The organism is Romboutsia sp. 1001713B170207_170306_H8, from assembly GCF_015550495.1.
Classification (GTDB): Bacteria; Bacillota; Clostridia; order Peptostreptococcales; family Peptostreptococcaceae; genus Romboutsia_E.
Genome location: NZ_JADNAX010000008.1, coordinates 1 through 57,671, shown reverse-complemented (window position 1 = coordinate 57,671; position 57,671 = coordinate 1). Strand labels below are relative to the sequence as shown.

67 protein-coding genes, 1 riboswitch and 1 other annotated feature (1 of these 69 running past the window's edge) are annotated in these 57,671 nt (G+C 25.9%); of the genes, 21 read left to right on the top strand and 46 right to left on the bottom strand.

Features of this window, described 5'->3' with window-relative positions:
- A protein-coding gene (locus I2A66_RS13235) for a helix-turn-helix transcriptional regulator (protein WP_195251821.1) crosses the window boundary here: on the bottom strand, nucleotides 1–180 show its 5' portion. Its footprint begins 18 nt before the window's first position; only the first 180 of its 198 coding nucleotides appear in the window; the start codon lies at nucleotides 178–180; its stop codon lies off the left edge, out of view.
- A 155-nt stretch (nucleotides 181–335) separates the two neighbouring features.
- Here I2A66_RS13235 and I2A66_RS13230 point away from each other — a divergent pair, with 155 nt between their 5' ends.
- The 3 genes from I2A66_RS13230 to I2A66_RS13220 are packed head-to-tail and all read left to right on the top strand — an operon-like array spanning nucleotide 336 to nucleotide 2,824.
- The gene (locus tag I2A66_RS13230) at nucleotides 336–731 is read left to right on the top strand and encodes a helix-turn-helix domain-containing protein (protein ID WP_195251819.1); all 396 of its coding nucleotides are present in this window, start codon (nucleotides 336–338) and stop codon (nucleotides 729–731) included.
- Between the two features lie 20 nt (nucleotides 732–751).
- Nucleotides 752–1,156, top strand: coding sequence for an ImmA/IrrE family metallo-endopeptidase (locus I2A66_RS13225; protein ID WP_195251817.1), 405 nt, complete (start codon nucleotides 752–754; stop codon nucleotides 1,154–1,156).
- A gap of 15 nt (nucleotides 1,157–1,171) precedes the next feature.
- A complete protein-coding gene (locus tag I2A66_RS13220) occupies nucleotides 1,172–2,824 on the top strand; it encodes a recombinase family protein (RefSeq protein ID WP_195251815.1) in 1,653 nt (550 codons plus the stop codon).
- Between the two features lie 30 nt (nucleotides 2,825–2,854).
- On the opposite strand, the gene I2A66_RS13215 is transcribed toward I2A66_RS13220, so the two are convergent.
- Entirely contained in the window at nucleotides 2,855–3,010 is a 156-nt protein-coding gene (locus tag I2A66_RS13215) for a hypothetical protein (protein ID WP_195251814.1), read from the bottom strand.
- A 194-nt stretch (nucleotides 3,011–3,204) separates the two neighbouring features.
- Here I2A66_RS13215 and I2A66_RS13210 point away from each other — a divergent pair, with 194 nt between their 5' ends.
- A complete protein-coding gene (locus I2A66_RS13210) occupies nucleotides 3,205–3,855 on the top strand; it encodes a DUF421 domain-containing protein (RefSeq protein WP_122640359.1) in 651 nt (216 codons plus the stop codon).
- A gap of 28 nt (nucleotides 3,856–3,883) precedes the next feature.
- On the top strand, nucleotides 3,884–4,264 hold the full coding sequence (locus I2A66_RS13205) for a DUF4363 family protein (RefSeq protein ID WP_122640360.1): 381 nt from the start codon (nucleotides 3,884–3,886) through the stop codon (nucleotides 4,262–4,264).
- 211 nt (nucleotides 4,265–4,475) lie between these two features.
- On the opposite strand, the gene I2A66_RS17680 is transcribed toward I2A66_RS13205, so the two are convergent.
- The 10 genes from I2A66_RS17680 to larE form a co-directional block, all read right to left on the bottom strand.
- A complete protein-coding gene (locus I2A66_RS17680; protein WP_334298825.1) occupies nucleotides 4,476–4,571 on the bottom strand; it encodes a hypothetical protein in 96 nt (31 codons plus the stop codon).
- Nucleotides 4,561–4,659: a hypothetical protein gene (locus I2A66_RS17890; protein ID WP_442970894.1), complete on the bottom strand. Its 99-nt coding sequence runs from the start codon at nucleotides 4,657–4,659 to the stop codon at nucleotides 4,561–4,563. Before I2A66_RS17890 ends, I2A66_RS17680 begins: the two co-directional genes overlap by 11 nt.
- An 87-nt stretch (nucleotides 4,660–4,746) precedes the next feature.
- Nucleotides 4,747–4,955, bottom strand: a binding site (T-box leader).
- A gap of 73 nt (nucleotides 4,956–5,028) precedes the next feature.
- Nucleotides 5,029–5,766: a tRNA pseudouridine(38-40) synthase TruA gene (gene truA / locus I2A66_RS13195; RefSeq protein WP_122640361.1), complete on the bottom strand. Its 738-nt coding sequence runs from the start codon at nucleotides 5,764–5,766 to the stop codon at nucleotides 5,029–5,031.
- Between the two features lie 25 nt (nucleotides 5,767–5,791).
- A complete protein-coding gene (locus I2A66_RS13190; protein ID WP_147516002.1) occupies nucleotides 5,792–7,222 on the bottom strand; it encodes a sensor histidine kinase in 1,431 nt (476 codons plus the stop codon).
- A 2-nt stretch (nucleotides 7,223–7,224) separates the two neighbouring features.
- Nucleotides 7,225–7,923: a cell wall metabolism DNA-binding response regulator WalR gene (walR, locus tag I2A66_RS13185; RefSeq protein WP_195251812.1), complete on the bottom strand. Its 699-nt coding sequence runs from the start codon at nucleotides 7,921–7,923 to the stop codon at nucleotides 7,225–7,227.
- Nucleotides 7,924–7,939: 16 nt separating this feature from the next.
- Nucleotides 7,940–9,343 (bottom strand): hypothetical protein, encoded by a 1,404-nt coding sequence (locus tag I2A66_RS13180; protein ID WP_122640363.1) that lies wholly within the window; start codon nucleotides 9,341–9,343, stop codon nucleotides 7,940–7,942.
- Between the two features lie 17 nt (nucleotides 9,344–9,360).
- The gene (locus I2A66_RS13175; protein ID WP_243113399.1) at nucleotides 9,361–9,984 is read right to left on the bottom strand and encodes an HDIG domain-containing metalloprotein; all 624 of its coding nucleotides are present in this window, start codon (nucleotides 9,982–9,984) and stop codon (nucleotides 9,361–9,363) included.
- A 154-nt stretch (nucleotides 9,985–10,138) separates the two neighbouring features.
- On the bottom strand, nucleotides 10,139–10,876 hold the full coding sequence (locus I2A66_RS13170) for a hypothetical protein (protein WP_147516001.1): 738 nt from the start codon (nucleotides 10,874–10,876) through the stop codon (nucleotides 10,139–10,141).
- A gap of 73 nt (nucleotides 10,877–10,949) precedes the next feature.
- Nucleotides 10,950–12,098 carry a THUMP domain-containing class I SAM-dependent RNA methyltransferase gene (locus I2A66_RS13165; protein WP_122640366.1) on the bottom strand — a complete coding sequence of 383 codons (1,149 nt, stop codon included), beginning with the start codon at nucleotides 12,096–12,098 and terminating at the stop codon, nucleotides 10,950–10,952.
- Between the two features lie 15 nt (nucleotides 12,099–12,113).
- The gene (gene larE, locus I2A66_RS13160) at nucleotides 12,114–12,914 is read right to left on the bottom strand and encodes an ATP-dependent sacrificial sulfur transferase LarE (protein WP_147515999.1); all 801 of its coding nucleotides are present in this window, start codon (nucleotides 12,912–12,914) and stop codon (nucleotides 12,114–12,116) included.
- Between the two features lie 208 nt (nucleotides 12,915–13,122).
- Between larE and I2A66_RS13155 the strand changes: the two genes are divergently transcribed.
- Nucleotides 13,123–13,353 (top strand): hypothetical protein, encoded by a 231-nt coding sequence (locus I2A66_RS13155; RefSeq protein ID WP_122640368.1) that lies wholly within the window; start codon nucleotides 13,123–13,125, stop codon nucleotides 13,351–13,353.
- Nucleotides 13,354–13,442: 89 nt separating this feature from the next.
- Here the strand turns inward: I2A66_RS13155 and I2A66_RS13150 are convergent, their stop codons facing one another.
- From I2A66_RS13150 to I2A66_RS13120, 7 genes are all read right to left on the bottom strand, one after another.
- Entirely contained in the window at nucleotides 13,443–14,093 is a 651-nt protein-coding gene (locus I2A66_RS13150) for an ABC-2 transporter permease (RefSeq protein WP_122640369.1), read from the bottom strand.
- The gene (locus I2A66_RS13145) at nucleotides 14,077–14,949 is read right to left on the bottom strand and encodes an ABC transporter ATP-binding protein (protein ID WP_195251805.1); all 873 of its coding nucleotides are present in this window, start codon (nucleotides 14,947–14,949) and stop codon (nucleotides 14,077–14,079) included. The genes I2A66_RS13150 and I2A66_RS13145 overlap by 17 nt, the downstream gene beginning before the upstream one ends.
- A 1-nt stretch (nucleotide 14,950) precedes the next feature.
- Nucleotides 14,951–15,343, bottom strand: a complete 393-nt coding sequence (locus tag I2A66_RS13140; protein WP_330615479.1) for a GntR family transcriptional regulator — start codon at nucleotides 15,341–15,343, stop codon at nucleotides 14,951–14,953.
- A gap of 147 nt (nucleotides 15,344–15,490) precedes the next feature.
- Complete coding sequence (locus tag I2A66_RS13135; RefSeq protein WP_122640371.1) at nucleotides 15,491–17,044, bottom strand: lipopolysaccharide biosynthesis protein; 1,554 nt, start codon at nucleotides 17,042–17,044, stop codon at nucleotides 15,491–15,493.
- Between the two features lie 197 nt (nucleotides 17,045–17,241).
- Nucleotides 17,242–17,838, bottom strand: a complete 597-nt coding sequence (locus tag I2A66_RS13130; RefSeq protein WP_122640372.1) for a hypothetical protein — start codon at nucleotides 17,836–17,838, stop codon at nucleotides 17,242–17,244.
- Between the two features lie 2 nt (nucleotides 17,839–17,840).
- Nucleotides 17,841–18,515, bottom strand: coding sequence for a hypothetical protein (locus tag I2A66_RS13125; RefSeq protein ID WP_147515997.1), 675 nt, complete (start codon nucleotides 18,513–18,515; stop codon nucleotides 17,841–17,843).
- Between the two features lie 73 nt (nucleotides 18,516–18,588).
- Nucleotides 18,589–19,260, bottom strand: coding sequence for a PspA/IM30 family protein (locus I2A66_RS13120; RefSeq protein WP_122640374.1), 672 nt, complete (start codon nucleotides 19,258–19,260; stop codon nucleotides 18,589–18,591).
- 219 nt (nucleotides 19,261–19,479) lie between these two features.
- Between I2A66_RS13120 and I2A66_RS13115 the strand changes: the two genes are divergently transcribed.
- Nucleotides 19,480–20,007 carry a 2'-5' RNA ligase family protein gene (locus I2A66_RS13115; RefSeq protein WP_147515996.1) on the top strand — a complete coding sequence of 176 codons (528 nt, stop codon included), beginning with the start codon at nucleotides 19,480–19,482 and terminating at the stop codon, nucleotides 20,005–20,007.
- A gap of 99 nt (nucleotides 20,008–20,106) precedes the next feature.
- Here the strand turns inward: I2A66_RS13115 and I2A66_RS13110 are convergent, their stop codons facing one another.
- The 4 genes from I2A66_RS13110 to I2A66_RS13095 all read right to left on the bottom strand — a co-directional run bounded on the left by I2A66_RS13110 (nucleotide 20,107) and on the right by I2A66_RS13095 (nucleotide 24,833).
- Nucleotides 20,107–20,583 (bottom strand): hypothetical protein, encoded by a 477-nt coding sequence (locus tag I2A66_RS13110; protein WP_147515995.1) that lies wholly within the window; start codon nucleotides 20,581–20,583, stop codon nucleotides 20,107–20,109.
- Between the two features lie 413 nt (nucleotides 20,584–20,996).
- On the bottom strand, nucleotides 20,997–22,634 hold the full coding sequence (locus I2A66_RS13105; protein ID WP_195251804.1) for a Na/Pi cotransporter family protein: 1,638 nt from the start codon (nucleotides 22,632–22,634) through the stop codon (nucleotides 20,997–20,999).
- Between the two features lie 239 nt (nucleotides 22,635–22,873).
- A complete protein-coding gene (locus tag I2A66_RS13100; protein ID WP_195251803.1) occupies nucleotides 22,874–24,064 on the bottom strand; it encodes an ATP-grasp domain-containing protein in 1,191 nt (396 codons plus the stop codon).
- Nucleotides 24,065–24,077: 13 nt separating this feature from the next.
- On the bottom strand, nucleotides 24,078–24,833 hold the full coding sequence (locus I2A66_RS13095) for an esterase family protein (RefSeq protein WP_147515993.1): 756 nt from the start codon (nucleotides 24,831–24,833) through the stop codon (nucleotides 24,078–24,080).
- Between the two features lie 198 nt (nucleotides 24,834–25,031).
- On the opposite strand from I2A66_RS13095, the gene I2A66_RS13090 reads away from it, so the two are divergent.
- The gene (locus tag I2A66_RS13090) at nucleotides 25,032–25,646 is read left to right on the top strand and encodes a methyltransferase (protein WP_147515992.1); all 615 of its coding nucleotides are present in this window, start codon (nucleotides 25,032–25,034) and stop codon (nucleotides 25,644–25,646) included.
- A gap of 80 nt (nucleotides 25,647–25,726) precedes the next feature.
- On the opposite strand, the gene I2A66_RS13085 is transcribed toward I2A66_RS13090, so the two are convergent.
- From I2A66_RS13085 to dhaK, 4 genes are all read right to left on the bottom strand, one after another.
- Nucleotides 25,727–25,927 (bottom strand): DUF1450 domain-containing protein, encoded by a 201-nt coding sequence (locus tag I2A66_RS13085; protein ID WP_207734774.1) that lies wholly within the window; start codon nucleotides 25,925–25,927, stop codon nucleotides 25,727–25,729.
- A 71-nt stretch (nucleotides 25,928–25,998) separates the two neighbouring features.
- Nucleotides 25,999–26,382, bottom strand: coding sequence for a dihydroxyacetone kinase phosphoryl donor subunit DhaM (dhaM, locus tag I2A66_RS13080; protein ID WP_122640379.1), 384 nt, complete (start codon nucleotides 26,380–26,382; stop codon nucleotides 25,999–26,001).
- 2 nt (nucleotides 26,383–26,384) lie between these two features.
- Nucleotides 26,385–27,020, bottom strand: coding sequence for a dihydroxyacetone kinase subunit DhaL (gene dhaL, locus I2A66_RS13075; protein WP_147515991.1), 636 nt, complete (start codon nucleotides 27,018–27,020; stop codon nucleotides 26,385–26,387).
- A 21-nt stretch (nucleotides 27,021–27,041) separates the two neighbouring features.
- A complete protein-coding gene (dhaK, locus tag I2A66_RS13070; RefSeq protein WP_195251802.1) occupies nucleotides 27,042–28,040 on the bottom strand; it encodes a dihydroxyacetone kinase subunit DhaK in 999 nt (332 codons plus the stop codon).
- Nucleotides 28,041–28,484: 444 nt separating this feature from the next.
- On the opposite strand from dhaK, the gene typA reads away from it, so the two are divergent.
- From typA to I2A66_RS13045, 5 genes are all read left to right on the top strand, one after another.
- Entirely contained in the window at nucleotides 28,485–30,308 is a 1,824-nt protein-coding gene (typA, locus tag I2A66_RS13065; protein ID WP_122640382.1) for a translational GTPase TypA, read from the top strand.
- Nucleotides 30,309–30,913: 605 nt separating this feature from the next.
- Entirely contained in the window at nucleotides 30,914–32,389 is a 1,476-nt protein-coding gene (thrC, locus tag I2A66_RS13060; protein WP_195251801.1) for a threonine synthase, read from the top strand.
- A gap of 9 nt (nucleotides 32,390–32,398) precedes the next feature.
- Entirely contained in the window at nucleotides 32,399–33,292 is an 894-nt protein-coding gene (gene thrB / locus I2A66_RS13055; RefSeq protein ID WP_147515988.1) for a homoserine kinase, read from the top strand.
- Nucleotides 33,293–33,653: 361 nt separating this feature from the next.
- Nucleotides 33,654–34,589: a magnesium transporter CorA family protein gene (locus I2A66_RS13050; RefSeq protein WP_122640385.1), complete on the top strand. Its 936-nt coding sequence runs from the start codon at nucleotides 33,654–33,656 to the stop codon at nucleotides 34,587–34,589.
- 239 nt (nucleotides 34,590–34,828) lie between these two features.
- Nucleotides 34,829–35,833: a calcium/sodium antiporter gene (locus tag I2A66_RS13045; protein ID WP_122640386.1), complete on the top strand. Its 1,005-nt coding sequence runs from the start codon at nucleotides 34,829–34,831 to the stop codon at nucleotides 35,831–35,833.
- Between the two features lie 48 nt (nucleotides 35,834–35,881).
- On the opposite strand, the gene I2A66_RS13040 is transcribed toward I2A66_RS13045, so the two are convergent.
- The 4 genes from I2A66_RS13040 to I2A66_RS13025 form a co-directional block, all read right to left on the bottom strand.
- Nucleotides 35,882–37,744: a tetratricopeptide repeat protein gene (locus I2A66_RS13040; RefSeq protein ID WP_195251800.1), complete on the bottom strand. Its 1,863-nt coding sequence runs from the start codon at nucleotides 37,742–37,744 to the stop codon at nucleotides 35,882–35,884.
- A 339-nt stretch (nucleotides 37,745–38,083) separates the two neighbouring features.
- Nucleotides 38,084–38,821: a hypothetical protein gene (locus I2A66_RS13035; RefSeq protein ID WP_122640388.1), complete on the bottom strand. Its 738-nt coding sequence runs from the start codon at nucleotides 38,819–38,821 to the stop codon at nucleotides 38,084–38,086.
- A 414-nt stretch (nucleotides 38,822–39,235) separates the two neighbouring features.
- A complete protein-coding gene (gene murJ / locus I2A66_RS13030) occupies nucleotides 39,236–40,780 on the bottom strand; it encodes a murein biosynthesis integral membrane protein MurJ (protein WP_147515985.1) in 1,545 nt (514 codons plus the stop codon).
- 5 nt (nucleotides 40,781–40,785) lie between these two features.
- Nucleotides 40,786–40,980, bottom strand: a complete 195-nt coding sequence (locus tag I2A66_RS13025; RefSeq protein WP_122640390.1) for a hypothetical protein — start codon at nucleotides 40,978–40,980, stop codon at nucleotides 40,786–40,788.
- A 225-nt stretch (nucleotides 40,981–41,205) separates the two neighbouring features.
- Between I2A66_RS13025 and I2A66_RS13020 the strand changes: the two genes are divergently transcribed.
- Nucleotides 41,206–42,039: a DegV family protein gene (locus I2A66_RS13020; RefSeq protein ID WP_122640391.1), complete on the top strand. Its 834-nt coding sequence runs from the start codon at nucleotides 41,206–41,208 to the stop codon at nucleotides 42,037–42,039.
- Between the two features lie 228 nt (nucleotides 42,040–42,267).
- Here the strand turns inward: I2A66_RS13020 and I2A66_RS13015 are convergent, their stop codons facing one another.
- Nucleotides 42,268–42,495, bottom strand: coding sequence for a hypothetical protein (locus I2A66_RS13015; RefSeq protein WP_147516178.1), 228 nt, complete (start codon nucleotides 42,493–42,495; stop codon nucleotides 42,268–42,270).
- Between the two features lie 146 nt (nucleotides 42,496–42,641).
- Between I2A66_RS13015 and I2A66_RS13010 the strand changes: the two genes are divergently transcribed.
- Complete coding sequence (locus I2A66_RS13010) at nucleotides 42,642–43,754, top strand: DUF3810 domain-containing protein (protein WP_147515984.1); 1,113 nt, start codon at nucleotides 42,642–42,644, stop codon at nucleotides 43,752–43,754.
- A gap of 45 nt (nucleotides 43,755–43,799) precedes the next feature.
- On the opposite strand, the gene I2A66_RS13005 is transcribed toward I2A66_RS13010, so the two are convergent.
- Entirely contained in the window at nucleotides 43,800–44,573 is a 774-nt protein-coding gene (locus tag I2A66_RS13005) for a hypothetical protein (protein ID WP_147515983.1), read from the bottom strand.
- 193 nt (nucleotides 44,574–44,766) lie between these two features.
- Here I2A66_RS13005 and I2A66_RS17675 point away from each other — a divergent pair, with 193 nt between their 5' ends.
- Nucleotides 44,767–45,615, top strand: coding sequence for a hypothetical protein (locus I2A66_RS17675; RefSeq protein WP_330615478.1), 849 nt, complete (start codon nucleotides 44,767–44,769; stop codon nucleotides 45,613–45,615).
- Nucleotides 45,616–45,675: 60 nt separating this feature from the next.
- Here I2A66_RS17675 and I2A66_RS12995 read toward each other — a convergent pair whose 3' ends face one another.
- The 9 genes from I2A66_RS12995 to I2A66_RS12955 form a co-directional block, all read right to left on the bottom strand.
- The gene (locus I2A66_RS12995; protein ID WP_122640393.1) at nucleotides 45,676–45,984 is read right to left on the bottom strand and encodes a GIY-YIG nuclease family protein; all 309 of its coding nucleotides are present in this window, start codon (nucleotides 45,982–45,984) and stop codon (nucleotides 45,676–45,678) included.
- A 120-nt stretch (nucleotides 45,985–46,104) separates the two neighbouring features.
- Nucleotides 46,105–46,293, bottom strand: coding sequence for a ferredoxin (locus I2A66_RS12990; RefSeq protein ID WP_122640394.1), 189 nt, complete (start codon nucleotides 46,291–46,293; stop codon nucleotides 46,105–46,107).
- Nucleotides 46,294–46,385: 92 nt separating this feature from the next.
- Nucleotides 46,386–46,934, bottom strand: a complete 549-nt coding sequence (gene epsC / locus I2A66_RS12985; protein WP_122640395.1) for a serine O-acetyltransferase EpsC — start codon at nucleotides 46,932–46,934, stop codon at nucleotides 46,386–46,388.
- Between the two features lie 24 nt (nucleotides 46,935–46,958).
- Nucleotides 46,959–47,855 (bottom strand): cysteine synthase A, encoded by an 897-nt coding sequence (gene cysK, locus I2A66_RS12980; protein ID WP_195251799.1) that lies wholly within the window; start codon nucleotides 47,853–47,855, stop codon nucleotides 46,959–46,961.
- Nucleotides 47,856–48,059: 204 nt separating this feature from the next.
- On the bottom strand, nucleotides 48,060–48,620 hold the full coding sequence (locus tag I2A66_RS12975; protein WP_122641168.1) for a flavodoxin domain-containing protein: 561 nt from the start codon (nucleotides 48,618–48,620) through the stop codon (nucleotides 48,060–48,062).
- A 71-nt stretch (nucleotides 48,621–48,691) separates the two neighbouring features.
- On the bottom strand, nucleotides 48,692–49,300 hold the full coding sequence (locus I2A66_RS12970; protein WP_122641169.1) for an NUDIX hydrolase: 609 nt from the start codon (nucleotides 49,298–49,300) through the stop codon (nucleotides 48,692–48,694).
- A gap of 81 nt (nucleotides 49,301–49,381) precedes the next feature.
- Nucleotides 49,382–50,023: an HD domain-containing protein gene (locus I2A66_RS12965; RefSeq protein WP_122641170.1), complete on the bottom strand. Its 642-nt coding sequence runs from the start codon at nucleotides 50,021–50,023 to the stop codon at nucleotides 49,382–49,384.
- Nucleotides 50,016–50,966: a GIY-YIG nuclease family protein gene (locus tag I2A66_RS12960; RefSeq protein ID WP_195251798.1), complete on the bottom strand. Its 951-nt coding sequence runs from the start codon at nucleotides 50,964–50,966 to the stop codon at nucleotides 50,016–50,018. Before I2A66_RS12960 ends, I2A66_RS12965 begins: the two co-directional genes overlap by 8 nt.
- 81 nt (nucleotides 50,967–51,047) lie before the next feature.
- Nucleotides 51,048–51,260 (bottom strand): hypothetical protein, encoded by a 213-nt coding sequence (locus tag I2A66_RS12955; RefSeq protein ID WP_122641173.1) that lies wholly within the window; start codon nucleotides 51,258–51,260, stop codon nucleotides 51,048–51,050.
- A gap of 134 nt (nucleotides 51,261–51,394) precedes the next feature.
- On the opposite strand from I2A66_RS12955, the gene I2A66_RS12950 reads away from it, so the two are divergent.
- Nucleotides 51,395–51,898, top strand: coding sequence for a thioredoxin family protein (locus I2A66_RS12950; RefSeq protein WP_147515980.1), 504 nt, complete (start codon nucleotides 51,395–51,397; stop codon nucleotides 51,896–51,898).
- 44 nt (nucleotides 51,899–51,942) lie between these two features.
- Here I2A66_RS12950 and add read toward each other — a convergent pair whose 3' ends face one another.
- A complete protein-coding gene (gene add, locus I2A66_RS12945) occupies nucleotides 51,943–52,929 on the bottom strand; it encodes an adenosine deaminase (protein ID WP_147515979.1) in 987 nt (328 codons plus the stop codon).
- A gap of 132 nt (nucleotides 52,930–53,061) precedes the next feature.
- Nucleotides 53,062–53,161, bottom strand: a riboswitch (purine riboswitch).
- Nucleotides 53,162–53,261: 100 nt separating this feature from the next.
- Between add and I2A66_RS12940 the strand changes: the two genes are divergently transcribed.
- Together I2A66_RS12940 and I2A66_RS12935 are read left to right on the top strand one after the other, a co-directional pair.
- Nucleotides 53,262–54,470, top strand: a complete 1,209-nt coding sequence (locus tag I2A66_RS12940) for a sodium/glutamate symporter (protein WP_195251796.1) — start codon at nucleotides 53,262–53,264, stop codon at nucleotides 54,468–54,470.
- Nucleotides 54,471–54,561: 91 nt separating this feature from the next.
- Nucleotides 54,562–54,873 carry a DUF1540 domain-containing protein gene (locus I2A66_RS12935; RefSeq protein ID WP_147515978.1) on the top strand — a complete coding sequence of 104 codons (312 nt, stop codon included), beginning with the start codon at nucleotides 54,562–54,564 and terminating at the stop codon, nucleotides 54,871–54,873.
- 54 nt (nucleotides 54,874–54,927) lie between these two features.
- On the opposite strand, the gene I2A66_RS12930 is transcribed toward I2A66_RS12935, so the two are convergent.
- Nucleotides 54,928–55,359, bottom strand: a complete 432-nt coding sequence (locus I2A66_RS12930) for a MarR family winged helix-turn-helix transcriptional regulator (RefSeq protein ID WP_122641178.1) — start codon at nucleotides 55,357–55,359, stop codon at nucleotides 54,928–54,930.
- Between the two features lie 218 nt (nucleotides 55,360–55,577).
- On the opposite strand from I2A66_RS12930, the gene I2A66_RS12925 reads away from it, so the two are divergent.
- Both I2A66_RS12925 and I2A66_RS12920 read left to right on the top strand, forming a co-directional pair.
- Nucleotides 55,578–55,763, top strand: coding sequence for a small, acid-soluble spore protein, alpha/beta type (locus I2A66_RS12925; protein ID WP_122641179.1), 186 nt, complete (start codon nucleotides 55,578–55,580; stop codon nucleotides 55,761–55,763).
- A gap of 154 nt (nucleotides 55,764–55,917) precedes the next feature.
- Entirely contained in the window at nucleotides 55,918–56,730 is an 813-nt protein-coding gene (locus I2A66_RS12920) for an Mrp/NBP35 family ATP-binding protein (RefSeq protein WP_195251795.1), read from the top strand.
- Between the two features lie 58 nt (nucleotides 56,731–56,788).
- Here the strand turns inward: I2A66_RS12920 and I2A66_RS12915 are convergent, their stop codons facing one another.
- The gene (locus I2A66_RS12915) at nucleotides 56,789–57,463 is read right to left on the bottom strand and encodes a GntR family transcriptional regulator (protein WP_243238728.1); all 675 of its coding nucleotides are present in this window, start codon (nucleotides 57,461–57,463) and stop codon (nucleotides 56,789–56,791) included.
- An 88-nt stretch (nucleotides 57,464–57,551) separates the two neighbouring features.
- On the bottom strand, nucleotides 57,552–57,671 hold a 120-nt coding region (locus tag I2A66_RS17790), incomplete at its 5' end, for a sodium ion-translocating decarboxylase subunit beta (protein WP_195251511.1).

The window sequence follows — 57,671 nt, the reverse complement described above, 5'->3', positions numbered from 1 at the left end:
ATCTTTAATATCTTTTTGAAAAACTTTAGCTATCTTATCAGCTTCTATTAATAAAAATTGAGTTTCTCCAGATTCTTTTTTCTGATAAGTCGCTTCTGGCATATTAATCTTTTTTGCCATTTCTTTTTGAGTAAATCCATTTTCAACTCTCAACCCTTTAAGTCTGTTAAGATTTATCATTATTTCACCCCTTTTCTTCCTCCTTGGTATATTTATATATTAATCTACCATTTTGGTAATGTCAATCATTTTTTCAAAAAAATATTGCTTTTTTGGTATATTTTATTTCTTATTTGGCATAATATATTATAATAATTATTATTGGAGGTGACAAAATGGCAACATTCGGTGATAGATTAAGAACACTTAGAAAGGAAAAACAATTAACTACAGTGCAATTAGGAGAAATATTTAATACTACTAATTCTACAATTTCTAGATATGAAAATGGATTAAGAGAACCTAGAAGAGACTTTTTAGAAAGATGTAGTGAATATTTTAATGTATCTATAGATTATTTATTAGGCGCTTCTGATGAAAGGAGTCCAGTAGATTCATTACCAAATGAATTTACTAGCGCAGAAGATGCAATAGCATTCTTATTAAAACAACCTACTTTAGTAGCTTTTGGGGGATATGATTTAAATAAACTTAGTAATGAAGAACTTTTAGATTTCGCAAATGATCTACTGCAACAATTTAAAATGGTAAGTTATAAATATAGAAAATAAAACATAATTTCGGGGGAAACATGGGAGTAAAAAAAGTAATAGACACTTTATATAATATATATTCTGAATATCACACTACCGATCCGTTTGAGCTGTGTGAACACTTAGGTTATAAAATAAGATATAAGAATTACAATGTTGATGCAATGAAGGGATATTACACCAAAGTTTTTGATGACGTATGCATTTATATCAATTCAAATTTAAGTCGATTCTCACAATCTATAATTTGTGCTCATGAACTTGGCCATGCATTAATGCATGATAATGCAGGTAATCATTTTAATGGTGGAGATATGCAAAAAGAATACGAAGCAAATTTATTTGCAGCTTATTTACTATTAAATGAGAGTGATTACGATATTAAGTTTGAAAATATGAATAGTTATTTGTTACAGCAAGCTATAAATGACCTAATTATTTAAAGAGGTGAACTAAAGATGAAAGCAGCATTGTATATCAGAGTTAGTACACATCACCAAGTTGATAAGGACTCACTTCCATTCCAAAGAAGTGAGCTTATCAATTACGCTAAATATGTACTGGGGATTGATGATTATGAGTTGTTTGAAGATGCAGGATATAGTGGAAAAAATACAGATAGACCTGCTTTCCAAAATATGATGAATAAAATTAAAAACCGCGAATTCACTCATCTACTAGTTTGGAAGATAGATAGAATATCACGTAATTTATTAGATTTTTGTGCTATGTATGATGAAATAAAGGAATATGGAGTTATTTTTGTAAGTAAGAATGAACAGTTTGATACATCTAGTGCCATGGGCGAGGCTATGTTAAAAATAATATTAGTTTTCGCAGAACTTGAAAGAAAACTTACTGCTGAAAGAGTTTCTTCTATAATGCTCTCTCGTGCTGAAAAGGGACTTTGGAATGGCGCTAATGTACCTCTTGGATATGTCTATGATAAAGTAACTAAATTTCCTAAAATCGATTCTAAGGAATCCAAAACTATTAAGTTAATATTTGATACTTATGAAGAAATAAAATCCGCTACACACGTTATGAAGCATTTAAACGATAATAATATTCCTACTAAACGTGGTGGTAGGTGGACTAGTAAAACTGTCACCGATATTATAAGAAATCCATTTTATAAAGGTACTTATAGATATAATTATCGTGAATCGGCTCGTGGTTCAAAAAAAGATGAAAAAGAATGGATTATAATTGACGATAATCATGAGGGAATTATATCAAAAGAACAATGGCAATTATGCAATGATATAATGGATAAAAATGCAGAACGTAATAGTTCAATGTATCGTAAAGATGTTAACACTCATGTATTCTCTAGCATTCTAAAATGTGAGAATTGTGGTAGAGGTTTTATAGCTAATACTGACCAACCCCGTAAAAATGGTTGGAGGCCTAGCACATATCGTTGTCAAGGTAGAGCTAGATTCTATGATTGTGATGCTGGTATGACTGGAGATGTTAAAATAGGTTCATTTGTAATTAATTACTTGAGTAATTTTATAAAGGCTATTAACTCTATAAATAAAAAAAGTACCGTTGAAGATTTAGAAAATCAATTATTAAAGGGGAAAGAGTTTAAATATGTTCATATAAATAAAGATGACTTGGACTACTCTTTTAAATTAATATCTAGTATCAATGTAAGTAATGTAATAAATTCAAATAAAAATGTTAAAGTTAATAAAGTTTCATCTAATAATTTAAATTCTGAAAGAGATAAATACAAGAGAGCACTTAATAGGTTAGAAGACTTATATTTATTTGACGATGAAGGTATGAGTGAAAAAGACTATTTAGTAAAAAAACAAAAACTAGAAAATAAGTTAAGTGAAATCAATAAAGAATTGGAAGAAAAAAATAATTCTAATTCAACTATAGATTGGTCTTTTTTAAATAATACACTATTAAAAAATGAGCTATTAAATAAGGATCACATTGATTATAAAAACTTAGATATGACTATTGATAGAGATATTATTAAAAAGTTCATAAATGATATCGTAGAAAAAATAACTATAAAAAAAGACGGCAGAGTTGCCTCTATTTCTTTTAAGAATGGAATAACGCACAACTTCACATACACTCAAGGCTAGATTCTTTCTAGTCTTTTTTATCATGTTTACTTACACTCTCGGACATCCAAAGGTTTGAATTATATATTTAGGCTTTACTTGATGTATAGCGTAATATCTTGAATTTTGCTCTGCTATTGCTTCTATAAATCTATCTTGTTCCTCTATTTTTTCTATAGGAACTTGTACTTGTTTTCTCTTTGACAAAGTTGATTCCTCCTAACGGTATTGCTATTTATTATAGATAAAAATAATTATATCAAATTAAAATAAATTTTTAAAGATATTAGTTAAATATATCCTTTTATATAAAAAAATAAACTTTTATTTTAAAGAATTATATTTTTTATTTTAGGAATAATAAATAAGATAATACGGTTATTTATAAAAGGAGATATATAATGTTAGTAGTTTTAGTAAGAAGTATTTTACTTTATATTGCTGTTTTAATTTCCTTAAGGGTTATGGGGAAGGGTGAAATAGCAGAAATGAATTCTTATGATCTTGTTATAACTCTACTTATAGCTGATGTAGTTTCAATGCCTATGGAGAATAATAGTATACCTTTAATTAATGGTATAGCTAGTTTGACAGGACTAGTGTTGATGCAAACAATTATCTCTTATCTTTCCTTAAAAAGTAGGAGATTTAATTCTTTTCTAAGTGGGAAACCATCAATTTTAATAAATAAAGGAAAAATAGATGTAAAAGAGTTAAAAAGGGAAAGAATAAGTATTGATGAACTTTTAGAACAACTAAGAATTCAAGGATATTTTAATTTAAAAGATGTTCAATATGCTATTTTAGAAACTGATGGTAATTTAAGTGTTGTGCCTACACCTACATATAACTCAACACCTTCAATTTCATTTAATCACTTGCCTCTTCCATTAATTATAGATGGGAAAATTATAAACAATAGTTTGAAGTCTATTAATAAAAATGAAAAATGGCTAAAAGGATTAGTTAAATCTAATCATATTGACAATATTTCAAATGTTCTTATATGTATTTTAGATGAGTATGATAAAATTTTCATTCAGACAAAATAAAAAATCAATCTTAATGGAGTTTATATAAATGAGATCTTTAATTTGTGTTTTAATTTGGACAATTTGTTTTGTATCCTTTGGTACATATACCAATAATGAAGTTAACCAATTTACAAATAAATATGAAGAAAATATTTCTGTAATAGAATCATTAATAGAAAATGATAATTGGAATGAAGCCAAAGAGGAGTTAACTTCTTTTTCTAAAAACTATCATAATGAAAAAGACATTTGGTATAAATTATTAGACCATACTTATTTTGATGATATTTGCTTGTATATGAATATATTAGATAAATCTATATTAGATCAAAATAAAGTTAAATCATTTGAAGAGATAGAAAAAATAAAAATAACATTAAATAATATATTAGAAAGTGGGGCATTTGATCTTAACCATATATTCTAATATATAAATAGGAGATGATATTTAATTCATCTCCTTTCTTTTGATTAATCGTCTATTATTATATTTTTTTATTTCATAGCATCTATTTTTAATGGTAATGTGAATAAATTTATAAATCCATCTGCATCTTTATGATCATAAAGCTCACTTTCTCCAAAAGATGAAATATCTTTATCATAAAGTGATAATTTTGCAAATATACCCGCTGGCTTTATATCTCAAGTATATTATGTGCTTCATATAAAATAGTTCCACCTGGTGTTTCATATATTCCTCTAGATTTCATAACTACCAATCTATTTTCCAATATATCTATAACCCCCGATTCCATGTTTAGATCCTACTTTATCTAAAGTATAAATTAACTCAACAGGACTTAGTTCTTCTTCATTTATTTTTTTAGGTATACCTTTTTCAAAATATATATCTATATATTCACTTTTATCACATTTAAAGTTAATAAAAAACTATTAGTTAAATAACTAAGAGGCGAATTTACGCGGTACCACTCTAATTAATAAGTTAAACTTATCCACTCTTTCTCTTAAGGCCAGATATTCCTACTAATTTACTAACTAATTCAAATAGTATCCTCCAAAGCTCTTTTCACATATACCCTTTTATTAGGCTTCCACCATCCCTAACTCTCTATAAATTAAATATAAGCTACTTTCTTTTTCATAGAATTTAATATATAAACTTTTATATGATTCAATAGTAAAACACATTAAATTCTATGTCAATTTTATAAATTACTTTATATATTAATACTTGACTTTATATAAAAATAATCCTTTTGAAGGAGCTGTATCTGAAGCAAAAGCTCTATTTTTTATATCTAACATTTCTTTAATATCTTGTGGTGTTTTTCTTTTTAATCCAACATCTATTAGCGCACCAGATATAATCCTTACCATATTATATAAGAATCCATTTCCTTCTATATAAATTTCTATTAATCTATTATTTTCTTGTATTTCTATAGAGTAAATCTCTCTTACATTACTTTTCTTTTTAGATTTTGAAGAAGCAAAACTAGTAAAGTCATGTTCACCTATTAAGAATTTACTTGCTTCTTTCATTAAATTTAAATCAAGCTCTTTATCTACATGGTAGGAATATTTTCTGTTAAATGTATTATGAAATTTATTATTATCTATTCTATATAAATACACTTTAGATTTTGCATTATATCTGGAGTGGAATCTTTCTCCAACTTCTTCTATATTTCTTATAACTATATCTTCCGGTAAATACTCATATAAATATTTTTGTATTTTTTCAATAGAGTCTGTTATATTTGTTTTAAAATTTACAACTTGTCCGTATGAATGAACTCCCATATCAGTTCTTCCAGAACCTATTATTTCAATTTCTTCATTGGCCATCTTAGAAAGTACTGATTCAATTTTCCCTTGTATAGTCATGTCATTATCTTTTAATCTTTGGAATCCTTTATATCTAGATCCATCATACTCTACTATCATTTTTATATTTCTCATATTAATCCTCTTTTATCTCAATCTATTAAATAGATTCAAGTATTTTATTTTTTAAAGTAAATGTAATTGTAGTACCTACGTCCTTTTTACTTTCTATATTTATCTTTCCACCATGAAGCTTTACTATCTCATTACTTATAGCTAATCCTAATCCACTTCCAGATTTATGGAAATCCTCTTGGAAAAACTTTTCTAAAACTTTTTCTAGATTTTCTTCTTTTATTCCAGATCCAGTATCCTTAACTTTTATAGTTGTAAATTCTTCATTTTGTGATACTATTATCTCTATATATCCATCCGGAGGTGTGAATTTAATTGCATTTTGAACTAAATTTATTAAAACTTGTCTTAGCCTATTCTTATCACCTTGAATATTTATAATTTCTTGAACTTCAAAACTTGCACTTAAGTTTATATTATTTTCTATAGCTTTAACTTTTAATTGATTTACTACACCTTTTGTTAAAGCCTCTATATCAACCATATCTATTTGTAACCTTATTCGATCTGATGATAATCGAGAAAAATCTAATAATTCTTCTACCAGTTTTATAAGTCTTTCTGTTTCATCTTGAATTATTCCAAGACCTAAGTCTAGCTCATCCTTACTTATATTTTCATATCCTAGCGTTTCACTCCATCCCTTTATAGATGTAAGTGGTGTTCTTAACTCATGAGATATAGAAGATATAAATTCTTCTTTAAGTCTTCTTGTTTTATCTATTTCACCAGCCATATGCTCAAAAGTTTGTGCCAAATCACCAATTTCGTCATTTCTAATTTTATTATTTTTTAACTTAATATTATAATTTCCATGAGCAAGTTCATTTGCAAATTCTTTTAATTCTCTAAGGGGTTGAGTTAAACTTTCGGCAAATCTAAGGCTTATTGATATTGTTATTAACAATATAAAAATTCCAGCTAAAATAAGCCCTAACGCTATTTTAAATATAGTTGTATCTATGGCATTTAATGAAACTGTAAATCTTGCAACACCTTCTATAACATTGTTAACTTTTAAGGGTACTGATACACTCATTAAATGCTCGTTAGTCTCAGGTATTCTATATGTATATGGAGTTAATGTACTAGCATCAGCTAAAGCTCTATTTACATCATCATAATTAACCTTTTTATTAGTCTTTATTCCATATTGATCTATTATCATTATTTTATTTTTATCTATTATTTGAACAGCAAATTTAGAATTAGTCTTCATAATTTCCTTTTCAATAATATTATTTATTTTTATTTCAAAACTACTAGACTCATTTGATATACTTGAATAAGTTTCTCTTGTAAATGTTGAATAACTAGTTAATGATTGTTTTACAGAGTCGTAATAATAGTTTTGTATATTAAAAATAAATAACCCTTCGAATAAGACTATAGTTATAATAATTATAGTAAAGTAGTATTTAATTATTCTTCTTCTAAGCCCCTCAAAATGTAACACTACTATTCTTCCTTTCTAAAACTATATCCATATCCCCAAACAGTTTGTATATATTTAGGTTTTGATGCATCATCTTCTATTTTATTTCTAATCCTTCTTATATTTACATCTACTATCTTAAAATCATATAAATAGTTACTACCCCAAACCTCATTTAATATTTGATCTCTACTTAATGATTGACTGCCATTTGTCATTAAATACTTAACAATTGAAAACTCTGTTGGTGTAAGTTCTATTTCAACATTATTTTTATATAACTTTCTTTTATCTATATCAAGTCTAAATGGATTAGATATTATTTCATTTGTTTTTAATTTCGTTTCATCTTTTTTAATTCTTCTAAGTAATGCTGATACTCTTACTAATAATTCTTTTATACTAAATGGTTTAATTATATAATCATCAGCACCAGATATAAATCCTTCTATTTTATCTTCTTCTTGTGATTTTGCAGTTAACATTATAACCCCAACCTGATCAAAGTTCTGTCTTATAAATTTACAAATTTCTATACCACTCATATCTGGCAGCATTACATCTAAAAGTGCTATAGATATATCCTCTTCTTTCGATAACTTTTCAATAGCCTCATTTCCAGTTCCAGCCTCTATAACTTCATATCCTTCTCTTTTTAAATTTATACTCACAAAGCTTCTTATTCCTATCTCATCTTCTAATATTAGTATTTTCTCCTTCATAAAAGTCCTCCCATTATTATTCATATATTAAAGAAAAATAACCTTTAAGTATATCTATAGTAATATCTAATTTTTCCAATTCATCCTTATCATCTATTACCAATCCGAAACTATACTTTTCAGTCTCTTTAAGTGCTCCTGATGGTTGAGTTACCAAGTTTACATTTTTACTTTCATCAACTATAGCTTTACTTGATACAATTATTGTAAATAGATTTTTAGGATTACTATCTAAATTGTCATAATAATAAAACTTAAATAATGTATTATCGCTGCTATATTGCTGTTCTATATAAATTTTATTTGCTAAGTTATTTGGTATAAGAAGTTTATAATTATATTCGTAATTATAATATACTTGAATGGTAAATAATAATCTAGAGTTTTCACCACTTTTACCGTTCCATCTATACCAACTTATATTTGCCGATGACTTTGATGTATAAGTATTCTCATTTAAACTACCATTTAATATAGGTATATCTATAACCTTATCATTATTAACATCTTCTACTGGTATATAATAGGATTTCATTAGATTTTTATCATCATCGCTAAATGCTTTCTTCAAACTTTTATTATCAAAATATAATATTTGTGTAAAATAGCTACTATCTTTTATAACTGGTATATCTAACACAATACCTTTTATAGTTGAGCCCTTTACTTGTGATGATACGGTTCCAAGTGTTATATATAATTCACTTACATTCTTTACATTATCAAACTTTACATAATCTAATAAATCTAAACACTTATCAATATTATTAAAATTAGCAACACTTGCATACATTTGACTATTTTTACTATCGTAATTTATCATAAGTATATCTAATATATCATCATCATTTATATATCCGATTTCAATTTTCATATCAATTAAATTTGCTCTATTTTTAATCCACGTAGGAGCCATTTTTAAATCATGCTGAATTTTCCCATTTTCAAATTTATATATATATAACTGGGTTTTAGATGTATCCTTTATAGCTAGTATAATCTCTTTATTTCCATCATTGTCTAAATCATAAAAATTTGCATATTCTATAGATTCTCCAGGTTGTGATATCTTTGCTTTTTCCTCATATTGATTGTTTGAGCACTGATTCAAAACTAAAAATCCTATTTCATACTCATTAGTATTTAAATTTTTGTTTTTTTCAAATGCAATTATCTCATCTATACCATCATTATCTAAATCTACTCTATTTATCTTCCCCACATCTTGTGAGTTAGAAGGAAGTACTAATGAAGAACCATTTACTATCATTTTACTTACATTTTCATATAGTTCTTTATTTTCTTCATTATAAATTGGTTTATCTTTTATTAATTCTTCTGGTGATTTATTTACTGATGTACATCCAGTCATAGAAATCATTAAAATACCTATTAGTATCGTGTTCTTCAATAACTTCATTAAATTCCTCCTACTCTCTACTTTAAGGCCTTATTGCAATACTTTTTAAAAGCATCTATTTTTTTATACTCCATATCTATTATATCTTTTGTTATTTTACCTCTTCCAAGTCTATCACATAAAGACAAAAGCGCAACATCTCTATAATCACATTCTTTTAACATTTTACTAGGTTCAAAAAATGGTAAGCTTTTATCAAAATACAATGGTTGCATATGGTATCTAACTAATTTACTTACACTCTTTTTAATATAATCACTAGCCCCTAGTTTTTCTAAAATATCATAAGAAATATCTTCTCCTTCTATATCATGATTGTAAGATGTTATTCTTCCTTTTCTTATTTTAGTTGTAGTTAATTTTCCAATATCATGCAAAAATGCTGACCACATAAATACTTCTTTATTATTTGATAAATCTCTATTCTTAGCAGCTTCATCAATAACTAATAACACGTGATTAAGTACATTTCCTTCTGGATGATATTTTTTATTTTGATCTATTTTAGCTAGGTTCTTAATTAAGTCTAATGGTTTTTTATCAAATTCACCTTTATCTATTAATTCCCTTATTTCATTAGATGGTTTTTCATTGTTAATTAAAATTTCATTAAGATTATAATACATATTTTTTTGTGTCATATAAATCATCCTTTCCTTATATTATCATAAAATCTGTCTAATGTATTCCTTATTTTATTTATTATGATTTACCTAATTGTAAAAAAATAAAAGCTTAGTAATTTAACTAAGCTCTTATTTTTATTTTAACACTATATAAATAATTTATTTGTAATTATTTTTTAGGAAAAGATTCTTTTGACCAAACAATATTTTCAATTTTATCAGATTTAGGCTCTATTTCTTTAGACTCTTGAATCTTGTCGACAGTATCAACAGTATCATCATCTATACCTCTAAAATTCATATTATCATTTTTTTCTACTTCTTCAATTATCTCTTTGTTATCATTTTCATCATTTTGCTTAATTTCTACTGACTCTTCTTTACTACTTGATTTCTTAACTCTTTTTTTATGTGAGTGATTATGTGAATGATGATGTTTTGAATTACCATTATCATTACTTCCTAATACATCATCTTTAGTTTCTTCTTTAGATTGTTTGTGAGATTCGTGCTTTGCATGAGGTCTTTTAGAATGTTTTTTTACATTACTTTTTTTATTTCCTTGAGATACTTGATTTAATTCTTCTTGAGGAGCGCTTTTTGATTTTTTATTTGCTACATCATTATTACTTTCTTCTACATCCTTAGATTTGTGATTTTTTTTATTTGAAGATTTATTATGATTTTTCTTTTTACCTAAATTTAATCCAAATGAACTTCCTTTTTTAGTTCTAGGCTTTTCTTCTTCTAATCCAAATTCTTCCTTGTTATCATCTGGAACTAAGTCATTCAGTATAACTTCATTATAACTTTCTTCATAATTTTGTTTTTGTGTATTCTTATCATTTTGGTTTGAGTGTTTTTTCCTACCACTTCTTTTATTATTATTATTTTTCATTTTAAGCAAATTTTACACCCCCTTAAAACTCTTTATAATATCTATATTCTTTTAAGGGGGAAATTATTTTTATTATTTTTAATTATTCATTATTTCTTGGAGGTCTTGGACCTATATACTGATATAAATTCGTCTTAAGCATACCATTATAAAGCTTTCTCTTCTTATCTGCATCCTTACCAAACTCTTTTTCAAAATCTTCAAAAGATGTTATTAAATAATAAGACCAGTTCTTTAATTTTCTAAAAGTATAACCTAATTCTTTATAAAGCATTTTAACAGTATCAGTATCTTCTAATCTTTCTCCATAAGGTGGATTACTTATTATAAATCCATATTCTTCATCACTTTTAAAATCAATTGCATTGCCTACATTAAATTCAATATAATCTTCCACTCCTGCAAGTTCTGCATTTTCACGAGCTATTTTTATTGCTTCTTCATCTATATCATAACCATATATTTTAAAAGGATTACTTTCATCTATTTTATCATATGCTTCTTTTCTTACATCCCACCATATTTTCTTATCCATAGTTCTCCATTTTTCAGAAATAAACTCTCTATTTAATCCTGGAGCCATATTTATTCCTTTCATAGCAGCTTCTATTAAAATAGTACCAGAACCACACATAGGATCAACTAAAGTTCTTCCTGGCTTCCATGGAGTAAGATACATTATAGCTGCTGCTAATGTTTCCCTTATTGGAGCTTTATTAGCCTTTTCCCTATAGCCTCTTTTATGAAGTGCATCTCCTGTTGTATCTATAGAAAGTATAACTTTATCCTTGTGTATAAATACATATATCGGATACTTTTCTTTATCTTCTTTTAAAAGACCATCTTCTAAATAACTCTTCTTTAAACTTTCAACAATTGCCTTTTTTACTATAGATTGTATATGTGGTGTTGAATGTAACTTAGATTTTATTGATGATGCTTTACTTATTGGGATTTGTGCACCATAAGGTATATACTTAGCCCAATTTATTCTCTTTGTTCCTTCAAATAATTCATCAAAAGTTCTAGCTTCAAATTCAGCTACTTTTAAATGTACTCTTTCAGCACATCTTAGCCACATATTAGCTTTTGCTATACCGTATTCATCAGTTTTATATGTAACTCTACCATCTTCTGTTTTTATAATTTCAAATCCTAAATTTGTTATTTCTCTTGCAAGCATTTTTTCTACGCCAAAGAAACAAGGTGACATCAATGTATACGTCTTCATTTTTTCCTCCTATTTTTATGTGAGATTAGTACTGCCCATTTTATAACCGCCCATATCTAATGTCACATATTTAAATCCAAATTCTTTAAGTTTATTATTTGTTTTATCTAATATATCATTACTGAAAAACTTATATAATTCATTTTTTCCAACTTCAATTCTTGCTATATCTTCATGAAGTCTTACTCTAAATTGATCAAATCCAATACTCATTAAGTATTCTTCACTTTTTTCTATCATTCTAAGCTTTTCATTAGTAATTTTTGTACCACATGGAATTCTAGTTGCAAGGCAAGCAAATGCAGGCTTATTAAATGTTTTCAAATTCATTTCCTTTGACAGTGTTCTTATATCATCTTTCGTTAATCCACATTCCTTTAATGGGCTAACTACACTTAATTCTTCTATCGCTTTAAGTCCTGGTCTATAATCACCTAAATCGTCTAAATTGGTTCCATCAACTATGTGTTTAATATTATTTTCATTTGCTATCTCTTTTACCTTGCTAAATACTGTTTTTTTACAGTAGTAGCATCTTTTAGGTCCATTTTCTATAAACTCTTTAATATCAAAATCATCTATCTTAACTACAACATGCTTTACATTAAATGTTTTTGCATATTCTATAGACTCCGCTATTTCTCTATTTGAATGCATCATTGCATGTAAAGTTACTGCAATTACATTTGCTCCTAAAGTATCACTTGCTACTTTTAGTAAAAAATTACTATCTACACCACCAGAGTAAGCAACAGCTACGCTTCCCAATTCCTTAAGCATGTTTCTTAACTTATCTAATTTTTTATTTAATTCCATATTATCCCCCCCATACTTATAGTACATTAATTATATAAAATATAAGTATATAAATCAAACTAAATTATTATAAAATTCATCTTTTTATAATAATTTAGTTTGATTTATAACATTAATTTTTCAAAATTATACTAGACAATTTGATAATTTAATTAAATTATTGTAGTATATATGATATATTTACAAATGGTATAGGGGTGAATAGACTATGAAAATAAATTACAACACATTGAATAATTTAGTTAAACATAATAATGGTATGAAGTTAGTATTTAGAGAAAATTCAAATATTTTAGATGTGTATATAAATAATAAAATATGTTTAACTTTAGAATTAGAAAATAATGATTTAGAATACAATAGTAAACTAATTTATAATTCTATAATAAGTTTAAAAAATGTTACATTATATATTCCTAAAATTTATATAAAAGACTAAATATTAGTTTATAGTTTGTATATATAAATATTCCATATATGATATAATCTTTATTCTATCATATATGGAATATTTTAAATTTTACTTAATTATATAATCTCTTTATCCTTATATATTTTTTTAGATAATATATATGAAATTATAAGTATTATTAAGTTCATTAATATGCAAATTTTTCCTAACCCTATATTACTTAAACTAATTATTAGATTGGCAAATTCTTCATTTTTTAATAATGAACTTATTGCAAATGATGGTACAAATAGCATTATCATCATTATAATTGTAATTATGCTTCTACCTTTAATAAGACCAAATTTTAATACTAATGGTATTAATATTGATATTAAAATAATCGAAGATGTAATTCCCATAATTATAAGTGTTTTAAACTCTAAAATATTATCTGATTCAGGAGAGTATTTTTTTGCTATAAGGTAACATATTGAAAAAACTATACCTGCCATTAATATTATACTTAAAGAAAATATATATCTTGATGCTACATATTCCTTTTTAGTTATAGGCAATGATGCTACTAAGTAATCTATACCTGCATGTTCTTCATAAGCTATAACCTGATAACAGACTTGATATACTATAATACCAATTAATACATTTAAAAACATTGTATTTACTATAGATACACATATAAATATAATCATTGATAGTAAAATTAAGCTTTTAACAGAATTAAGATTAGAATAATTCATTCTCACTAAATTAATTGTTCTTTTCACTTTTATTCCCCCTTGTATAATAAGTTAATATATCTTCTAAATTTATATTGTCATATACTACTTCTTCACCAAATAAATCATATGCTTCTTTTCTATTAAAAACTAAACCTTCAAATCCAAAACTATTTTTTAATACAGACACAAATACATTTTTAGTATCATCACTTAATAATTCATTCTTACCTCTAACTATACAATGATTTTCTAATATTACATCCTTTTCTCCTTGAAGTATAATTTTACCGTTGTATATAAATATTAAATAATCAGCAACTTTATCTAAATCTGAAGTTATATGAGTAGAATAAAAAACACTTGAGTTATCTTCTTCTATTCGCTCTTGAATTATCTCTAGTAATTCATTTCTAACTAAAGGATCTAAATTTGCAGTTGGCTCATCCATTATAATTATCTTGGGATGATGAGATAACATTATGGCTAGTTCAAATTGCTTTTGTTGCCCCTTTGAAAGTTCATTATAAACTTTATTTTCATTTAACTTAAATTGATTTATATATTTTTTATATAAATTCTCATCCCAACTATTATAAAATCTAGATATATATTTTTTTATAGTAGATATTTTTGATTCCTTTAAATAACCACTTATATCACCTACATATCCTATTATCTCTTTTGTATATACTTCTTCTAAATTATGTTTTTTGCCAAATATTTCGATGCTTCCACTGTCTTCATTTAACATACCCATAATTAATTTTATAGTAGTAGTTTTTCCTGATCCATTAGGACCTATAAAACCAGTTATAAATCCCTTTTTTATCTCTATATTATCTATATCTAATTTAAAATTATCAAATCTTTTACTTAAATTATTTATTTTAATTGCACTCATACTATACCTCCTCATATAAACTCTTAAATACCTCTATTCCCTCTTCTAATGTCATTCCAACAGACTTGGCTTGCCTTATTATCTCATCTAGCTTACTCTCAATTTCAAACATAGCAACTTCCTTAAGTCTTTCTTTGTTTTGACTTGCTACAAAACTACCTTTTCCTGTTACAGTCTCTAAATATCCTTCTTTCTCTAATTCTTCATAAGCTCTTTTAACGGTTATAATACTTACCTTTAATTCTTTTGCTAATGTTCTTATTGACGGTAGTCCATACCCTGATTTTAATGTTCCATTAAGTATCTGTGTTTTTATTTGAACTTGTATTTGTTCATACAGTGGAACTGCTGATGAGTTACTTATATTTACATTCAAATTATCATTCCCTTCCAAATTATGTAATTGTATATATCTGTATCTATTTCATATATACAATTATATACAGTTATATACAGTTTAGCAAGACTAATATTAATTTATTTTTTATATAAAAATAAGAGTATAAGCAAAATCGCTTATACTCTTAAGATAATTAAACTTCTATTTACGCTTTTTAACCTTTTTACTTATGCTCTCTATTAATGTTATTAGAATTCTTAACAAGTATTTCATTTCTTTAGTTTTTATAAAGAATGCCATAATAATTATGTTTGGTACAATTAGACAAATAATTAGTTTTAATAAGAGAGTTATAAATGGTGTAAAGTTAATTAAGTTACATAATAAATATGTTGGTAATCCTGCAATAATTAAAACTACAATATATTTTATATATTTAAAGAAATATCTTTTACATCCTTTTTTAAATCCAATTCTGTAAACTATATATGGATCATACCATGTATTAGTACATATTCTAGCTATAGCTGTTGATAATAATATTCCAAATAATCCTATAGTTTTTCCTAATATAACCGATAGAATTAGGTTTATTGCAGCTGTTAGCAATAATAAGTATCTCCCTTTTTGGAATATACCTAGCGTATTTTTATATGTCCATACTGCATTTTGCATACCAACCATATAAAAGTTAATAGCTAGCATTATAGATATTGATTCATCTAATTGATATTGTGGTCCTATCCAAACGTGTATAACATCATTTATTAATAAAATTATACAAATAGCAGAAAAGCCAAATAACCAGAAATTGCAGAAGTTTACAATTTCAAACATCTGCTCTTTTTTCTTTCTACTTTCTTTTGCATTAAGGTTGCCTATACTAGCGGTTATACCTGTAAATAATTGTTGTAATACCCTATTGATAGCATTAACTAACATTGTGTAGTTAGATAGTAAACCTACTATTGATAAACCAGAAACATATGTAATTATAATATTATCTGTATTAGTAACTAATACACTACCTAACTTTACAAGTACTAACGCTCTTACATCTGCAATAAGATTCTTCCTTACCTTTTTACTTATATGTAAGTTTTTATTATCTCTTAGATATGGATACATCTTATCTGCAACTATTGTTATAATTATATTTTGAAGTATTGCACAAATAGATTGCACTATTAAGTACGCTATAAAGTTTTTAGTTATAAATAATACTATTATCTGTATTAATGTTTGTAAAAAATAAACACCGTATGTAATTAGTGTAGATATATAATTTTTTTGATCTGCAATTATCAACGAACTCTTATACGATGCAAAATATGTTATGGATGTATTAAATAAATAAATTAAATATATTACATAAATACTTTCTTGTATATTTGGTGCACTACCTATCATACTATCTAAGAATGGAATTAGTCCTAACCCAAGTATAAATATTACAATCCCAATTGATGAGTATGCTTTTTTATAAAAATTCATTAATTTAGATATCTCTATTTTATTATCCTCTGCTAGTGGTTTATATAAAGCATAAACTATCGCTGTTCCTATTCCTAAATCTGCTAAAGATAGCATAGTTAGAATATTAGTAAATAGTCCATTCACTCCTAAGTATTCAGATGATAAACACTTTATAAATATACTTCTATTAATAAAACCTGCTAAAATAAAAATAAACTGTCCTACAAATCCTGTTAGTATATTTCTAACTGAGTTAAAAGTTCTTGAATTCTTTTTCATTTCTTACTCCTACTAAAATGTCTTATCCTATATAATTTTGATACTTATAAATAATATCAATAATTTCTATTATTATCAAGGATTTAAAAATAAGATTAATATTCCTATTATTTACCATTTATATTTTTTTATTTAAATAATTTAATAAAAATAGTGTATTTTAGATATTATATATCTAAAATACACTATTTGATACTTTAATCACGCCTACTTCTAATCATATCTATTATTATATAAATTACAATTATAACAGTTACAGCAATGACTATATTTACTATCCAAGAACTTATATGGCTACGATATCCAAAGTAGCCAAATGGGTTAAAGTATCCGCCAAAAAATGTTCCTCTAGAAGAGCTGCTTCCCCCTGAATAACCACCACCAGAGTTGTAATCTTGTGTTCCTTTTGAATTATTTTCTCCTGAACTATTATTAGGTTTTGTTGAGAAGCTTCCCGAGTCAGGTTTTATTGTAGTTGAATCACCACTTGAATTACTACTTTCATTGGGCTTCGTTGAAAAGCTGCCAGAATCAGGTTTTATAGTTGTACTATTATTACTGGTCCCTGAATTAAAATTTCCCGAGCTAGGTAGTTTGCTATTAGTTTTAGTTGTATATTTTTTTTTGCTATAACTGCTTTTTTTTCTTTGTGAAGAGGCACTTATATTATAAGAATTTATATCATTATAATCATCTGCAAAACTAATAACACTTTTAATAGAGAATTCAATGGATACAAATAATATTGTGAAAATAATTAAGAAACTAGTTAGCTTTTTTTTATTATTTTTCATATTTACACTCTTAACCCCATTTCTATAAACTTGTTGTTTATTCTGACTAACTCATATTGAGTGTCATCAGTTATAACAGAGTCATATCTTTCTTCTCCTTTAAACTTAGAATATTTTAAAATATGTTGATTATCATAATCTTTACTATCAATTAAGTATACATATCTTGTGTAATTTCCTTCTTCATCTTTTTCTATTAGGTATCCTTTTACATAAAAAATAATTTTTTCATTTCCATTATATAATGTAATTGTATCATTACAATTAGTTAAAATAGAATTTACTTTATTACATTCCACTACATATTCATTTTCTCTGCAATTAAAACATTGATACATTTCACATTTACTAACACAATTTTTGCATTTACAATTACTACACTTATCTAATTTTTTTAAATTCATATTTTTTTCATCAGTAAGATATTTGTCTATTTGTAGGTCATAATCTTCTTTTTTATTAAATAACTTTGACAATATATTCTTTTTAGATTTACTCTCCTTTTCTAGTTTATCTAAAAAATTCATATAATCTTTTAAAATGTCTACTTTACTTAAAAAACTTCTTTTTTTCAGTTCATCCTTATCAAGCATTTGTTTTAAATCATCTGATGCGAATACTAAATCCGTATAAATTTTATTATATTTATTTTTTTCTTCTTCAATTCTTATGCTCATACAAAGCCCCCTCAAACATCTTGTTTTAAGTAAAGGTAGACAAAATTAACTGTCTACCTTTACTTAAATAATATTATTTTTCTATTTCTCTTTTGATTCTTTCTAGTTCTTCATTTATTTTTGAATCAATAACTGGAGAATTATTTATATAATCATCTAACATAGAGTATTCATCCTTAGGTTTTAAGTCTTCTAAAGCTTTTCCGTAGCTTTCTTTTTGAGAAACTTTCTTTTCAATCTCTTCTAAGTTAATTCCATGATTATCGTTAAGACCAGCTAATGTTTCATTTATTTCATTACTTATTTCTGCAACATCTAATCTTGTAGCCAACTCTTGCTTTTTAGATTTCATTTTAGATATTTCTATTTCTAATTCTTGTATTCTATTTTTTATAATTTGAATTTTTTCATCTTGATCTTTTATTCTAGAATCAGTTTGAACAATTTTTTCTTCTATATCTATTTTTTGTTTTACAAAAGTTTGAGCTTTTTCAGTATCATCCTTTAAAATAGCTGCTTTTGTTGCTTCTTCATATTTAGCAGCTTTTTGTTCTAAATCATTTTTTTCTTTCCTTATATCGTCTACTGTTGCTATAAAATTAGCACATTGTTTTTTGGCATCTACTAGTAATTTTTCTTTTTTGCTTATTGATAACTCTAATAATTCTATAGGATCTTCATGCTTTTCCAAAGCTTTATTTGCTTTTGCACTTACTACATTTTTTAATCTTTTAAAGAAACTCATTTTAATCTCTCCATTTCATTCTATAAAATTAAATAAAAAAAATACTTAGGTTAAATTACTTTTTATCTAAATTTTCCTTTTATATTATTATATACTATCATAGTTTTTTTTTATTTAAAATATATTAAAATAGTTAATATTAATATATTTATGATAATCTGTATATATTAATATTAACTAATAATTATAATTTTATAATTATTTAAGGAGGTGATTATATTGAGATATGTTATTGTAAGTGTTGTTAAAGGAGATGGTGGAAAATTTAATAATGAATTAAGAAAGGATATTTTTGAAAATTTAAGTGTTAAGTCCTCAAAATTACCTGCTCATTTCACTATTAAATCGCCTTTCGAATGTGAGGATATAAGTATCTTAGATAAAGAATTAACTGAATTTACTAACTTACATAGTGTTTCAAATTATAAATTAAATGGATATGATAGCTTTGATAATAGAGTTATATTTATGAAAGTTATTATGAGTAATAAGGGTAAAAAAATACATGATGACCTTATTGATACTTTATCATCGATTCCTTATATTAAATTTGATGAAAAAGATGGAAAAAATAAAATTTTTCATGTTACCGTAAGTAGTAAAAAAATTAAAAATAGATTTAATGAACTATGGAACTATGTTAATCAGTTTCCATGTGATTTTGATTGTACTTTTGATAATATATCTATTTATAAATGGTCTAATAATATATGGGTATTATATAAAGAATATTTATTTAAAAATTAGTTTTTATATTTCTTTTTATTTTATATATAATCCTACTAGGAACTTTTATAATATATACTACTGTTTTTAATTATTGTAGTATATATTATAAAAGTTCATTTACATTATCAAATTGTTATTATCTTTTTCTTTTACTATCTTACTAAAAACTTCTGAAATCATAAAACAAACCATTGATGATACAAAGCAAATCACCATAGTTGTATTCATAAATCCTTTACTTAAATTTAAATATAGCAGTGTAGATATACTTAATACAGATTTATCTCCTATAATAAGTTCAATTATTGCATTTAATATAAGATAGTATCCCATTAATTTAAAACTTTTAACACTTTCATATGTGAATGGATCATTATCTAAGTATGTTATTATGTATAATATCTTTTTTATTATCATAAAAAAATTAAATAAATAAATCATTGTAAAACTCATACTTATCATTATGTTAAAATTAAAATTATGATAAAGATTATACACTGTCGCAAATGGAGTAATAGTTAATCCTATAACTAAAATAGCTAGTGAAACATATAAAAATGCTATTAAAATAGTTCTCGAAACATCATACTTCATAACATACCTCCTAAAATAATTTATATAGCTTATTGTAAATTTCTACCTCTTATTATGCAATCAGTTATATAAATATATTCTAAAATTTAATCTATCATAATAAAATTCAAGCAAAAATATCCCTGATATTAATCAGGGATTGGCATAAAATAAAAATAAGAGTATGTAAATAAAACATCCTTATTGATGATTGCTTTATAAATAAATTATTTAACTTTATAATTCACATTATAACATATATTTCGTGTTTAACAATGCTTTTATCCAAATTTTATTTATTTTTTCATAATTTAAATTCTATTATATCTATAAAAACGAACATTATATAAAATCCAAAATAAATGCACTAATAAATTATATAAATAAAAAAATACTATACCTTAAAAGGTATAGTATTTTTTTATTTATATAATTTAAACCCTAACTGATTCATTTACATCTTTATTCGATGTTATTACTTGTGTAGCTATATTTACAGAATGATCAGATACTCTTTCTAAATTGCTTATTATATCTAAATATATAACACCTGCATCTATACTACAAGATCCTTCATTTAATCTCTTCATATGGCTTCTTCTATAAGATATTTCCATTGCATCAACTTGTTCTTCCATTTTTATAACCTTGCAAGCCAAGTTTACATCTGCCTTTTCTAAAGCTTCTAATGCACACTTATAAGTGCTCACTACTTTATTAAACATTTCTAATAATTCTTCGCTACCTTCTTTAGACATACTTAAATTGTTATTCATTACAGTTTCTGCTAATTCAGCTATATTTTCTGCATGATCTCCAACTCTTTCTATATCATTTATTGTATTGAATAATTTATCTATTCCTTCAATAGAATCATGGCTTATATTACTCTTAGATAATTTTAACAAATAATCTAATATAATTTTTTGTAATTCATTTATTTTCTTTTCTTCTTCAAAAACTGATTTAACTTTTGTTTCTGATTTTTCTAATAAACCACTCATTGCATTTTCTAAAGAATCTTTTGCTTTATTTCCCATTCTTAAGGTTTCTTTAACTGTATTAGATAATGCAATTGATGGAGTTGTTATCATTCTATCGTCTATAAATCTAACTACTTTAGTATCTTCATTTTCATCTTCTCTTTCTGGTACAAGCTTCATAGTAAGTTTCACTATTAACTTAGAGAATGGTAGTAATAATAATACATTTATTACATTAAATAATGTATGTGAGTTTGCTATTTGTCTACTTACATCAGTAGGATCTAAATGAGTAACTAACATTGTTATTGGTTTAGTTAATATTATCATAAATACAAGTGTTCCTATTATATTAAATACTAAGTGCATAGTTGCAGCTCTTCTTGCATTTTTGCTAGCACCTATACTTGAAATTAAAGATGTAACACAAGTACCTATGTTCTCACCATATAATATTGGTAGTGCTGATGATAATGGTATTAATCCTTGAGAAGAAAGTGCAAGTAACATCCCCATTGAAGCACTTGAACTTTGAACTATTGCCGTTATACCAAATCCTAATAATATACCTAATATTGGTTGATGTCCAAATGCTACTAAAGCATCTGTAAATCCTTTAAACTCTGATAAAGGCTTAACTGCAGCTTTCATAAAATCCATACCTGTAAATAATATACCAAATCCAATTAATATTTCAGCTATATGTTTAGTTTTTGAACTTTTAGCAAATAAGTAAAGTACTATACCTATACCTAATGCTATTGGTGCCATACCTACTAAATCAAGCGATACTAATTGAGCTGTAATAGTTGTTCCTATATTAGCCCCCATTATTACACCTATTGCTTGAGGCAATGTCATTATTCCCGCATTAACAAAACCTACTACCATTACTGTAGTTGCACTACTACTTTGTATAATTGCTGTAACTAATGCTCCAACTAGAACTCCCATTATTACATTGCTAGTTAAAAGCTCTATTATTCTTTTTAATTTAGCTCCTGCTGACTTTTGAAGTCCATCTCCCATAAGGTTCATACCATATAAGAACAGACCAAGACCACCCATTAAATTGATTATGATTTCCACTTTATTTCCTCCTAAAAATTTCTAACTCTGTACATTATGTATGTATTTCAATATTTAGTACTTTTTTATTTTAACAAGAAATAAAGTTTTTGTTGTTAAGACAATGTTAAGTTATTCAAATTCAAGTTAATATAATGTTAACTATTTGTTAAAACAGTGTTAAGTAAGTTATTTTTAATATTTTATATTCATATTTATTAAATTTAGTTTAAATATATTGTTAAATTTTATAGATATTTTTACTTATGCTCTAATATAAATTTAGTAATATCCATTATTCCTTCCTTAGACTTTGCTTTAAATAAAAATACATGATTTCCCATAGCTGCTGATAAAACTTCTGGTACTTCTACATCATATGTAATTTCTTCTTTATATTTATGTTTAATATCATCATTCTTGTATTTATAATTGACTCCATTTCTTCTGCTTGCATATCCTACTAAACATTTTCTTTTAACATCAGTAAATATTTTATCGTATATTAACATATCTGCCCATATACTATATGTATCTACATCATAAGCCATATTTATCATATCAGGAATATATGCCCCTGGTGCTCTCATATTAACTTCTAATCCTACTATATCTCCTTTTTTCCCTAGACCCTCTTTATCTTCGTCTAATCTAAAAAATTCAAAATGAAAAAATCTACTTCTTGTATCAAATGCTTTTACTACTTTATCACCAATCCATTCTATATCCATACCATTTAAATCTTGAGAGTAGAATGCAGATTCACTATCTTCATTCACTGCGTCCATGATAGAACTTAACATTACATGGCTTGATGCAATTAAAATATTCTTATTTGAGTCTGTAATACCATCAAATGTTTCTACATGTCCATTTATAAATTCTTCAATAATATAGGTTATATTATTATTTTTAGTTTCAAAGAAAAATCCTAATTCTTCATCATTTCTCAATTTATATGTATTAGATGCTCCTACTCCGTTATCTGGCTTAACAACGACAGGGTAACCTACTATATTAGTAAAGTTAATAGCACTATTATAATCTGTAATAAATTCATATCTAGCTACTGGTATACCACAAGACTTATAGACTTCTTTCATTTTTGATTTATATTTCATTGGAGCCATATATTCAATTTTTGTTCCAGTACTTACATCAAACTTACTTCTAAGAGCAGCCTCCGTTTCTAGCCAGTATTCATTTTGAGACTCAATCCAATCTATTTTTCCATATTTATTTATAAAAAACAAACAAGCTTCACTTACTTCATCAAAATTTTCTAAACTATTTACTTTATAGTACTCAGTTAAAGAATTTATAGTATCCATAGATAAATCATTATAGCTTGTATCTCCTATGCCTAATACATTTACTCCTCTTTCCTTTAACCTATTACAAAAATTGTAAAAGTATAACGGAAAATTAGGAGATATAAATATAACGTTCATAACTAGTTCCCCCCTAAACTATTTTTCTTACAAAATATGAAAATTGTTTTCTCCACCAATCCCAATCATGGTTAACATCATGTCCCCACACATCTACAATGGCAGGTATGTCTTTATATTCAAACAGCTCTTTTATTTTATATATACTTCTAAGCATCTCATCTTCCCAGGCACCTTGACCACAGCAAAGTATTATTTTATTTTTTCTATACATATCTACATAAGGATGATCATAGCTCATTCCTTGTATATACTTAATTGGTGCATTTTTATAAACCAAGTCATCACAATAGTTTCCAAAAAATATATCAGAATCATAATATCCACTTAACGCTATCATTCCTTTGAAAATATCTGGTCTTCTAAACATAAAATTAGCCGCATGTGTTCCACCCATAGAACAACCAGTTGTTATTATTCCATCAGTATAATTATTTCCGTTTTCATAGTAGTTTATTTCGAATATTCTTGGAACTAACTCCTCTACAATGTAATTAAACCATTGTTCATGTAGCTGTATTCGTTTATAGCATTCTTTACCCTCTGCTGACCAAGTTTCCCCATCTATACTATCACAGCAAAATAGTTGTATTATCCCATTGTCTATTAAGTCCATTACATTATCCATCATTTTAAAGCCTTCAAAATCAAAATATCTACCATTTTGTGCTGGAAAAACTAAAAAAGGTTGACCAGAATGACCATATACACTAAATTCCATATGCCTATTAAGATATTTACTATACTCTTTAAAATACTCTTTTTTCATACCCCTTCCTCCTTTATATATTCAGTATTCAAAACACAAATTCCTTATATTTATATATGGTATCATATTATTCAAATTCTTACAGACTATTTTCTAAGTTTTTAAATACAAATTTCGCCTTGTTACTTTCTATAACAAGATTTAAAATATATAAATGAGAAAATTAAAATTAATACAGATATATGGAAGGAATAATACATGAAAGATATAGATTATGAAAATTTATTCAATATAAATACATTTGGAGAAGAACATTGGACAGATAAATTTACTCATTATCATCCTTATCAAGCAACATCTTATTCTGCATTAAATACACTATTTAAAACTTATAAGGTTAATGAAAATGACTATGTAGTTGATTTTGGATGTGGTAAGGGCAGACTTATATTTTATATAAACTATTTTTTCAAAGCTAATTGTTACGGAGTTGAAATGAATAAAGATTTTTATAGGGCTTGCATAAAAAATAAATCTAATTATTTAAATAAAAATAAGAAATACGAAGATAAAATAGAATTTGTAAATGCTTTTGCTCAAAATTATAGTATAGGTCTAAATGACAATAAATTTTATTTCTTTAATCCATTCTCTATTCAAATTTTTATAAAAGTAATAGATAATATACTAGATTCTTTAGAGAAAAATATGAGACCTGTTGAAATAATTCTATACTATCCATCAGATGATTATATTTATTATTTAGAAAATAATACTCCATTTATAATAAAGAATGAGATTATTTTAGATGATTTATATAAAAAAGATAACAACGAAAGATTTTTAATATATAAATTATCTTATTTAGAATAAAAAAGTATATACCTTAACAAAGGTATATACTTTTTGTGCTTTTACTATATTGAAATACTTTTACTTACTGACATATTTAATTATTTTGATAATTCTTCAAATAATTCTTCTTGAGATTGCTTTATTGTAAGGTTTCCATCTACTTTTACAACAGCTTCAGTTTTATAGCTTCTACAAGCACCTATACAACCTCTTTGTACTTTTTCTTCACCTATTGTTTCTGCTAATTTATCTAAATCCACATTTGAACAATATGGGCATACTCTAACTATATTTATCATTTTAATACCTCCTATAAATATCTTTTTAAAGTTATACCCCTATTATTTTTGTATTAAACACAAATTTTTATTTATTTTTCTATTTCTAGCTTTTTTATATTTTCTATTATTTCTTCTTTATTCCTACCTATACAAGAATCAATTGCTGCTACAAATGCTCCTTCTACTAAGCTAACCTTGCATATTTCTACATTTTTACTTACAGATTCATCTAACATATCCAAAGCCACTTCTGCATTCATCAATGCACTTCCTATATCAAAGAATAATAGTACACCATCTTCACTATATACTTCTTCAATTGAATTCATTATTTTAATAGGGTCTGTACCAATTCTTCCATCCTCAGTTCCCCCTGCAACAGAAATTTTCACATCTCCTGCCATTTGACTTATAAGTTCTTTTAAACCTTCCACAAGTTTGTTACTATGAGATACTAATACTATAGAAACCATAATTATTCTCCTTTAATATATGTATAAACAGTTTTTAACATTAAATATGTAGATGTAGCTCCTGCATCTTGATGTCCTATACTTCTATCGCCTAAGTAACTAGCTCTTCCTTTTGTAGCTTTTATTTCTTTTGTTTTTTCTAATCCTTTAAATGCAGCTTCTTTAGCTTTATTTAAACATTCAACAACATCTAATCCACTACTTTTTACTTTTATTAATTCATTCAGATATGGTTCTAGACAATCTATCATAGTTTTTTCTCCTAGTTCAGCCTTTCCTCTCATTTTTATACCATCAAGAGATGCTTTTAAAACTTGTATATAATCGTCTAAGTCAATTTCACTTTTTCCATTTAATACACTAGCACCTTTCATAAATGCAGTTCCATATAATGGTCCTGATGCTCCTCCTACCGTAGATACAAGAGTCATGCCCACTTTTTTAAAAGTATTTCCTAAATCATCTCCATTATCGTCTTTTAACTTTTCTTTTACAGCTTCAAAACCTTTACTCATGTTTAATCCATGATCTCCATCTCCAATAGCTGCATCTAACTCAGTTAAATATATCTTATTTTCATTTATTACATCTGCTATTTTATTTATTATACTGATTACTTCATACCCTTTTATACTCATTTTTTCCTCCCAAACTAAATACTAAAATATCTTTAATCCTAAAGTATCAGATTTAGCATCTAAGAGTTCTTTTAATTCTGAATCAAGTTTTAATATACTAACTGAGTATCCAGCCATTTCAAGAGAAGTCATATATTCACCTACAAATGTTTTATGTATTTTTATTCTCTTTGAAGTTAATATTTCATTAACAGTTTTATTAGCTATATAAAGCTCCATAAGAGGAGTTGATCCTAAACCATTTACCATTACTGCTACTTCTTCATTTTCTTTTATATCAATATCATCTAATATTTTATTTACTAAATGAGTAGTTATATCACTTGCTGTAGATATTTTTTCTTTATGAGTTCCTGGTTCTCCATGTATCCCCATTCCAATTTCTATTTCATCATTCTCTAGTGTAAAGTTTGGCTTTCCTGCTGCTGGAACTATACAAGGACTTAAAGCCATTCCCATACTTCTTACATTAGATATTACTTTATTAGCAACCTCTTTAACTGATTCAAGTGAAGCACCTTTGCTAGCCTTTGCTCCGGCTATTTTATGTACAAATACAGTACCTGCTATCCCTCTTCTTCCTGCTGTATATAAGCTATCTTCAACTGCAACATCATCATTTACTACAACAAAATCAACATTTATTCCATCCATTTCGGCCATTTCTTTAGCCATTTCAAAGTTCATTACATCACCAGTATAATTTTTAATTATTAATAATACACCATTACCTCCATTCACTTCTTTTATAGCTTCATATACTTGGTCTGGTGTTGGAGATGTAAATACTTCACCGCAAACAGCAGCATCAAGCATTCCATAACCTATATACCCTGCATGAGATGGCTCATGTCCACTTCCACCACCACTTACTAGTCCAACTTTTCCTTTAATCGGTGCATCCTTTCTTATTAATATATTTCCATTTTCACTTTTTCTTACGTAATCAGGATGTGCTAATACTAACCCTTCTATCATATCAGCTACTACATTACTTGGATTGTTTATTATTTTTTTCATATTTATACCCCCTTTGATAACATTTTCCTTACTTAATATTATTATATCACTAACCATATTATAAAAATGTAAAATTTTAATACTAAGATAAATATTCTACACCTCTCATAATTTTATTGAAGTCCTCTGTTTACAATAAATCCCTTAGCTTTTAGCATATAAGGTAAACTTTTTCCTTCATTATATATAGTTTATTATTATTTTATATATAACATATATTGATATATCTATTATTATATATTTTTTGTACTCCCCATTTTAAATATATTATTTTAAATTCTTGTTACTAATTTGTATAAATTTATTTATAAATGTAAATAATTATATTTTAGTAATTTAATTATTTACATTTATAAATAATATCCTTCTTATTTTTAATTTACATTTTAAAAAGTCTATGTTATACTAAGAAAGTTATTTTCACATGAAAGGAAGGAACATAATATGTCAATAAAACATAAAATAGTTAACATCGCGGTTATAGCCCATGTTGATGCTGGAAAATCAACATTAGTTGATGCTTTCTTACATCAATCTGGAACATTTAGAGATAACGAAGTAGTAAAAGATTGTGTAATGGATAGTAATGACCTTGAAGCAGAAAGAGGTATAACAATATATTCTAAAAACTGTTCTATAAACTACAAAGATTACAAAATAAATATAGTAGATACACCAGGACATAGTGACTTCTCGTCTGAAGTTGAACGTGTTATAAAAACTGTTGATACTGTTATATTATTAGTAGATGCTAGTGAAGGTCCAATGCCTCAAACTAGATTCGTTCTACAAAAATCATTAGAAGCTGGTCTTAGACCAATACTTTTCATAAACAAAATAGATAAGCAAGATCAAAGAGCAGAAGAAGTTGTAAATGAAGTATTCGATTTATTCGTTGACTTAAATGCAACTGATGAACAATGTGAGTTCCCTATAATATACGGTATAGCTAAGCAAGGTATAGCTAAAAGAGAATTAGAAGATGAAAGTACTGACCTTTCTCCTTTATTCGAAACAGTAATAGAACACGTTGAAGCTTACCCTGACTTTGATAATGAACCTTTACAATTACAAGTTTCAGCACTTGCATATGATGATTATGTAGGTAGACTTGGAATAGGTAGAGTTTATAAAGGAACTGTAAGAAATGGTGAACAAGTTTCGATATGTAAAGCTGACGGCAGTGTTTCTAGAGGTAGAATAGCTAAACTTACAGCTTATGAAGGACTAAACCAAGTTGAAAAAACTGAAGCATATTCTGGTGATATAGTTGTTGTTGCAGGTATATCAGATATATCAATAGGTGAAACTATATGTAATATAGATAATCCATTACCAATGGAAATGATACACATAGAAGAACCTACTCTATCAATGAACTTCTTAGTAAATGATTCTCCATTCTGTGGTAAGAGTGGTAAATTCGTTACTACTAGACATATAAAAGATAGATTAGACAAAGAATTAGAAGTTAACGTTGGTCTTAAAGTTGAGCCAATGGACACTACTGACGGATACAGAGTATCTGGACGTGGAGAACTTCATTTATCTATACTCCTAGAAAACATGAGACGTGAAGGTTATGAAATAGGTGTTTCTAAACCAGAAGTTTTAATGCATAAAGAAGATGGCGTTTTAATGGAACCAATGGAAAGAGTTATAGTTAACTGTCCAGAAGTTTACTCAGGAACTGTTATAAACAAATTAAATCTTAGAAAAGGTCTTATGGAGTCTATGTCTATAGAGGGAGATTATGTTAAAATAGAATTCATAGCTCCTACTCGTGGATTATTAGGTTATAGAAGTGAATTTATAAATGATACTCGTGGTGAAGGTACTTTAGTTCGTTCATTCGAAAGATTCGAAGAATATAAAGGTGAAATACCAGGTAGAAGTAATGGAGTTTTAATAGCTCAAGGACCTGGTACAACTATGGGATATGCTCTTAATGCTTTAAGTGAAAGAGCTCAAATGTTCGTAGATCCAGGTGTGGATGTTTACGAAGGTATGATAATCGGTATGAACTCTAGAAAAGATGATATGGTTGTTAATCCATGTAAAAACAAGAAGTTAACAAACGTTCGTGCTTCTGGTACTGATGATGCAATAAAATTACAACCAGCTAGAGTATTTACTCTTGAAGAAGCTTTAGAATTTATAGAAGATGATGAATTAGTTGAAATAACTCCTGATGCAATAAGATTAAGAAAAAGATTCTTAAATGAGCATGACAGATTAAGATACAACAAATCAAGACAAGGTAAATAATCTAAAAGTAGCAATATTTCATATTGCTACTTTTTTATATACTAAAAAACGATGAACTTTTATAAGAACATCGTTTAAATATATTTATATAATTTCATATTTAATACTTTAGTTGACATAGTCACCATTGTAGTAATATTAATTAATATCATCAAGTAAATTATTTTCTGATACATACGATAATAATGTAAGTCCATACATTATTACTACTAAAACCGCACTTATAAGTAATATCATCTTTCCTTCCTCCTTTTAGTATTATTATATCCATTTTATATGAATTAATTGTGAATTTAATTAGAATAATCGATTTATTTAAATAACTAAAAATTAAAATAATTATAAACTATATTGAATTATATATTTATTATAGTTTATTTTGCCATTTCATGAAAGTTTTAATTATGTTTTTTTATTATTTATAGTACTTATAATTTTTTTATAATATATAATTTTATTTTTATTTTTAACTTTATTGACATACCTTCCTATTTCTTTTAAACTTTTAAAATAATCCGAATTTATAACAAACACCATTTAAATATATAACTCTCCTCCTACTTTACAGGAGAGTTTTTTATTATAAATTTAACAGGGGGAATATAATGAATTATATAAGTACTAGAAGTAATACAGAAACACTAAGCGCTTCTCAAGCAATTATAAAAGGTTTAAGTGATGATGGTGGACTATATGTACCGTCTAAATTTCCTGATTTAAGAGAAGAATTAAAAAACTTAAGTACATTAACATATTGTGAACTTGCATTTTTTATATTAAAAAACTTTTTAACTGATTTTACAGATGAAGAGCTAAGTAATTGTATAAATTCTGCATACAAAAATAATTTCGACACTAGTGAGATAACACCAATAAAACAAATTGGTAATGATTATATATTAGAATTATTTCATGGACCAACACTAGCATTTAAAGATATAGCACTTACACTTATGCCCCATTTACTTAAAACATCTATAAATAAAAATAACTTAGATAAAGAAATACTAGTACTTACTGCTACATCTGGTGATACTGGTAAAGCAGCTTTAGAAGGTTTTAAAGACATAGATAATGTTAAAATAATAGTCTTTTTCCCAGAAAATGGTGTTAGTCCTATACAAAAACTTCAAATGAAAACTCAAGAAGGAAAAAATGTATTCGTTGCTGGCATAAATGGTAATTTTGATGATGCTCAATCTGCTGTAAAAAAAATATTTTCTAATGATGATTTCAATAAAATTTTAAATAAAAATGGTTTCATACTGTCATCAGCTAATTCAATTAACATAGGACGATTATTACCACAAGTTGTCTACTATTTCTATTCATATTTTAAACTTGTAAATACTAAGAAAATTAAACTATTTGATAAAGTAAATTTTGTGGTTCCAACAGGAAATTTTGGAGATATATTAGCTGGTTATTATGCTAAAGAAATGGGGCTACCTGTAAATAAACTCATATGCGCCTCTAATGAAAATAATGTTCTTTATGACTTTTTTAGAACAGGAGAATACAATAAGAACAAAGAATTAAAATTAACAACATCACCATCTATGGATATACTAGTTTCAAGTAATTTAGAGCGTCTATTATTTGAATCTTGTAATAGAGATTCTCGATTAATAAGCGCACTTTTTAAAAGTTTCAGTGAAACAGGTTATTATAAAATCTCAAATCTGATGAGACAAAACTTGAATGATTTTTGTGGATATTATTGTACTGATGAAGAAGTTAGTGAAACTATAAATCATGTATTTAATAAATATAATTATCTTATAGATACACATACGTCTGTTGCTTACTGTTCTTTGAATAAATTTAAATCAAATAATAGTAATAAGTATAAGAATATTATTTTAAGTACTGCTAGTCCATTTAAATTTGCTAAAGATGTTCTTAATTCCATTAATAATAATAATTTACAAGATTTTGATGTAATTGATAAATTATCTATATTAGGAAAAATAGATGTTCCTAAGCCTATTGCAGACTTAAGGGATAAAAAAATTATTCATGATAATATATATGATAAAAATGAACTTAAACTTGCAATACAAAACTTCTTAGAAATTTAGGTGATAATAATGTTAGAAATAAAAGTTCCTGCTACAACTGCAAATATTGGTCCAGGATTTGATACATTAGGATTAGCATTAAATGTATATAATAAGTTTTACATAAGTGAAATAGATAAAGGAATTTATATAGATGGATGTGATGACAAATATAGAAATGAAAATAATTTAATTTATACCTCAATGAAATATTTCTATAATAAAATAAATCCACCTAAAATACTCACTGGAATTAAAATAAAAATAGAATCTAATATACCATTAAGTCGTGGATTAGGTAGTAGCGCTACTTGTATAGTAGCGGGTGTTGTAGCTGCTAATATTTTATCCGATTCTAACTTAAATAAATATGAATTATTAAAAATAGCAAGTGAGATAGAAGGTCATCCTGATAATATTGCTCCTGCCCTACTTGGAAATATGGTAGTATCTCTTATTGATGATGGTAATATATACTATGACACTATTAAAATTCCTAATGAGCTTAGTTTTTGTTGTATAATTCCCGATTTCGAACTATCCACTAGTTTAGCAAGAAGTATATTACCCAATACTATTTATCATAAAGATTGTGTTTTTAATATATCTCACTCAACTTTACTAGTTTCAGCTTTACTCAATAAAAACTTTGACTTAATAAAAATAGCGTGTAAGGATAAAATCCATCAAGATTATAGGGGTAAATTAATAGAAAATTATTATGATATAGTCAATATGTCTTATGATTTAAACTGCATAGGAGTATTTTTAAGCGGTGCTGGACCAACAATAATGTCTATTATAAAAGATGATGATATTAACTTTATCGGTGAAATGAAATCATTCTTAGAGTCACTTGATAATAGATGGATATTAAAAAAATTAAAATGTGATACTAATGGAACCATTGTTAATGTAATATAATATCTAAAAGATTAGGTGTAATATATAAATAACCCGTACTTATATATTACACCTAATCTTTTTTATTTGTTTTTAACTTTAAAATATTATTTCTAAGCTTGGAATATGCTTTTATAAAAAATATATTGAAACTATTCTCTAAAAATGCTAAATTAGATTAAGGAATATTTATTATTTCAAATTAAATATTAAACGGAGAGTGATGAAAAATGGACCATAGTCCCTGGCGGGCTGTATTAATTCATCATTCAATATTATGTAGATAAATACTAATTCATCCTTTATTTTATATTAATTAGTCATTTAATACATAATATTAAATGACGAGATTTATGTAAAACTGAATAAAGGATGTGTTGCCATGATAAGATACTACAAAACTATTAACTCTAAACTAGAAAAATTAACTTCCTTTGAAGATGGATGTTGGATAAATCTTATTGAACCTAATCAAAGTGAAATTCATGAAATTGCTGAACTACTAAATTTAGATGTTGATAGTATAAATGCGGCTCTTGACGAAGAAGAACGTTCAAGAATAGAGGTTGAAGATAATCATACTCTTATTCTTATAGATATACCAATAGATGAGAGTGATGCTTCATCATCTCATTATACAACTATACCATTAGGTATAATAATGTTGGATAATACTATTTTAACAGTTTGTACCGCTCAAACTAGAATTTTAAACGACTTTATAGTTGGGCATATAAAAGATTTTTATACTTATATGAAAACTCGTTTTCTTCTTCAAATACTATATAAAAATGCAACTTACTACTTATTATACTTAAGAAGAATTAATAAAATGACTAGTATAATTGAAAGTGAAATATACAATTCTATGCAAAATAAAGAGCTTTTCCAATTGCTTGAATTAGAAAAGTCATTAGTATACTTTTCTACATCTTTAAAAGCCATAGAACTTGTACTTAATAAATTGGTTAGAACTCCAAGTATTAAGCGTTATGAAGACGATGAGGACCTTTTAGAAGATGTTATTGTTGAAAATAGACAGGCCCTTGAGATGGCAACTATTTACGGTGATATATTAAGTAGAATTATGGATGCATTTAGTGCTATAATAAGTAATAATCAAAATACAGTTATGCAGTTCTTAACTGTTGTTACACTTATAATGGCTATTCCTACTATTGTCTCTGGATTCTTTGGAATGAATGTGCCTGGAATTCCATTTGAAAATGATCCAAATGGTTTTTGGATTACCATGCTTATAACATGTATTATTTGTTTAATAATTACATTCTTCATGTCTAGAAAAAAGCTATTATAAATTTATTTTTAACTTTTATTGCAATAATTAAAATTCTAGCATATAATGTTTATATAATAAAATATTTCCTGAAGGGGAGTAGCTTACACTTTGTGGTAATCAATCGTCATTTCAGTGTTTTACACTCGGTTGATTAACAAGTATATTAAACTTGATAGCAAGACCTTCAAAACAAATGCACTAATTTGTTTTGAAGGTCTTTTTTTATTATTATACTTAAATTTTTAGGAGGTTTATTTATGAATTATGTTTTACTCATAATCGGATTTATATTATTAGTAAAGGGTGCTGATGTTTTTGTTGAAAGCTCATCTAGCATAGCTAAAATACTTAGAATTCCATCATTAATAATTGGTCTTACTATAGTTGCATTTGGAACCAGTGCTCCTGAAGCTGCAGTAAGTATTACAGCTGCTTTAAATAATCAAAATGGTATGGCTATTGGTAATATAGTCGGTTCTAATATTTTTAATCTTTTAATGGTTGTAGGTATTTCTGGATTTATAAAGACTTTATATGTAGATAAAGCTATTATATCTAAAGAATTTCCATTTTTAATATTAGCATCTATACTTTTATTCGTACTTGCGTGTGATATACCTTTACAAGATACTTCTAGTAATATTTTAAGCCGTGGTGATGGAATTGTCTTACTTATGTTCTTTATAATATTTATGTATTCTTTACTTAAGGTAGCTTTACAATCAATGAATCAAGATTCTATGTCTCAACTTTCTATTTCATCAGAACATTGTATAGATTCAAGCGATGGTACTTTAATAAGAACAGAAAATGAATCATTATTAAAAAATATAGTTATTTCAATAATCGGTATCATACTTATTATACTTGGAGGAAAAATGGTTGTATCCTCTGCATCTCAAATTGCATCTAGTTTTGGTGTTAGCGACCAGTTAATAGGCCTTACTATCGTTTCTATTGGTACATCTTTACCTGAATTTGTTACGTCTATTATAGCTGCAATAAAAGGTGAATCTTCTATTGCTTTAGGTAATGTAATAGGATCAAATATGTTTAATATATTATTTGTACTTGGTGCTTCTGCATTTATATCTCCAATGTATATTGATCCTACTCTATTTATAGATACTTTATTTATGATATTTGTAACTATACTTACTTACTTATTTGCAGTTAAAAAAAGAGATATAAACAAAGGAGAAAGTTTTATATTAATTCTTTTATACATTATGTATATGATTTATTTATTATTAAACGCTTAAAATTTAATTTAACAAAAAATGGCGCAAAGTTATTTTCGCGCCATTTTTTTATTTCTCTATTATCATTGTTTTATTTATATCTTCATATTCATTAGATAAGTCTTCTTTAATTTGTAAAATATAATTAGGAACATATTCCTCTTCTACCTTCTCAATTATTAACTTATCTTCATTAAATTGTCCTACTATTAAGTCATCTAAATCTAACTCTATTTTAGGTGTTTTTTTCCATATATCTATGCTATCTAAATAATCTTCACTTGATAAACTTTCATACATATTTAAACTTTTTTTATAATACAACCCTGCTAACATATACTCACACTTTTTATTGCCTAATTTCATACCTTCAATGTAATATTTTTCAGCTTCATTATATGAATTTAGTTTAAAGCTTAATTGACCTAGATTATATAAAGATTCTATACATCCATTATTTCTAGCTTTTTCATACCAAAATTTAGCACTAGTGTAATCATTATAGTATTTGTGATAAATCACACCCACCATATGCTGAGAGTATGAATTATCTTCATTTGCAGTTACTTCAAACATTTTTTTAGCATCTTCATAAGATTCCTCTTCAAAATAAATTTTTCCTAAATGTATTCTTGAATTTAAGTGATTCTTTTCAATAGCTAAATTAAAGTACTTTTTAGCTTTATCTTTGTTTTCTTGACTTTCATATATACACCCTAATTTATAACTTGAAAAAACATCACCATTATCAGATGCCCTTTTATACCAAATTATAGCTTCTTCTACTCTATCTATTTCTTCATAAATTTCACCTAATTTAACTTGACACGAAATTGAATCTGCATTTCTTAAATAATATGAAATTGATCTTTCAATATCATTAATTTTATAATATAAATCTCCAATATTTTCAATAGATACTTTACATCCATCTGCAATAGCTTCTTCATAGTATTTTTTAGCCTTATCATAATTTTCTTCTTCAAAATATAATCCTGCTAAATTATTTTTTGCTTCAACTAAATTATCATTTGAAGCCATTTCATAATATATTTTAGATGTATCTATTTCATTTTCTTTATTATATAAATTTGCTAGCATAAATTTAGCTAAAGTATAATTTCCTTCTATTGATTTTTCGTAATACTCAATAGCATCTTCTCTGTTATTTTCTTTATTATATAAATTTGCTAATCTGTACTGAGATTTAGCATCACCTTTATCTGCAACTTTTTTATAGTATCTCTTAGCTTCATCATATTCTTCTTGTGATTCCATAATTAACCCTAAGTTTATACATCCTTTGGTATAAGAAACCTTATATAGTTGCTTATATAATGTTATTGACTCTTTAATATCATCATTTTGATTTAAAATAGCTAAGTTATACTTACAATTATTATCTTGTAGTACTGATCCTTTTCTATAGTATTCTTTAGCTTCTTTTAATCTATCCATAATTGTATATAGTAATCCTAAATTAAAACAGGCACTTCCTAAATTATTATCTGCTGCTTCTTTTAACCATTTTTCACTACGTTGATAATCATTTAAATAAAAGTGCACTACACCTAAATTATTTTGTGCTAATAAGTTACCTAAAAGAGCCACTTTCTCATACCAATATAGTGCATATTCGTAACCATCTATATTATAATACATATTTCCTAAATCAAAAGCAGCATACTCATATCCATTTTTATAGGACATTTTCAACCATTTTTCAGCTTCATGATATTGTTTCCTATTTTTATAAATACATCCTAAAGTATATTGAGACTTTACATGACCGTATTCAGCTGTATCTTTGTATATTTCTATTGCTTTATCTATTTTTCCTAACTTCTCATAAAAAGCTCCCTTAGTGTAACCTAATTTTGGATCATTAGGTATGTCTTTTATTTTTCCTATGGAAAACTTAGTATTTTTCATAATTAACTCCCTATTTATATATCATTTAATATTTTCATTATATAATATATATACCATTATTTATGGCATATTTGCAAATTTGTAAGAATTTTGTAATATTATATACATAAAATCATACTAGATATTTTTAGATACATAATTATTTTATGTAATAAAAAAGAAATATATTATTCTTAATAAAATAAAGGATATTTTAAAATATTAATTTTAAAATATCCCTTTTATAAGAAAATTAAATATAATAAATAAAGTGCTATCACTTTATTTATTATATACTTTTTAAAGATTTATATTAAAGCTTTTAAACCTTTACACTAAATTATTACCTTTTGTTATATGTTATTCAGAAAATAAAAATTCAGCTTGTTCTTTTATATTTTTGACATTAGAAACACTACCATCATATATTATATATTGAATTTCATTATTTAAACTATTATTTACTTCTATATATTTATTATCTTTATTATACCTAATTGATTTTAATACTAGTGCCTCATTATCTGTACTCTTATCAAATGTTAATATAACATTATCGTCTTCATATTCATTTTTTAGTGTAATTTGCTTTGAACTATTTTCTTCAACTATATCATATGAGTATCCAAAAGAATCTATTACTACATTAAAATCATCAATATTTAAATATCCTAAACTATATGCATACTCTTTATAAATTTTATTATATAAATCTGTTGTAGTAATAGTTTTATCTGAGCTTATTTCTTCATTATTTAAGGCATTTATGTAATTAATAACTTGCTGCTTTTGTTCTTTTTCTAAACTAATAAACACCTTACCTTCTTCTAATTGTTGTTCTAATAAATCTAAATCTTTATTAGCTTTATCTAAACTAACTTTTAGTTGATTATTACGATTTTCTAATTGTTTATACTCCGTTTTTTTTATCCCTCCAATTGGAATTAATATACCGATTACAATACCTACTATTAGCCCTATAAAACCTACAGATAATAACATTTCTATTCTCTTTTTTATTATTTCTTCTCTATTTATAGCTCTTTTTTTAGTTATATGATTATTAACTTTTTTAACAGGTCTTTTAGCCCTCTCCACTTAGACGTCCTCCTAAATCTTAAATACTATTATTGTTTAATTATACTAAATAATAGTATTTTTTGTAACATTTTTCAAAATAATTCTTACATATTAACCATACATAATCTTACTTTTATAAAAGTTACAATTATATATATGTATTGAATTTTAATCACTAACTAATATATAATATTTATAAAGATTAGTAACTTCATTTTCTAATCTCTTAATTGGAGGACACTTTATGGATATAAACCTTATAGACATTAACTTGTTATTTAGATTATGCATTTTCATAGTTATTTTTGGAATCGCATTTAAAGTTATAAAGCTTATCTCTGGAGTAATATTTAAAGTTGCTTCAGTAATTTTAATTTTGTTACTTATATATAAACTATTTATATAAAATAAAAAAATAGGAGATTTAATCTCCTATTTTTTTATTTTATTTTTTAAACTATTTACTATCAAATTAATCTCATCTACTTTAAAAACAATTATACATGTTCCGTATACAATAGCTCCACATAATACTGACACACCTAAAGTTATTATATCTTGTATAGTACCTGTTCCTATCATATTATTTATACTTCTATATGTAAATAATGTAATTATAGCCATTAGTAATGCTGATACTATTGATTTTATAAATACATTTAATATAGATTTTCCTCCAAAAGAACCTATTTTTATTCTTAAATTTATAAATAGTAATACTATAGTAAATAAAGCAGCTGTACTTGTAGCTAAGGCTAAACCTGCAAGTTGCATATTTGTAAATTTAACAAATAAAATATTTAAAGTTATGTTTAGTCCCATAGCAATAGCTCCATTTATCATAGGTGTTCTAGTATCTTGCAATGAATAGAATACTTTCCCTAAAATATCCCTAAGTCCGAAACCTATCATTCCTATTGAGTAAAATACAAGTGCTACAGAAGTCATATATGTTGCTCTTGCATCAAATTCTCCTCTTTGAAATAGTAACTTAACTATAGGTGTTGCAAGTATAATCGCGCCTACAGATATTGGAATTACTAATAATATTACTGTATTGACTGAAGTTACTATAGATTTATTAAACTGAGATTTGTTATTTTCAGTAGATAACTTTGATAGCATAGGATACACAACAGAAGAAATAGATACTATAAACATTCCCATAACAAATTGATTAAGTTTATTTGCATAATTTAGAGCAGATATACTACCTTCAACTAATGTAGAGGCTATTGTTCTATCGACTATTGTGTTTATTTGATTCACAGCTACACCAATAAGTACAGGACCTACTAGCCATAGCATCTTTTTTAAATATTCATCTTTAAAATTTAAATATGCTTCATATCTATATCCTTTTTTTATTGCAAATGGAAACTGAAATAGAAACTGACCTAATAGCCCAATTAGAGCTCCCCATGGTAAAATATATGGTGTTGTTCTTACACTTATAAGTATTGATAATATTATACATGCGTTATATGGTACAGGCATAAGACCCGGTATTATAAAATTTTCTTTTACTTGTAAGTAAGCCATCATTATATAGCTAATACCTAAGAAAGGAATACCTAATATCATAGATCTAGTAAAATATACAGCCTGTCTCATTGTTTCTCCTTTAAAACCTAATGCAAATAGCCTTACTATTTGAGGTGTAAATATAACTCCTATAGTTGTAAGCACTATACAAATTATTATTACTACATTAAATATATTATTTGTATATTTAATAGATTCCCGATCTCCTTTACTTGAATTAACTTCACAAAACAAAGGTATGAATGCAGTACCTAAAGAAGTTCCTATTGCTGTAAATATTACTGCTGGTATATTCATAGCAACTAAAAAAGCATCACTTGTTGATGATGCCCCATAAGCTGAAGCTAGTGTTAGCTCTCTTCCAAATCCCAATATTTTTGCTACTAATGTTGCTGCCATAAGTCCTATAGCCGCTTTTGCTACTTTTGACATATTTCTTATCTCCTATACTTAATATCTTTTATTATTTTTTTTATTTCATCAGATTCTGAATGCATAATAAGATTTTGATAAGTATTATCTAGCTCTTCTGACATATTAAATAAATCTCCTAAAAATGCATCACCAAGGATACCATATTCTAACCTTTTTTCTTCTTCTATTTGTCTTTTACTTTTATGATTATTTTTCATTTTTTATATCTCCTTATTATCTTTTAGTATTTACTTTTAGATAAAATTATAATCAAATATATTATTCTTCATCTTATATATTGTTATTCGTATAAAAACACACTTAAAAAACACACTATTTTAATCCTAAGTGTATTTTTATTTTGAATGTCAAAACTTTTTATTTACTTAATAGTTTTGTCATGATAATATATTATTAAAGCTTTTACTTACGGAGGTAATATTATGATAAAAATAATTTGTGATAGTATATCGGATTTACCAATAAATATACTAAATAAATATGATATTGATATAGTTCCTTTAACGGTATTATTTAATGGTACGGAATATTTAGACGGTGAAAATTTAACTAATGATAGTTTTTATAAAATGCTTAGAGAAACAAATTCTATGCCTAAAACATCTCAAGCAACATATGCTCAGTTTAAATCAGTTTTTGAGAAATATTCCAATGAAGATACTGAAGTTTTATATATAGCAGGTTCATCTTCAGCTTCAGGAACTTATCAAAGTGCAGTCCTTGCCAAAAATGATGGTCATGATAATGTAACTATATTCGACACACAAAATGTTTCAATCGGAAGTGCACTTTTCGTTATTAAGGCATGTGAGATGGTTGCAAATGGAAAATCTTTAAAAGAAATTTTAAATTATTTAGAAGATATAAAAGGAACTGAAGAAGTTGTATTTTCAGTTGATAATTTAGAATATTTAAAAATGGGTGGAAGAATTTCATCGACTAAAGCTACACTAGGAAATTTATTATCTATAAAACCTATACTAGAAGTTAAAAATGGTCTAGTATCTCAAAAATCTCAAGTAAGAGGTAAAAAGCAAATATATTCTACTTTAGTAAATTTAATATTCAGTAAGTATGGAAAAGATTTAAAAGATAAAACTATTATAATAGGTTGCGGTGATAATAAAATTGATTTAGATATAATGAAGGATCTTTTACTAAAAGAAACTTCAGTAAATAACTTATACTTTGTTAATATAGGATGTGTAGTTTGTTCTCACTCAGGCCCAGGTATAGTTGGAATATCATGTCTTTAAATAAATTAAAGCTGGGTTATATATCCCAGCTTTATCCATATAATATACATTTAAATTCAAAAGCTAAATCAATGTCATCCATATTCCAATTTCTGTCTTTAATATGTATAAAATTATATTTTAAGTTTTATATTATAAAACAATTTGCCAAATACATATATTTATAATTCAACTTATATAAAAGTAATAAAAATAGATGTCTAAATTTAATTAGAACATCTATTTTTATTACTTTATACTTTTCAAATCTATATATGCTTCTATTTGAGGTATATATAGCATATTATTTTCTTTTATATGTGTATTTCCAAATTCTTTAAGCTCTACTCCACCTTTATCTTTAGTTATTTTATATCGTATAACTTCATTGCCTTCATTTATAGTACAATGAAAGTACATTCCTTCATATTGTTTAAATCTAAAATTAAAATTATCCCTACTTAACTTTATACTAATTTCTTTCATAAATTACCTTCCTTAAATATCCTTTTATTTATTATAACCTATTATTAACTTATTATAAAGTTTAACATATAAAATTCTATTCCTTTTTTTGTATTTCAATTATAATGTATTATATAATAAATTTAGGAGATAGATATATGAAAAAAAGAAATAAAGTCTTTATTTTTTTACTTTTTCCAATTTCTATTTTACTTAACTATGTAGCTTCAAAAAATCCATTATTCATAGAAAAATACTATACACAATGTTTCAATAAAATTATAGTTCAAGTTTTAAGCAATTTAAGTGGTATTTTCCCATTTTCCATTTATGAAGTTATAGTGTATGTAATTATTATGTCTATAATAATATTCTTTATTTATACATTACATCTTATTATAAATCATAGATCTAAGCTTATAAGATTTATTAAATCATCTATATTTAATATACTATCACTAATCTCCATTACATATTTTTTATTTATAATTTTATGGGGATTAAATTATAATAAATTACCTTTAGAATCTATTTTAATAAGACAATATAATATCAATAATAATACCTCCTTAACAAGGATAAATCATGATATATCAGATTTAAAGAAACTATATGAATTTTTAATAGAAAAAACTAATGAAAGCAAAAACTTAGCTGTAAATGATAAAAATAATATAGTAAACTATAAAAATACTATTAACAGAGCTCATTTAGGTTTTGATGCCATATCTCATATAATTCCTAATTTAGATGGAAAGTACAGTAATCCTAAATATATTTTATCTTCAAAACTTATGTGCTATACAGGTATTACAGGTATATACTTTCCATTTACAGGAGAATCAAATGTTAATATAGCTATACCTCATACTTCTCTTTCATCTACAATACTACATGAAATGGCTCATCAAAGAGGATATGCAAGTGAAGATGAAGCTAATTTTATAGCTTATTTAAGTGCCATAAACCATCCTGATAAAGATTTTGTATACTCAGGCTATAGGCTAGCTCTATCATATACTGCTTTAACCCTAAAAAATATCGACTTTAATGCTTATACAAAACTAAATCAGAATCTATCAAATGAAGTTATTAATGATATTAAATATAATAGTAAGTTTTGGTCCAAATATAGTGGTAAAATAAATGAAATATCTGATAATATTAATAATTCTTATTTAAAGTCTAATGGTATAAAAGAAGGTACAGAAAATTATAGTAAAATGGTAAACTTACTTTTAACATATTATAGTTTATATGGTTTTAACTAAAAATAACCTATTATTAATTTTTTCATTAATAATAGGTTATTCTATTCAAACCTTACTCTTTAATATATTTAATTCTATTTTTAACATTCTTTCATCCTCTTTCAATTCTATAATTCTATTTATTATTTCATTTCTATATTTATTCATATAAGACTTATCATTTATATATTCTTCTACATTAAAAGGATAAATTTCTTTCATTGAATTTATCTCATTATTTAAATCTTTTATATTTTCATATAGTTCTTCTTTAGTATAATTTTTACTTATCTTATGATTATCTTCAATAATATTAGATATAATTTTTAATTTATTTAAATCGTTATATATATAAGATAATTCTATTTTCCTCCATAGCTTTTCTTTATTAGAATTCATGTAATTAAATACTGGACTTATCCTTATGATTAATTTTTTATATAAGTCTGAAACTTCATGATTATAATTATTATATTCTTCATATCTATATATACAGTATTTAGCATCATCAGCTAAGTTATCTATACCTTCAAGATATTCTTCTAAAGGCGCTATTTCTTTGTTTATTAAGTAATCAATTTTCTCTTTATCTAAAGGTTTTTGTAACTTAATACTAGATTTAATCATATTTCTTTCTATATTTAATTTTTTTATTCTCATTTTTATAGATAACTCTTCTTTCATTAAATCATAAGATGCTATTATATGTTTAGCATCTAAATACATTTGCTTTTTTAACATTAAATTATCTCTTCGTTCTATAATATCAACATATTCTTTAATTAATTCTTTATACTCTTTATTATTTATCCCTTCAATATTTTTTATAGATTCATTCATAAAAATGACCTCCAAAATTCTTTTATTATAAATACTACATTATTTTATCTTTTCCTCCTTTTTTATATCCCTTATTTGTATAGAGTGTAAAAAACCAATATACATATTGTCCCATTTTACATTTTTTATCATATAAATATAGTACGTAGGTATTAAAAAATACTACTAAAAAATTAACATGGAGTGTTATATTATGAATAGAAATTGTATAAATAAAAATAATTCATGCGAATGCAAATGTTCTAACATATCTTCATGTAAGGAATTAAAGGGAGAGAAGAGTTATAAAAATAAAAAAGTTTATTGCTCTGGTAAGACAAAATCTTCATTTTGCCCAATGTTTGTAATTCCTGCTAACTGTGAAGATTTTCAAGTATTTAATATTTTGCGTTGCTCTATTGGTAAAGTTGTTGGTTTAAAACTAGAAAATAGTGATTGTATTCTTAGATTAAGAATTTGCCAAGTTAATCAATGTGTTGTTATGGGAAAAACATCTTCTGGTAAGGGACCTATCTATATAAAACTAAGTACAATACAATATGTAGATTTAGGAAAAGAAATTTATATAAATCCATTATGCAATACCGGTAGTGTAGGTATTCAAGGTCCTATGGGGCCTCAAGGTCCTGCTGGTCCTAAAGGTTCTACTGGTCCTATGGGGCCTCAAGGTCCTGCTGGTCCTATGGGGCCTCAAGGTCCTGCTGGTTCTCAAGGCGCTACTGGTCCTATGGGTCTTCAAGGTCCTGCTGGTCCTAAAGGTTCTACTGGTCCTATGGGTCTTCAAGGTCCTGCTGGTTCTCAAGGTGCTACCGGCCCTATGGGTCCTCAAGGTCCTGCTGGTTCTCAAGGCGCTACCGGTCCTATAGGTCCTCAAGGTCCTGCTGGCTCTCAAGGTATAGGTTCTCAAGGTGCTACTGGTCCTATGGGGCCTCAAGGTCCGACTGGACCAATGGGGCCAACTGGTCCGACTGGACCAACTGGTGTAGTTTTGACACCTCAAAATAAAACTGTAAAACCTAAAAAAGTTCCTTATAAGAAATAAATAAGATTTAAAATTAAAAATAGGTAAATATTTAAAATGTTTACCTATTTTTTTATATTCTCATTTAATATTATACATTTTCCCTAGCCGATATTCTTTATGATTTTCTAATTCTTGGAATAATGATATAGGATTTTCTATGATTAGTAGTTTTTTCTTTCTTGTTAATTTTTTTATATAATTTTCTAATTTCATTGCCTTACTTTTTGTATCACTTTCAAAATAAACCTCTAACTTTTCAAAACCTTTTGATCTCGTATACTTTGAATTTATACCTTTTTCATGCTCTTTCATTCTTCTTTTTATATCACTAGTATATCCTGTATATAAAGAATTATCTTTACACCTAATTATATAAGTAAAATACATATTCTTTCTCCTAATTTAATAATTTTCTAATGATAATATACTCTAATACTTTTTATAATACAAGAAATAGATAAAAAAAGACATAACAACTTGCTATGTCTTTTTTTATCTATTTCTAAATTAATCAACTGTTATTGCATCCACTGGACAACTTTCAGCTGCTTCTTTAGCAGAATCTTCACAATCTCCAGGAACTGGATCTGCTATAACATGAGATTTTCCATCATCTTTCATTTCAAAAACTTCTGGGCAAACTGATGGGCAAACTCCACACCCTATACAAGTATCTTGATCTACTTTTGCTTTCATATACAATTCCTCCTATTTATATTTTACAAAATTTATTATTTCCATAAGCAAAAAAAAAATACCTAAATAAAAACTTTAGGTATTTTTTATTACTAACAATCAATTGCTATTAAATGCTCTAACTCTTTAGATTGTATTATCTTAGCTGGTATTCCTACTACAGTACAATTATTAGGCACATCCTTTAATACTACTGAGTTAGCCCCAACTTTAACATTATTACCTATATTTATAGGTCCTAGTACTTTTGCTCCAGACCCAATAATAACATCATTCCCTATATTTGGATGTCTCTTCCATTCTTTTTCATTTCCAGTTGCACCTAAGGTTACACCTTGATATATAGTAACTCTATCTCCAATTACCGTTGCTTCTCCTATAACAACTCCCATACCATGATCTATTAGAATTCCATCACCTATAGTTGCTCCTGGATGTATCTCTATTCCAGTCATATGTCTGGATAATTGAGATATGAACCTTGAAATGAAAAATCTTTTTTTCTTATATAAATAGTTTGAAATTCTATACATTATCATTGCATGAACTGAAGGATATAGCAAAAATATTTCTAATTTACTTTTAGCAGCTGGATCATGAAGTATTATATACTCTAGATCTTTTTTTATATGATAAAACACTTTTTATCAACCTCTCTTTTAGAATTAAAATATTCCCATAGACATATATTTATCTATTCCATCTGGTGCTACTGTAACTATTTTTTTATCTTTAAATTTTTTTGATAACTCAATTGCAGCAAATATATTTGCTCCTGAGGATATTCCCACTAGTATACCTTCTTTTTCTCCTAAAACTCTAATCATTTCAAATGCATCTTCATCTTTTACAGTTAAAATTTCATCACATATGTTTCTATCAAAATTTTTAGGAATGAAGTTTGCTCCTATACCTTGTATTTTATGTGCGCCAGATTTACCTTCGCTTATAAGAGGAGAACTTTTTGGCTCTACCCCAATTACCTTTATATTTGAGTCTTTTTCTTTTAGGTATTTACCTACACCTGTAAGAGTTCCCCCAGTTCCTATTCCACAAGTAAATATGTCTATATCTGGAATATCTTCATATATTTCTACAGCTGTAGTTTGATAATGACTTTTTGGATTATCACAATTATCAAACTGCTCTAAACTCTTGTAGTTTTGATTTGAATTTAAAAGTTCATTGGCCTTCTCCACCGCTCCATTCATTCCTTTTGAGCCTTCTGTTAATATTAGTTGCGCACCATAGGCCTTAACTAATTGTCTTCGTTCTATACTCATTGTTTCTGGCATTACTATTATTACATTATATCCTTTTAATTTACCTATCATTGCAAGAGCTATGCCCGTATTTCCACTAGTAGCTTCTACTAATACATCACCTTTATTTAATGCTTTTCTTTCCTCTGCTCCTTTTATCATTCCATATACGGCTCTATCTTTTATACTCCCTCCTAAGTTATATTTTTCTAATTTTACATAAACATTAGGAAAGCCTAATTTATTTAATCTAATTATAGGTGTATTACCTATTAAATTTAGAACATATTCATATACCATAATTATATCCCCCTTATTTATTATCAAAATGATAATTACACTTTCATTATATTATTATCATTTTGATAATGCAACATGTTTTATAATATTATTTTTGAATTTAAGTAAATAAATTTCAATTAATACTAAATCATCTATATATAATTATATTAATAAAATAAGAGTGGATGATTCAATTTTTAATATTGAAACATCCACTCTTATTTATTCATTATTTTTGGTATATTTTCCATTAACATACTCAATAATTGGATAAACTGAATTTTTATCAGTATAATCAATCTTATCAAAAAAAGATTCTAATAATAACTTATCATCATTATCTAATTCATTAGGACTTTTCTTTTCTAATGATTTCTTTAATCCTCTCATTAGCAATTTATCTACTAAAGTCATATCTTTATAATCAAGTTGACCTCTTAAATAAAATAAGTTTGCAGTCTTAGAAAACTCTTCACTAAAGTTAATCTCTTTTATATTTTTTATTGTGCCTTCACTGTCTTTAGCTAAACCTACTGCAAATATTATTATATTTTTATTTTTTATTTTCTCATAGTTTTTAGTTATAAAGTTTAATCCTTTTATTTTTCCAATATGTAATGATGAACCATATATTATAGTCTCATAATCCGGTAAATCCCCACTTGTTATATCTGAAAGTTCATATAAGTCTGCATCTAATTTTATAGCTATCCAACCGGCATATTTTTTTGTACTGCCGTATTTAGATTTATAAATTACAGCTATTTTGCTCTTACCCTCCAATGCATACCCCTCCTAATTATTTTTATACATACAATAATAATTAGGACAAACTTTTATTATATCCTTTTATATTAAAGGAATAAATTTTCTCCAATTTCTGCAAACATTTGTAATATTAAAAACGCTTTTATATCTATTTCTTCATTTCCTTGCAATATACTTTTTGCTTCTTCTTGTGAAACCAAAATAGCTTCTATTTCTTCATCTTCCTCTAAAAATTCATCACTTATCTCACCTTTACATGTGCAATTTACAAATGCTACAGATTCATCTGTCATACCAGGTGATAAGTATATCTTACTTTTACTTCTTATACTATTAATTTTCACCAATTCTAGTCCTGTTTCTTCTTTTAACTCTCTTTTTACTGCTTCCTCCATTTTTTCATCATTGTCAACTAACCCTGCTGGTAATTCATATATATAGTCGTTTATTGGCACTCGAAATTGTTTTATTAAAACTAATTTATTTGTATCTTTATGATATGCTGCTATTACTACTGCATCAATTTTATCTTCTTTATTATTTAAATAAATTTCTTTTAATTCTTTTCTATTTTTTCTTGAAGCGACTGTCCAAGTTCTATCATCACCTAGTTTATTCTTATAATTTACTTCATATAATCCCACAAATGGTGTCTCTACAAGTGTTTTAATATCTTGAATTTTAGTGTTTTTCATACTCTTTTTCCATCCCTTTTCTATATCAAATTCTATATTAATCTTTGTATAAATATTATAGTCAATTATTAATTAAAAATTTTATTTAAAGTTCCATTCATTATAAAATTTATGTAAGAATTGCTCCATAAATTCATGCCTTTCATTAGCTATATCCTTTGCAATTTCTGTGTTCATCAAATCTTTTAACTTAAGAAGTTTTTCATAAAAATGATTAATAGTATGATTTTCTTTATATTTAACTTCATCTAGTGATTTAAATTCTATAGGATCTATATTTGGATCATATATTAATCTATTTTTACTACCACCATATGCAAATGTTCTAGCTATTCCAATTGCACCTAATGCATCTAACCTATCAGCATCTTGAACTATTTTACCTTCTATAGTATTTTGTTTAGAACTAACTACTCCACCTTTAAATGACATAGTATTTATTATATTCATAATATCATCAAAATCTTCTTTATCTACACTTACTGATTTTAAAAAGCTTTCTGTAAGGCTTGTACTATAACTATCTGAAAGCTTCCAATCATCTATATCATGTAAAAGCGCTGCCATTTCAACAATGAACATATTTGCATTTTCTCTTTCTCCTATGTACTTTGCCATATTATACACTCTTTCAATATGATACCAATCATGTCCAGTTCCATCTTTTTTAAGCTTATCTTTTACAAATAATTTAGTTTCTTCAATTATTAATGGTTTATTCATAATGTCTCCTATTTATATAGATATAATTAATGTCTTCATTTTTATTTATATAATTATAGACTATATTTATATAGTCTATTTTACTTTTATCTATTACTTCTTTATTTTTTACTTTTAAAACTATTTTACTTATACTTAAATTAATCTCTTCTTTGATTTTATCATTTATTTTAGAAATATCTACTACTTTAGAAAATAAAACTTTTCCATAGTTAATCAAGTATATTTTATAATTATATTCGTTTATTTTTATCCAACATATTAGTAAATTCTTTTGATGTATTTGATTTATAATTTGTTGCTTTTTTATAATACTATCAAGTAGATCTAACTTTACTTTTATCTCATTAGCTTTTTCAAAGTTTAATTCCTTAGATTCTTCAAACATTTTAACCTTAAGTAAATCTATATATTTTCTATTTTTTCCATTTATGAAATCTTCTACTTCATTTAATAAACTTTTATACTCTTTTATATTTTCTTTATTTCTACACGTAGCTATACACTGCTTTAAATCATATCTTATACATTTATTATATTTTTTACAATTTGGCAGATTAAATAAATCTATAATAATCATTTTTATTTCTTCTAATTTTTTATCCATACTATAAGGTCCAAAATATATGCTTCTATCGTCTTTTATATAGCTTACGACATCTATTATCAATTTTTCTTTATCTATTTTAATATATCTATAATTTTCATATTTTTTCATTAGTGTATTGTACATTGGCCTTATTTCATGTATTTTTTCACACTCTAAAATTAAAGCATCTAATTCTGTATCAGTAGTTATTATAGAAATATCATCTATATTCTTTATCATTCTTTTAATTTTTCTAGAATGATTATTTGAATTTATAAAATAACTTTTAACTCTATCTTTCAGACTCTTTGACTTACCAACATAAATTATATTACCTTGATAATCTTTCATCATATATATGCCGGGGCTTTTAGGAATAGTATTTATGTCCAATTTATCACTCCATTCTTAATATTAATATACTAAATATTGTACTTACTTGACAACCTGTACAAAGCTAGTATAATAATTTTCACTTTCAGATTTACTTAACTCATAAAGTGGAGATAAAACTTTTAATATATAATAGCTGTCTTCTAACTCTTCAAAATCACATATATAATAACTTCCTATAAGTTCATTAAACTCTTTATAGTTAATTACTTTCTTTTTTAATAAGTTATTTACTTTATCTAATTCATAATTCATATATACACGACCTTACTTTTTATTATAGTTTATATAAAAGTAATAAATTTTATTAATATTAATAATTTTTTGTAGATAAAGAATTTTATAAATGATACTATATTATATAAAGGTTACATATTTGGAGGTATACTATGAGAACTATGACAATTAAGGAGTTATTTGATGTTGGTGTTAGCTTCGAATCATCTGTTGGAGAAGGTACTAGAAGTGAAAGAGATAGAATCCCTAAAAATTACTCAAGAATAAATTTACCAGATGAAATGATTTTAAATATAAGCGAAATTAATAAAGAAATTAACTTTTTGATTTCTGGAGAGATTTGGTGTCCTGATTATCAATTAAATGCTACTGTATTGAAAAAGTTTACTGAACTTAATTCTAACTTTAATATATCAGTAATTTCTATGGCTAGAGGAAAAAAATTCTTAGCTCCTCTTTTAGGATTAGAAGATCCTAAATGGCCAATAATTACTGTTTTAGATAAAGATTTTAATATATTAGGTATATTTAACGAAAGACCAAAACCAGTTCGTGCATTTAGTAATTTTGACGATATAAAATTAGACTATTATAAAGGAAAGTATCTTTTAGATGCCGCTTATGAGTTTTTAGAAATGATTAATAAAGCTAAATAATATTAAGTGGCATACTGTAAGTATTACATTATGCCACTTTTTAATTAAATCAAAGTTCTTAGCCATTCTTTAGTATTGTCATCTGCAAATGTAGACTCTACTGCATTTAAATATATATCTTTATATTCATTCATAGTAAGGTTAAATTCATTTTTAATTAAGTTTAGTTCATTCGTAAGATCTATATTAGATACGGTTCTATTATCTGTACTTATAGATACTTTTATATTATTCTTATAAAAATCATATAATGGGTATGATTCTATTGATTCAACAGTTTTAGTTTGTATATTACTTGTTGGACACATTTCAAGTGTGACATTACTTTCTCTAACTAAATCACAAGCTTCTTTAGTATCTTTTATCCTTACACCATGGCCTATTCTTTCAGCCCCTAATAACTTAATTGCATCAACTACATTACTTCCACTGGCACCTTCTCCTGCATGTATTGTAACTCTATATCCATAACTTCTAGCTAAATCTATCGCATTTTTATATTTTAAAGCAAAACCTTCTTCTTCTGGACCACATAGATCTACTGCTACAACCCCCTTACCTAGAAATACCTTCCCTTCATTTATAACCCTTATTGCATCTTCTTCACCCATATTCCTCATACACCCTAATATTAAATTAGATTTTATATCAAATTCTTCGCAGGCTTTATTCATACCATCTAAAATGCTTTTTATTACTTCTTTTATGCTTAATCCTTTTTTAGTATGAAGCATAGGTGCAAATCTAATTTCCATATATTTCACATTTTCTTTAGAAGCGTCTTCTAATAGTTCAAAAGTTATTCTACTCAAGCTTTCTTTGCTTTGCATAATCTTATTCGGTAAGTCAAATCTTTTTAAATATTCTATTAATGATGTACACCCTTTTGGTACATGTAAAGCTTTAATTACATCCTCTATTTTATATGATGATAATGATATATTTTCTTTTTTAGCTATATCTATTACTGTATCAGGCCTTACACTTCCATCTAAGTGACAATGTAGTTCTACTTTTGGTAAATTTCTCATATTTATATCCTCCTCATTTATTCTTATGATTATGTATTTATTTTTATTGTTATGTATTTATTTATTTTTATATATTTATGTATAAAAAAATTCCGGACTACAAAGAAAGCATGTCAATAAAATGTATAAATACAAACACATAACTTTCTTCGTAATCAGGAATTTACGGCTCCTGGTAGAGACCCCTAAGCCTTATTATTAGGGTTATACGACCAAATATATTAGTATAGATTTTATATTTTTTTTATATCTTTGTCAACATAAATTTTTAATATTTATTGTACAACTTTAATATATATTTAGTACAAATCTAATTAAAGGAGGAAACTTATTTGTTTGATATAAACCTTAATTCAACCTATACTTTTCTATTAGCAGTAATACTATTTTTATTTGGGAGTATGTTAAAAAATAAAATTAAAATATTTAATAGCCTTTGTATTCCTTCACCTGTTATAGGGGGGGTATTTTTCTGTCTCTTATATTTATTTTTAAATTACTTTAACATATTTAATGTAACAATGGACACAAGAATTATGCCTAAATTTATGTCATTCTTTTTTACTGCTATAGGACTTAGCGTTAGCCTTTCTTTAATAAAAAAGGGAGGTAAACTATTACTCAAATATTGGCTGTTATGTGGTATACTTGCATTTTGTCAAAATACTTTAACTGTTGTATTATCTAAAGTTTGTAATATACATCCACTATTAGGGTTAATGTGTGGAACAATATCTATGGAGGGTGGACATGGGTATGCTGCTGCGTTTGGTGCTACTATTGAAAGCTTAGGTATAAAGTCTGCTTCTAGTGTGGGAATCGCTTCAGCCACTATTGGACTTATTTTAGGTGGAATATTAGGGGGACCTACTGCTAAATTTTTAATAGAAAAATATAAGTTAAAGCCTACATCTAATAAAACATTTAATATCTCAAATAATTCTATCTTAGGTATTTCTAAATCTTATTTCGGTCTAACGCCTTATTTATTTTTTGAACAGGTATTAATAGTATTATTATGTATGGTATTAGGAGAATTTATCACGAATTTAATTTATAATACATTTCATGTTGTAGTACCGACTATTGTCTGTTCTATGTTTATAGCTGTTATTTTTAGAAATATAAATGATAGATTTAATATTATAAAAATTGATTTTCAATTATTAGATTTTTTAAGTGAACTATGTTTAGGAATGTTTTTGACTATGGCCCTTATGAGTGTTGATTTATTAAAGCTATCAAACTTATTTGCTCCAATTATATTTATAATTTCTTGTCAAGTTATATTTATAATTCTATACGCTATATTAATTTGTTTTAGATTTCTAGGTAAAAATTTTGATGCAGCAATTATAATAAGTGGATTGATTGGACATGGACTTGGTGCTACACCTAATGCACTTGCTAATATGACATCTGTAAGTCAGAAGTATGGTTACTCAGAAAAAGCTTTTTTAGTTGTTCCTTTAGTCGGAGCATTTTTATTAGATTTATTTACAATGCCTTGCATAATTTTATTTATAAATCTTCTCAGCTAAAATTTCAACTAATTTCATATTTAAGATTAAAATTATTTATTTCTCACATAATATAATTGTAAGATTCAATATACAGTCTTAGGAGGTTATTATGGATAGTAATTTAAATTGTCAAGCTTATAATTGTACTTTCAATAAAAATAATAATTGTCATGCTTCACATATAAAAGTTGAAGGTTTTGATGCTACTATTACCCCAGAAACTTATTGTAATAGTTTTAAAGATAAAAATACTTATAACTTTTCTAACTATTCTACAGATACTACTAATTTAACTAATACTCAAAATATATCTTGTAGTGCATCAAATTGTACATATAATGTAAGTGGTTCATGCAATGCTAGCCACGTGGATATAAGTTTTGAAAATGCAAGTTGCGAAACATTTAAAATGTCTCACTAAATAAAATAAGCATATCTAAAAATAGATATGCTTACTTTATTTATATTTAATGATTTATATATTATCTTTATGAATTCTATTAGCATAAATACGCTCTACAAAATTTTCATATAAACGTCTTTCTTTTTCTGTAAAATCACTTGTTACATGATAATACCAATCTTTAAATATAGATTTGATATCATCAACCGTTTCATCACCCTTTTTCGTTAAATGTAAACTATAGGATCTACTATTTGAACTATCTTGAACTTTATCAACTAATCCTAGATCAACTAATTTTTTTATAGTTCTTGTAACAATCGCTTTATCTACATTTAATAAAGATGCTATATCTTGTAAATTTAAACCATCCATCCTTTTTATAATAATCAAATATCTTAAACTAACTAAAGTTATGTTATGTTCTTTTAATATATCTTCTGCATATCTACGGAAATCTTTATTTATCGCCCATATTTGCCTACTTAAAATATTTAATTCCAAATGTGCTCACCTCTAATTTTTTATTTAACATCTTATTATATATTATTTTATAAAGTAAATCCAAGTAAAACATGAATATTCTTTCGAATTTTGTTATTTTTTTATTCTTTTTGTCGTTTTTATTTATTATTATTTCTCTATTTAATATTTTTAATATACTCTTGTATAAATATTTATGATTTGTCAAAAATAAATAATATATACAAGGAGGATATATTATGAATAATAAATTAATAGATAATAATGCAAAAAAAGCGTTACAACAATATAAGTTAGAAATATCTAGTGAATTAAATAATTTTTCTAGTGATGCATTTCCATATGTAGGTGGAATTGCAACCAGAAAATTAGTTGAAATCGGTGAAAAAGAACTTATTAATGAATATAATAATCAAACTAAATAAATTAATAAAGCTATCTATAATATAAGATAGCTTTATTAATTTATTTTTATAATCTTTTTAAATTAAAATTTTTAATTATAAAAATATATGATTTTATTTGTAATCATAGGGTATAAGTATATTATAAATTACATAATCATCGGAGGTATTTAAAATGTCAAAATGTAATTCATGTCCTTCAAAAGGAAGTTGTAATACAAAATCTAGCAATTGTACTGTAGTTAACCATTCTTATAACAATATAAAAAAAGTTATCGCTATAATGAGTGGAAAAGGGGGAGTTGGTAAGTCAACAGTTACTACTCTTTTAGCTAAACAGCTAACAAATATGGGATTTAAAGTAGGTATATTAGACTCTGATATTACAGGACCTAGTATTCCTAGATTAATGGGTTTAAAGGATGAAAGAGCTATGTCTAACGGTAATGATATATATCCTGTAGCTAATAAAGATAATATAAAAACTATGTCTATAAACTATATGGTAGATATAGAAGAGCAACCTGTAGTTTGGAAAGGACCTATGATTACTAATGCTGTAAAGCAATTTTATAGCAATGTATTATGGGGAGAACTTGATTATTTATTAATAGATATGCCTCCAGGTACTGGAGATGTGGCTATGACTGTAATGCAATCACTTCCTATAAATGGTATTGTTATGGTATCTGTTCCTCAAGATATGATATCTATGATAGTTGCTAAAGCTATCAATATGGCAAAGATGCTAAATGTAAATGTTTTAGGTGTAGTTGAAAATATGAGCTATATTCAATGCCCTGATTGCGATAAAAAAATAAAATTATTTGCTGGTGAAGAAAACGATAAATTCTTTAAAAAGAATAATATAAGTCTTCTTGGTGAGCTTCCAATGACTAAGGAAATTATAAATATAACTCATAATGGAGTCGATGAGATTAGTTCCGATCTAGAAGGCACACTAAAAAACATTGTAAGTAAATTATAAATACATATATAAAGTAAATAGGCTTTAGAATTATTCTAAAGCCTATTTACTTTATATATTAAAATACCTCACTTAACTGATTTTTATACCTAGCCATAAACCTTTCTTTTGCTTTTAATATATGATTCCTAGCTTCTTCTTCAGCTAATGATTCATTTCCATTTTCTATAGCACTCATTATTTTTTTATGTTCTTCGAAGGCTATTCTTCTAGTCTCAACCGTACTTAAACTTATCTTTCTTAGACTTTTTAAATATTCAAACATATGTTCTATTTGATTAATTAGACGCTTATTCTTACTTGAATGAAGTAATATAGTATTAAATTTAACATGAAGATCCTCAACTCTTTGAGCATCTTCAATACTTTCTTCCATCTCTTCAATTATATCTCTTAATCTTCTTATATCAAGCCTAGAGATATTTAGACATGCAAGTCTTGCAGCTAAGCCTTCTAATACTTCTCTGAGATCATAAATCTCTAAAGCATCCTCTATAGATATTCCAATCACAATCGTTCCTTTTCTTGGTATACTTGTTGCTAGGCCCTCAATTTCTAACTGTCTTAATGCCTCTCTAACAGGTGTTCTACTAACACCCATACTAGATGCTATTATATTCTCTACTAACCTATCCCCTTCTTTTAACCTATTTTCAAAAATAGCATTTCTAAGTTCATCTAAAACTACTTCTCTTATTGATCTTGGATCTTCGTTATCTATTTTTGTAAACATATCCATCTCCTCTTTCCTCTTAAAATAAAAATACACTTAGATAATATCGATTATCTAAGTGTATTTTGCTTTATAATCAATATATTAATTAAGCAAAGAACTTAAGTAATATACCAGCTGCTACCGCAGAACCTATAACACCTGCTACATTTGGACTCATAGCATGCATTAATAAGAAGTTTGAAGGATTTTCTTCTTGCCCAACCTT

Bases quoted from the DNA above. Each gene is read 5' to 3' on its own strand.
- I2A66_RS13230 (WP_195251819.1), top strand. From the start codon at position 336: ATGGCAACATTCGGTGATAGATTAAGAACACTTAGAAAGGAAAAACAA.
- I2A66_RS13225 (WP_195251817.1), top strand. From the start codon at position 752: ATGGGAGTAAAAAAAGTAATAGACACTTTATATAATATATATTCTGAA.
- I2A66_RS13220 (WP_195251815.1), top strand. From the start codon at position 1,172: ATGAAAGCAGCATTGTATATCAGAGTTAGTACACATCACCAAGTTGAT.
- I2A66_RS13210 (WP_122640359.1), top strand. From the start codon at position 3,205: ATGTTAGTAGTTTTAGTAAGAAGTATTTTACTTTATATTGCTGTTTTA.
- I2A66_RS13205 (WP_122640360.1), top strand. From the start codon at position 3,884: ATGAGATCTTTAATTTGTGTTTTAATTTGGACAATTTGTTTTGTATCC.
- truA (WP_122640361.1), bottom strand. From the start codon at position 5,766: ATGAGAAATATAAAAATGATAGTAGAGTATGATGGATCTAGATATAAA.
- walR (WP_195251812.1), bottom strand. From the start codon at position 7,923: ATGAAGGAGAAAATACTAATATTAGAAGATGAGATAGGAATAAGAAGC.
- I2A66_RS13180 (WP_122640363.1), bottom strand. From the start codon at position 9,343: ATGAAGTTATTGAAGAACACGATACTAATAGGTATTTTAATGATTTCT.
- I2A66_RS13175 (WP_243113399.1), bottom strand. From the start codon at position 9,984: ATGACACAAAAAAATATGTATTATAATCTTAATGAAATTTTAATTAAC.
- I2A66_RS13165 (WP_122640366.1), bottom strand. From the start codon at position 12,098: ATGAAGACGTATACATTGATGTCACCTTGTTTCTTTGGCGTAGAAAAA.
- larE (WP_147515999.1), bottom strand. From the start codon at position 12,914: ATGGAATTAAATAAAAAATTAGATAAGTTAAGAAACATGCTTAAGGAA.
- I2A66_RS13155 (WP_122640368.1), top strand. From the start codon at position 13,123: ATGAAAATAAATTACAACACATTGAATAATTTAGTTAAACATAATAAT.
- I2A66_RS13145 (WP_195251805.1), bottom strand. From the start codon at position 14,949: ATGAGTGCAATTAAAATAAATAATTTAAGTAAAAGATTTGATAATTTT.
- I2A66_RS13135 (WP_122640371.1), bottom strand. From the start codon at position 17,044: ATGAAAAAGAATTCAAGAACTTTTAACTCAGTTAGAAATATACTAACA.
- I2A66_RS13130 (WP_122640372.1), bottom strand. From the start codon at position 17,838: ATGAAAAATAATAAAAAAAAGCTAACTAGTTTCTTAATTATTTTCACA.
- I2A66_RS13125 (WP_147515997.1), bottom strand. From the start codon at position 18,515: ATGAGCATAAGAATTGAAGAAGAAAAAAATAAATATAATAAAATTTAT.
- I2A66_RS13120 (WP_122640374.1), bottom strand. From the start codon at position 19,260: ATGAGTTTCTTTAAAAGATTAAAAAATGTAGTAAGTGCAAAAGCAAAT.
- I2A66_RS13110 (WP_147515995.1), bottom strand. From the start codon at position 20,583: ATGAAGTATGATGTTTCGAGAACTATTTTAATAGCATTTTTATATGTT.
- I2A66_RS13100 (WP_195251803.1), bottom strand. From the start codon at position 24,064: ATGAACGTTATATTTATATCTCCTAATTTTCCGTTATACTTTTACAAT.
- I2A66_RS13095 (WP_147515993.1), bottom strand. From the start codon at position 24,833: ATGAAAAAAGAGTATTTTAAAGAGTATAGTAAATATCTTAATAGGCAT.
- I2A66_RS13090 (WP_147515992.1), top strand. From the start codon at position 25,032: ATGAAAGATATAGATTATGAAAATTTATTCAATATAAATACATTTGGA.
- I2A66_RS13085 (WP_207734774.1), bottom strand. From the start codon at position 25,927: ATGATAAATATAGTTAGAGTATGCCCATATTGTTCAAATGTGGATTTA.
- dhaM (WP_122640379.1), bottom strand. From the start codon at position 26,382: ATGGTTTCTATAGTATTAGTATCTCATAGTAACAAACTTGTGGAAGGT.
- dhaL (WP_147515991.1), bottom strand. From the start codon at position 27,020: ATGAGTATAAAAGGGTATGAAGTAATCAGTATAATAAATAAAATAGCA.
- dhaK (WP_195251802.1), bottom strand. From the start codon at position 28,040: ATGAAAAAAATAATAAACAATCCAAGTAATGTAGTAGCTGATATGATA.
- typA (WP_122640382.1), top strand. From the start codon at position 28,485: ATGTCAATAAAACATAAAATAGTTAACATCGCGGTTATAGCCCATGTT.
- thrC (WP_195251801.1), top strand. From the start codon at position 30,914: ATGAATTATATAAGTACTAGAAGTAATACAGAAACACTAAGCGCTTCT.
- thrB (WP_147515988.1), top strand. From the start codon at position 32,399: ATGTTAGAAATAAAAGTTCCTGCTACAACTGCAAATATTGGTCCAGGA.
- I2A66_RS13050 (WP_122640385.1), top strand. From the start codon at position 33,654: ATGATAAGATACTACAAAACTATTAACTCTAAACTAGAAAAATTAACT.
- I2A66_RS13045 (WP_122640386.1), top strand. From the start codon at position 34,829: ATGAATTATGTTTTACTCATAATCGGATTTATATTATTAGTAAAGGGT.
- I2A66_RS13040 (WP_195251800.1), bottom strand. From the start codon at position 37,744: ATGAAAAATACTAAGTTTTCCATAGGAAAAATAAAAGACATACCTAAT.
- murJ (WP_147515985.1), bottom strand. From the start codon at position 40,780: ATGTCAAAAGTAGCAAAAGCGGCTATAGGACTTATGGCAGCAACATTA.
- I2A66_RS13025 (WP_122640390.1), bottom strand. From the start codon at position 40,980: ATGAAAAATAATCATAAAAGTAAAAGACAAATAGAAGAAGAAAAAAGG.
- I2A66_RS13020 (WP_122640391.1), top strand. From the start codon at position 41,206: ATGATAAAAATAATTTGTGATAGTATATCGGATTTACCAATAAATATA.
- I2A66_RS13010 (WP_147515984.1), top strand. From the start codon at position 42,642: ATGAAAAAAAGAAATAAAGTCTTTATTTTTTTACTTTTTCCAATTTCT.
- I2A66_RS13005 (WP_147515983.1), bottom strand. From the start codon at position 44,573: ATGAATGAATCTATAAAAAATATTGAAGGGATAAATAATAAAGAGTAT.
- I2A66_RS17675 (WP_330615478.1), top strand. From the start codon at position 44,767: ATGAATAGAAATTGTATAAATAAAAATAATTCATGCGAATGCAAATGT.
- I2A66_RS12995 (WP_122640393.1), bottom strand. From the start codon at position 45,984: ATGTATTTTACTTATATAATTAGGTGTAAAGATAATTCTTTATATACA.
- I2A66_RS12990 (WP_122640394.1), bottom strand. From the start codon at position 46,293: ATGAAAGCAAAAGTAGATCAAGATACTTGTATAGGGTGTGGAGTTTGC.
- cysK (WP_195251799.1), bottom strand. From the start codon at position 47,855: ATGGTATATGAATATGTTCTAAATTTAATAGGTAATACACCTATAATT.
- I2A66_RS12970 (WP_122641169.1), bottom strand. From the start codon at position 49,300: ATGAAAAACACTAAAATTCAAGATATTAAAACACTTGTAGAGACACCA.
- I2A66_RS12965 (WP_122641170.1), bottom strand. From the start codon at position 50,023: ATGAATAAACCATTAATAATTGAAGAAACTAAATTATTTGTAAAAGAT.
- I2A66_RS12960 (WP_195251798.1), bottom strand. From the start codon at position 50,966: ATGATGAAAGATTATCAAGGTAATATAATTTATGTTGGTAAGTCAAAG.
- I2A66_RS12955 (WP_122641173.1), bottom strand. From the start codon at position 51,260: ATGAATTATGAATTAGATAAAGTAAATAACTTATTAAAAAAGAAAGTA.
- I2A66_RS12950 (WP_147515980.1), top strand. From the start codon at position 51,395: ATGAGAACTATGACAATTAAGGAGTTATTTGATGTTGGTGTTAGCTTC.
- add (WP_147515979.1), bottom strand. From the start codon at position 52,929: ATGAGAAATTTACCAAAAGTAGAACTACATTGTCACTTAGATGGAAGT.
- I2A66_RS12935 (WP_147515978.1), top strand. From the start codon at position 54,562: ATGGATAGTAATTTAAATTGTCAAGCTTATAATTGTACTTTCAATAAA.
- I2A66_RS12925 (WP_122641179.1), top strand. From the start codon at position 55,578: ATGAATAATAAATTAATAGATAATAATGCAAAAAAAGCGTTACAACAA.
- I2A66_RS12920 (WP_195251795.1), top strand. From the start codon at position 55,918: ATGTCAAAATGTAATTCATGTCCTTCAAAAGGAAGTTGTAATACAAAA.
- I2A66_RS12915 (WP_243238728.1), bottom strand. From the start codon at position 57,463: ATGTTTACAAAAATAGATAACGAAGATCCAAGATCAATAAGAGAAGTA.